The organism is Citrobacter sp. C13, assembly GCF_014596815.2.
Lineage (GTDB): Bacteria > Pseudomonadota > Gammaproteobacteria > Enterobacterales > Enterobacteriaceae > Citrobacter > Citrobacter portucalensis.
The window spans coordinates 4,836,119-4,882,283 of sequence record NZ_CP115024.1; the positions used below are offsets into that span (position 1 = coordinate 4,836,119).

At 51.9% G+C, this 46,165-nt stretch carries 43 protein-coding genes and 1 rRNA gene (1 of these 44 only partly in view); 25 read left to right on the forward strand and 19 right to left on the reverse strand.

What is annotated here, in order from left to right:
• Positions 1–80, reverse strand: a 16S ribosomal RNA gene (locus tag IB222_RS23100); it reaches 1,462 nt to the left of the window's first position.
• A 481-nt stretch (positions 81–561) separates the two neighbouring features.
• Here IB222_RS23100 and IB222_RS23105 point away from each other — a divergent pair.
• Both IB222_RS23105 and mdtD read left to right on the forward strand, forming a co-directional pair.
• Positions 562–1,266, forward strand: coding sequence for a FadR/GntR family transcriptional regulator (locus IB222_RS23105; RefSeq protein ID WP_003023753.1), 705 nt, complete (start codon positions 562–564; stop codon positions 1,264–1,266).
• Position 1,267: 1 nt separating this feature from the next.
• Positions 1,268–2,695: a multidrug transporter subunit MdtD gene (gene mdtD / locus IB222_RS23110; RefSeq protein ID WP_149384347.1), complete on the forward strand. Its 1,428-nt coding sequence runs from the start codon at positions 1,268–1,270 to the stop codon at positions 2,693–2,695.
• Here the strand turns inward: mdtD and rbsR are convergent.
• The 7 genes from rbsR to kup all read right to left on the reverse strand — a co-directional run bounded on the left by rbsR (position 2,661) and on the right by kup (position 10,607).
• A complete protein-coding gene (gene rbsR / locus IB222_RS23115) occupies positions 2,661–3,653 on the reverse strand; it encodes a ribose operon transcriptional repressor RbsR (protein ID WP_003023757.1) in 993 nt (330 codons plus the stop codon). The genes mdtD and rbsR overlap by 35 nt on opposite strands.
• A gap of 3 nt (positions 3,654–3,656) precedes the next feature.
• Positions 3,657–4,586, reverse strand: coding sequence for a ribokinase (gene rbsK, locus IB222_RS23120; RefSeq protein ID WP_149384348.1), 930 nt, complete (start codon positions 4,584–4,586; stop codon positions 3,657–3,659).
• 141 nt (positions 4,587–4,727) lie between these two features.
• Positions 4,728–5,618, reverse strand: coding sequence for a ribose ABC transporter substrate-binding protein RbsB (gene rbsB / locus IB222_RS23125; protein WP_003023760.1), 891 nt, complete (start codon positions 5,616–5,618; stop codon positions 4,728–4,730).
• A gap of 24 nt (positions 5,619–5,642) precedes the next feature.
• Positions 5,643–6,608: a ribose ABC transporter permease gene (gene rbsC, locus IB222_RS23130; protein WP_003826999.1), complete on the reverse strand. Its 966-nt coding sequence runs from the start codon at positions 6,606–6,608 to the stop codon at positions 5,643–5,645.
• A gap of 5 nt (positions 6,609–6,613) precedes the next feature.
• Positions 6,614–8,119, reverse strand: a complete 1,506-nt coding sequence (rbsA, locus tag IB222_RS23135) for a ribose ABC transporter ATP-binding protein RbsA (protein ID WP_148362642.1) — start codon at positions 8,117–8,119, stop codon at positions 6,614–6,616.
• Positions 8,120–8,126: 7 nt separating this feature from the next.
• Positions 8,127–8,546: a D-ribose pyranase gene (rbsD, locus tag IB222_RS23140; RefSeq protein ID WP_148362643.1), complete on the reverse strand. Its 420-nt coding sequence runs from the start codon at positions 8,544–8,546 to the stop codon at positions 8,127–8,129.
• Positions 8,547–8,738: 192 nt separating this feature from the next.
• Positions 8,739–10,607 (reverse strand): low affinity potassium transporter Kup, encoded by a 1,869-nt coding sequence (gene kup, locus IB222_RS23145; RefSeq protein ID WP_149384349.1) that lies wholly within the window; start codon positions 10,605–10,607, stop codon positions 8,739–8,741.
• A 329-nt stretch (positions 10,608–10,936) separates the two neighbouring features.
• Here kup and ravA point away from each other — a divergent pair, with 329 nt between their 5' ends.
• Together ravA and viaA are read left to right on the forward strand one after the other, a co-directional pair.
• Positions 10,937–12,433: an ATPase RavA gene (gene ravA, locus IB222_RS23150; protein WP_148362644.1), complete on the forward strand. Its 1,497-nt coding sequence runs from the start codon at positions 10,937–10,939 to the stop codon at positions 12,431–12,433.
• A complete protein-coding gene (gene viaA, locus IB222_RS23155; protein ID WP_148362645.1) occupies positions 12,427–13,878 on the forward strand; it encodes an ATPase RavA stimulator ViaA in 1,452 nt (483 codons plus the stop codon). Before ravA ends, viaA begins: the two co-directional genes overlap by 7 nt.
• 3 nt (positions 13,879–13,881) lie before the next feature.
• Here viaA and asnA read toward each other — a convergent pair whose 3' ends face one another.
• Positions 13,882–14,874 (reverse strand): aspartate--ammonia ligase, encoded by a 993-nt coding sequence (gene asnA / locus IB222_RS23160; RefSeq protein ID WP_003827009.1) that lies wholly within the window; start codon positions 14,872–14,874, stop codon positions 13,882–13,884.
• A 151-nt stretch (positions 14,875–15,025) separates the two neighbouring features.
• On the opposite strand from asnA, the gene asnC reads away from it, so the two are divergent.
• The 20 genes from asnC (at position 15,026) to phoU (ending at position 35,550) form a co-directional block, all read left to right on the forward strand.
• Positions 15,026–15,484 carry a transcriptional regulator AsnC gene (gene asnC, locus IB222_RS23165; protein ID WP_003023780.1) on the forward strand — a complete coding sequence of 153 codons (459 nt, stop codon included), beginning with the start codon at positions 15,026–15,028 and terminating at the stop codon, positions 15,482–15,484.
• Between the two features lie 88 nt (positions 15,485–15,572).
• Entirely contained in the window at positions 15,573–16,022 is a 450-nt protein-coding gene (gene mioC, locus IB222_RS23170) for an FMN-binding protein MioC (RefSeq protein ID WP_003827013.1), read from the forward strand.
• A gap of 372 nt (positions 16,023–16,394) precedes the next feature.
• A complete protein-coding gene (mnmG, locus tag IB222_RS23175) occupies positions 16,395–18,284 on the forward strand; it encodes a tRNA uridine-5-carboxymethylaminomethyl(34) synthesis enzyme MnmG (protein WP_003827014.1) in 1,890 nt (629 codons plus the stop codon).
• Between the two features lie 102 nt (positions 18,285–18,386).
• Entirely contained in the window at positions 18,387–19,010 is a 624-nt protein-coding gene (gene rsmG, locus IB222_RS23180) for a 16S rRNA (guanine(527)-N(7))-methyltransferase RsmG (protein WP_003827017.1), read from the forward strand.
• A 613-nt stretch (positions 19,011–19,623) separates the two neighbouring features.
• Complete coding sequence (gene atpI, locus IB222_RS23185) at positions 19,624–20,004, forward strand: F0F1 ATP synthase subunit I (RefSeq protein WP_149384350.1); 381 nt, start codon at positions 19,624–19,626, stop codon at positions 20,002–20,004.
• A gap of 7 nt (positions 20,005–20,011) precedes the next feature.
• Positions 20,012–20,827 carry a F0F1 ATP synthase subunit A gene (gene atpB / locus IB222_RS23190; protein WP_003023792.1) on the forward strand — a complete coding sequence of 272 codons (816 nt, stop codon included), beginning with the start codon at positions 20,012–20,014 and terminating at the stop codon, positions 20,825–20,827.
• Positions 20,828–20,873: 46 nt separating this feature from the next.
• Positions 20,874–21,113, forward strand: coding sequence for a F0F1 ATP synthase subunit C (gene atpE / locus IB222_RS23195; RefSeq protein ID WP_003023794.1), 240 nt, complete (start codon positions 20,874–20,876; stop codon positions 21,111–21,113).
• Between the two features lie 59 nt (positions 21,114–21,172).
• Positions 21,173–21,643: a F0F1 ATP synthase subunit B gene (atpF, locus tag IB222_RS23200; protein ID WP_003827022.1), complete on the forward strand. Its 471-nt coding sequence runs from the start codon at positions 21,173–21,175 to the stop codon at positions 21,641–21,643.
• Between the two features lie 14 nt (positions 21,644–21,657).
• On the forward strand, positions 21,658–22,191 hold the full coding sequence (atpH, locus tag IB222_RS23205; RefSeq protein WP_003827024.1) for a F0F1 ATP synthase subunit delta: 534 nt from the start codon (positions 21,658–21,660) through the stop codon (positions 22,189–22,191).
• A 12-nt stretch (positions 22,192–22,203) separates the two neighbouring features.
• Entirely contained in the window at positions 22,204–23,745 is a 1,542-nt protein-coding gene (atpA, locus tag IB222_RS23210; RefSeq protein ID WP_003827026.1) for a F0F1 ATP synthase subunit alpha, read from the forward strand.
• A gap of 50 nt (positions 23,746–23,795) precedes the next feature.
• A complete protein-coding gene (atpG, locus tag IB222_RS23215) occupies positions 23,796–24,659 on the forward strand; it encodes a F0F1 ATP synthase subunit gamma (protein WP_003023804.1) in 864 nt (287 codons plus the stop codon).
• Between the two features lie 26 nt (positions 24,660–24,685).
• Positions 24,686–26,068, forward strand: coding sequence for a F0F1 ATP synthase subunit beta (atpD, locus tag IB222_RS23220; protein ID WP_003023806.1), 1,383 nt, complete (start codon positions 24,686–24,688; stop codon positions 26,066–26,068).
• A 20-nt stretch (positions 26,069–26,088) separates the two neighbouring features.
• A complete protein-coding gene (locus IB222_RS23225) occupies positions 26,089–26,508 on the forward strand; it encodes a F0F1 ATP synthase subunit epsilon (RefSeq protein ID WP_003023809.1) in 420 nt (139 codons plus the stop codon).
• A 673-nt stretch (positions 26,509–27,181) separates the two neighbouring features.
• Entirely contained in the window at positions 27,182–28,552 is a 1,371-nt protein-coding gene (gene glmU / locus IB222_RS23230; protein ID WP_149384351.1) for a bifunctional UDP-N-acetylglucosamine diphosphorylase/glucosamine-1-phosphate N-acetyltransferase GlmU, read from the forward strand.
• A 240-nt stretch (positions 28,553–28,792) separates the two neighbouring features.
• Positions 28,793–30,622, forward strand: coding sequence for a glutamine--fructose-6-phosphate transaminase (isomerizing) (gene glmS / locus IB222_RS23235; protein WP_003827031.1), 1,830 nt, complete (start codon positions 28,793–28,795; stop codon positions 30,620–30,622).
• A 334-nt stretch (positions 30,623–30,956) separates the two neighbouring features.
• Positions 30,957–31,997 carry a phosphate ABC transporter substrate-binding protein PstS gene (pstS, locus tag IB222_RS23240; RefSeq protein ID WP_003827033.1) on the forward strand — a complete coding sequence of 347 codons (1,041 nt, stop codon included), beginning with the start codon at positions 30,957–30,959 and terminating at the stop codon, positions 31,995–31,997.
• A gap of 143 nt (positions 31,998–32,140) precedes the next feature.
• Positions 32,141–33,100 (forward strand): phosphate ABC transporter permease PstC, encoded by a 960-nt coding sequence (gene pstC / locus IB222_RS23245; protein ID WP_003827035.1) that lies wholly within the window; start codon positions 32,141–32,143, stop codon positions 33,098–33,100.
• The gene (gene pstA, locus IB222_RS23250) at positions 33,100–33,990 is read left to right on the forward strand and encodes a phosphate ABC transporter permease PstA (RefSeq protein WP_003827037.1); all 891 of its coding nucleotides are present in this window, start codon (positions 33,100–33,102) and stop codon (positions 33,988–33,990) included. The genes pstC and pstA overlap by 1 nt, the downstream gene beginning before the upstream one ends.
• A 46-nt stretch (positions 33,991–34,036) precedes the next feature.
• Positions 34,037–34,810: a phosphate ABC transporter ATP-binding protein PstB gene (pstB, locus tag IB222_RS23255; protein WP_003023821.1), complete on the forward strand. Its 774-nt coding sequence runs from the start codon at positions 34,037–34,039 to the stop codon at positions 34,808–34,810.
• A 14-nt stretch (positions 34,811–34,824) separates the two neighbouring features.
• Positions 34,825–35,550: a phosphate signaling complex protein PhoU gene (phoU, locus tag IB222_RS23260; RefSeq protein WP_003023824.1), complete on the forward strand. Its 726-nt coding sequence runs from the start codon at positions 34,825–34,827 to the stop codon at positions 35,548–35,550.
• A gap of 121 nt (positions 35,551–35,671) precedes the next feature.
• On the opposite strand, the gene yieH is transcribed toward phoU, so the two are convergent.
• The gene (yieH, locus tag IB222_RS23265) at positions 35,672–36,337 is read right to left on the reverse strand and encodes a 6-phosphogluconate phosphatase (protein WP_003827040.1); all 666 of its coding nucleotides are present in this window, start codon (positions 36,335–36,337) and stop codon (positions 35,672–35,674) included.
• A gap of 167 nt (positions 36,338–36,504) precedes the next feature.
• Here yieH and adeP point away from each other — a divergent pair, with 167 nt between their 5' ends.
• A complete protein-coding gene (adeP, locus tag IB222_RS23270; RefSeq protein ID WP_003827042.1) occupies positions 36,505–37,842 on the forward strand; it encodes an adenine permease AdeP in 1,338 nt (445 codons plus the stop codon).
• Between the two features lie 56 nt (positions 37,843–37,898).
• Here the strand turns inward: adeP and IB222_RS23275 are convergent, their stop codons facing one another.
• The 9 genes from IB222_RS23275 to rpmH all read right to left on the reverse strand — a co-directional run bounded on the left by IB222_RS23275 (position 37,899) and on the right by rpmH (position 45,559).
• The gene (locus IB222_RS23275) at positions 37,899–38,465 is read right to left on the reverse strand and encodes an NADPH-dependent FMN reductase (RefSeq protein WP_003827046.1); all 567 of its coding nucleotides are present in this window, start codon (positions 38,463–38,465) and stop codon (positions 37,899–37,901) included.
• Positions 38,466–38,495: 30 nt separating this feature from the next.
• Complete coding sequence (locus IB222_RS23280) at positions 38,496–39,242, reverse strand: 4'-phosphopantetheinyl transferase superfamily protein (protein WP_003827048.1); 747 nt, start codon at positions 39,240–39,242, stop codon at positions 38,496–38,498.
• A gap of 166 nt (positions 39,243–39,408) precedes the next feature.
• A complete protein-coding gene (yidZ, locus tag IB222_RS23285) occupies positions 39,409–40,368 on the reverse strand; it encodes an HTH-type transcriptional regulator YidZ (protein ID WP_126956572.1) in 960 nt (319 codons plus the stop codon).
• Positions 40,337–41,518, reverse strand: a complete 1,182-nt coding sequence (locus IB222_RS23290; protein ID WP_003827053.1) for an MFS transporter — start codon at positions 41,516–41,518, stop codon at positions 40,337–40,339. Before IB222_RS23290 ends, yidZ begins: the two co-directional genes overlap by 32 nt.
• A 183-nt stretch (positions 41,519–41,701) precedes the next feature.
• On the reverse strand, positions 41,702–43,066 hold the full coding sequence (gene mnmE, locus IB222_RS23295) for a tRNA uridine-5-carboxymethylaminomethyl(34) synthesis GTPase MnmE (RefSeq protein WP_003844431.1): 1,365 nt from the start codon (positions 43,064–43,066) through the stop codon (positions 41,702–41,704).
• A gap of 105 nt (positions 43,067–43,171) precedes the next feature.
• Positions 43,172–44,818, reverse strand: a complete 1,647-nt coding sequence (gene yidC / locus IB222_RS23300; RefSeq protein WP_003827058.1) for a membrane protein insertase YidC — start codon at positions 44,816–44,818, stop codon at positions 43,172–43,174.
• Between the two features lie 2 nt (positions 44,819–44,820).
• Positions 44,821–45,078 (reverse strand): membrane protein insertion efficiency factor YidD, encoded by a 258-nt coding sequence (gene yidD, locus IB222_RS23305; RefSeq protein WP_003023846.1) that lies wholly within the window; start codon positions 45,076–45,078, stop codon positions 44,821–44,823.
• Positions 45,042–45,401: a ribonuclease P protein component gene (gene rnpA, locus IB222_RS23310; RefSeq protein ID WP_003844432.1), complete on the reverse strand. Its 360-nt coding sequence runs from the start codon at positions 45,399–45,401 to the stop codon at positions 45,042–45,044. Before rnpA ends, yidD begins: the two co-directional genes overlap by 37 nt.
• 17 nt (positions 45,402–45,418) lie before the next feature.
• Positions 45,419–45,559: a 50S ribosomal protein L34 gene (gene rpmH / locus IB222_RS23315; protein WP_003023858.1), complete on the reverse strand. Its 141-nt coding sequence runs from the start codon at positions 45,557–45,559 to the stop codon at positions 45,419–45,421.
• Positions 45,560–46,165: the final 606 nt, after the last annotated feature.

Genomic DNA, 46,165 nt, shown 5'->3' on the forward strand with positions numbered 1-46,165 from the left:
CCTCTGTGCTACCGTTCGACTTGCATGTGTTAGGCCTGCCGCCAGCGTTCAATCTGAGCCATGATCAAACTCTTCAATTTAAAAGTTTGATGCTCAATGAATTAAACTTCGTAATGAATTACGTGTTCACTCGTTGAGACTTGGTATTCATTTTTCGTCTTGCGACGTTAAGAATCCGTATCTTCGAGTGCCCACACAGATTGTCTGATAAATTGTTAAAGAGCAGTGCCGCTTCGCTTTTTCTCAGCGGCGCGGGGTGTGCATATTACGCCATCCCGCTACGAAGTCAAGCATTTAATTTCGCTTTCTTCGTCGGAATTCTCAGTGGAACCCCGCTGACCCGGCGGCTTGTAATCCGTTGTTCCGTGTCAGTGGAGGCGCATTATAGGGAGTTATTTCAGACTGACAAGGGGAAATTTAAAATAACTTTCCGAGTGCGTATTTTTTCACCAAAACAACCATTAACATGCCATAAAATAAGCAAATTGCCGTTTTTGCAGCCGCAATCACACTTCCAGGTGGCATACTAATGAATAAGAAAAAGAGTAAGGAAGAACATTCATGCCGTTAAATGCCCAACAGCTAGCCGCACAGAAAAACTTGTCCTACGTTCTGGCCGAAAAGCTGGCTCAGCGAATATTAAAAGGTGAATACGCGCCGGGTGCGATATTGCCTGGCGAAATAGAGCTGGGCGATCAGTTTGGCGTGAGTCGCACCGCGGTAAGAGAAGCAGTAAAAACATTAACGGCAAAAGGTATGGTATTACCGCGCCCACGTATTGGTACACGCGTCATGCCGCAAGCAAACTGGAACTTCCTTGACCAGGAGCTGCTCACCTGGTGGATGACAGAAGATAATTTCCCACAGGTCATTAAACATTTTCTGGTGATGCGTATCAGCCTGGAGCCTCAGGCGTGCTTACTGGCAGCGACCATAGGTACGGCTGAACAGAAAGCGCACCTCAACACGCTGATGGAAGAGATGGTCGAGCTGAAAAGAAACTTCAGACGCGAACGCTGGATTGAGGTTGATATCGCCTGGCATGAGCACATCTATGAAATGAGTGCGAATCCGTTCCTTATTTCCTTTGCATCTCTGTTCCATTCGGTTTACCAGACCTACTTTACCTCTATTACCTATAACGATGTGGTGAAACTGGATTTGCACCAGGCCATTGTCGACGCAATAGATGATAACGATGGCGATCGCGCCTTTGCTGCCTGTCAGGCATTGCTGATAGCACCGAACGTGCTACCGGATAAATAATATGTCAGAAAAGAAATCACGCAGTATGGCCGGGCTACCGTGGATAGCAGCCATGGCCTTTTTTATGCAGGCATTAGACGCCACGATCCTCAATACCGCCCTACCCGCAATAGCACATAGTCTTAACCGCTCTCCACTCGCCATGCAGTCGGCTATTATCAGCTATACCCTGACTGTCGCGATGCTGATCCCGGTAAGTGGTTGGCTGGCAGACCGATTTGGTACCCGACGCGTCTTTATGATTGCCGTTAGCCTGTTTACATTGGGATCGCTGGCCTGTGCGCTGTCCAGTTCCCTAAGCGAACTGGTGATTTTCCGTGTCATTCAGGGAATCGGTGGCGCCATGATGATGCCCGTTGCCCGTCTGGCGTTATTGCGTGCTTACCCCCGCAGCGAACTGCTTCCCGTGCTTAACTTCGTCACCATGCCAGGACTTGTGGGGCCGATTTTAGGTCCGGTATTGGGCGGTGTACTGGTTACATGGGCCAGTTGGCACTGGATCTTCCTGATTAATATTCCAATTGGCATTGCCGGTATCTTCTATGCCCGCAAATATATGCCGAACTTCACCACGCCACGCCGCAGTTTTGATATGACCGGTTTCTTTCTGTTTGGTTTGAGCCTGGTGTTGTTTTCCAGCGGCGTTGAATTGTTCGGTGAGAAGCTTGTCGAGACCTGGGTCGCACTCGGTATTATTCTTGCCAGTGTGTGGTTACTACTCTCCTATATTCGCCATGCGCGTCGCCACCCAACGCCGCTGATATCGCTTCCGATATTTAAGACTCGGACCTTTTCTGTTGGGATCGCCGGAAACCTCGCCACTCGCCTGGGCACAGGCTGCGTGCCCTTCTTAATGCCGCTGATGTTGCAGGTAGGATTTGGATATCCGGCTCTGATAGCCGGCTGCATGATGGCGCCAACAGCGTTAGGTTCAATTCTGGCAAAATCCATGGTGACGCAGGTTCTGCGCAAACTCGGCTACAGGACCACATTGGTGGGTGTTACGGTATTTATCGGCCTGATGATTGCGCAGTTCGCTTTGCAATCTCCTGCCATGCCGGTCTGGATGCTAATCCTGCCGTTGTTCATTTTAGGTATGGCGATGTCCACCCAGTTTACTTCAATGAATACCATCACTCTGGCGGATCTGACCGATGAAAACGCCAGCAGCGGCAACAGTGTATTGGCTGTGACTCAGCAGTTATCAATCAGTTTAGGGGTTGCCATCAGCGCCGCCGTTCTACGTATCTATGAAGGTATGGAAGGAACCAATACGGTTGAGCAGTTCCACTACACCTTTATAACGATGGGCGCTATCACGGTAATATCCGCGCTGATGTTTATGCTGCTAAAAGCCAAAGATGGACGTAACCTGATCAAAGATCGGCACAAACCTAAACCGACCCCCGCTCCATCAAAACAGGGGTAAGCTGTAAACGCTGTTGCTGTAATGCGGGCTGCGCCATCCGGTGAATTAATACATCGATGGCCAGTTCGCCCAATTCATCTTTTGGTTGGTGGATGGTCGTCAGGGGCGGCGTCATATAGCGCGCCAGCTCGATATCATCGTAACCCACCACAGCCATATCCTGCGGAATGCGCAATCCTGACTGGTACAGAGCCTGATACGCGCCGACTGCCATTGCATCATTGCCGGTAAAAACGGCCTGCGGTCGCTGTTTATGCGACAGCAACGTTTGCATAGCTTCAAAGCCGCCGCCGAACTCAAAGTCACCGGTAATCTCGTAGCCTTCCGGAACAGGCAAGCCCGCCCGCTTCATTGCCGCCCGATATCCTTCCAGACGCAAACGCGCCGGGGTTTTATCCAGCGGCCCGGTGATGCAGGCAATGCGCGTAAAACCTTTTTCGATAAGATGTTGCGTGGCTAAATCCCCGCCCAGCAAGGAGTTATCCTGAATCAGATCGCTTTCACCATCAAAGGGCGACCAGTCCATCATCACGGTCGGTATAGAAGGATAACGCTGCATTATCTCTCTGGAAGGCTGATGTGTTTCGGTGCAGAGCAGCAACAAGCCGTCCACACGTTTTTGCATCAGAGTTTCCAGATTACGGTTCATGCGCTGTTCATCGCCTTCGGTATTGCACAGCACCAGACTGTAGCCGCGCTCAAAACAGCTACGTTCAACGCCGCGCACTAGTTCAGAATAGAAGGGATTGGTACTGGCAGTGATTAACATGCCAATCGTGCGGGTCTGGTTTAACTTGAGGCTACGCGCCAGCGCTGAGGGCGCGTAGTTCAGCGCTTTAATTGCAGCTTCTACTTTGTCAGTGACGGACTCACTGACAAAGCGATCTTTATTAATGACGTGAGAAACCGTCGACGTGGAAACACCCGCCAGGCGGGCGACGTCCTTCATTGTAGCCAAGCGTTACCTCTGTTGACTTAAAAACGCTTCTATTTCTTCGCGCCACGGAACGGAAGGCTGTGCGCCTTTACGGGTAACCGCTATCGCCGCTGCGGCATGCGCAAAACGGATCGCTTCAGGCAGCGGAGTCTCTTCCAGCAACGCTGTAATTAACGCGCCATTAAAGGTGTCTCCAGCGGCAATAGTATCAACGGCTTCCACTTTAAAACCGGGCACACGCTGACCTTCGCCATTAACGCTGGCCCACACACCGCGACTACCTAAAGTAATCAGTACAGTATGGATACCTTTAGCGTGCAATGCCTGCGCCGCTTTGGCCGCGTCTTCATCATTTTCGACCCGGATCCCCGTCAGCTTTTCAGCCTCGGTTTCATTCGGGGTAATAATATCCACCAGCGCCAGCAGTTCATCAGAAAGTTCACGTGCCGGTGCCGGGTTCAGGGCGACCATGGTCTTATTTTGATGTGCAATCTTTGCTGCAGTCAGTACGCTTTCGATCGGCGATTCTAACTGCATAAGTAAGGCGGACGCCTGAGCAATACGCTCATGCTGCGCTTCCACCAGCGCTGGCGAAAGAGCTGCGTTCGCTCCAGCATGAATGCCGATAACGTTCTCACCTTCACCATTCACAAAAATCAACGCCACACCGGTCGATTCCCCCGAAATTACGCTAATCGGCGCAATATCGATGTTGTCTTTGGCTAACTGTTTACGCACACTTTCGCCAATATCATCATCGCCCGTACAGGCAATGAATGCGATATTCGCGCCACTACGACCCGCAGCAACAGCCTGATTCGCGCCTTTACCGCCAAATGCGACCTGATAATGGCTACCGGTTACGGTTTCACCAGGTGTCGGGAAAGAGTTAAGGTTAAGGATGTGATCGGCATTGATACTGCCAAGAACAATGAGGTTGCCTGCGGTTTTCATATTTGGTGTTCCAAGTCAAAGTGCGCCACCGGGTTAGGGTGGCGCGTGCCCTGCTTTTCTTTTTACGCTTTCATCCCCAAAACCAGATACGGGGATGGCGTATTTATGTCTCCATCAGGCCGCGAGCGACCTGAATCGGTATTACTGCTTGATGACCAGCTTCAGGTCAACCGGATATTTAGCCTGAACCTTCTCGCCTTTCAGGACTTTATCCGCAGTCTCAACGCCTTTCGCGCCGATCTGATCCGGCAACTGAGCAATAGTCGCAGCCAGTTTGCCATCATTTACTGCTTTTTCGCCATCTGGAGTGCCGTCAAATCCAACCACCATCACATCAGATTTACCTGCGGTTTGCAGTGCGCGCAGCGCACCCAGCGCCATTTCATCGTTCTGGGCAAATACGGCCTGCACATCAGGATGCGCGGTCAGCAGGTTCTGCATGACGTTCAAACCTTTAGTGCGGTCGAAGTCTGCCGGCTGGCTGGCCAGTACGTTAAATTTGTGTGCCGCAACAGCCTGCTGGAAACCTTCGCCACGCTCACGCGCCGCTGAAGTTCCGGCAATCCCCTGCAGTTCGATAACTTTCGCGCCTTCACCGGCTTTCTTCGCGATGTAATCACCCGCGATTTTTCCGCCCAGTACGTTATCAGACGCAATGTGGCTTACCACTTCGCCTTTGGAGGCAACACGGTCAAGGGTAATAACCGGAATTTTTGCCTGGTTAGCCATCTTCACAGCATTACCAACGGCATCAGAGTCGGTCGGGTTGATCAGCAGAATTTTTGTTCCACGAACCGTTAAGTCCTGAACGTTAGCCAGCTCTTTCGCCGGGTTGTTCTGCGAGTCCAGAATCACCAGGTTGTAACCCAGCTTATCCGCCTCTTTTTGCGCCCCATCCTTCAGAGAAACAAAGAACGGGTTGTTGAGGGTGGAGACCACCAGCGCAATGGTATCTTTCGCCATCGCATTAGCGCTCACGGTGGCGCTCAGCGCAACAGCAGAAACCAGGGTAGCCAGTTTTTTCATGTTCATATTTAAGATGTCCTGTAATCGTTGTTACTGCTTTTTGTTGTCTACCAGTACCGCCAGCAAAATCACCACCGCTTTGACGATCATCTGGTAATAGGAGGATACACCTAACAAATTCAAACCATTATTGAGGAAACCAAGAATCAATGCGCCGATCAGCGTCCCAACAATACGTCCTTTACCACCCGCCAGGCTGGTACCGCCTAACACCACCGCAGCGATAGCATCCAGCTCATAGCCAGTACCTGCCGTCGGTTGCGCAGAGGAGAGGCGCGCTACTTCAATGATGCCCGCCAGCGATGCCAGCAGACCGCACAGTGAGTAAACGATAATTTTGATTTTACTGACGCTGATACCAGACAAACGCGTTGCCGCTTCGTTACCGCCCAGCGCATAGATATAACGACCCAGACGAGTGTGGTGCAGCATGTACCACGCCGCGAGGAAAACAATTCCCATGATCCACACCGGCGTAGGAATCCCCAACGGACGACCAATACCAAACCAGCCAAACAGATCGGCATTGTCAGTAAACCCGGTATTAACCGGACTGCCGTTGGTGTACACCATGGTCACGCCGCGCAGCAGCAGCATCATCACCAGCGTTGCAATAAACGCCTGCACCCGGCCTTTCGCAACAATCACCCCGGTGACTGCGCCAATGGCAGCGCCGAGCGCCAGGGCTGCAGCAACAGCCACCAGCGCATTGACCTCAATCCCTACAATTGAAGCCGCAACCGCGCCGGTAAGCGCCAGCAAGGAACCGACGGACAGATCGATACCTGACGTCAGGATAACCAGCGTCATGCCAACGGCCATGATAGCGTTCACCGACGTTTGCTGGAGAATGTTGAAAAGGTTATTAACGGTAAAAAAGTTAGGGCTCATGGTGGAAACAATCGCGATCAGCACTAACAGAGCGATGAGCGACTTTTGCTCCAGAAGCCATGCTTTAGTGAAATAACGGCGACCAGAAACAGCCTGGGTAGTCATCTTTTTTACTCCTGATTCACGCGATTAAGCTTGCCCACAGCGGCAGCCATTAATACTTCCTGAGTGGCCTGCTCGCGAGTGAACTCACCGCCGAGATGCCCTTCATGCATAACGATAATTCGATCGCTCATGCCCAATACTTCTGGCATCTCAGAGGAGACCAGAATGATGCTCAGCCCATCAGCCTTAAACTGGTTGATAAGCTGATAGATTTCTTTCTTGGCCCCAACGTCAACGCCGCGCGTTGGTTCATCAAGGATCAGCACTTTTGGCCGCGTCATCAGACCGCGCGCAATCGCCACTTTCTGCTGGTTACCACCGGACAGCAGGCCGATAGCTTGTTCCATCGATGGTGTTTTAACATTGAACAGACGAATAAAATCACCCACCGCCTGCTGCTCATCTTTATGTTTCAGGCTTCCACCCGCGCGGCTGAAATAACGCAGTGCGGTCAGTGACATGTTCTCTTTCACCGACATGCCCAGCACTAAACCATCGCGTTTACGGTCTTCAGAAATATAGACGATGCCGTTAGCCAACCCATCCTGCGGCGAACGGGTAACCACTTCATGGCCATCAAGCGTGACGTAACCGCTGGTGCGCGGCAATGCGCCGTACAACACTTTCATCAGCTCGGTACGTCCGGCCCCCATTAGTCCGGATACACCAAGGATCTCGCCTTTACGCAGCGTGAACGAAACATTGTCTACGCCAGGGCCACACAGGTTATCGACCTTCAGGCGAATATCACCTGGCGCTTTTTCCAGGCGCGGGTACTGATCTTCCAGCTTACGTCCCACCATCATTTCAATCAGCGAGTCTTCGGTTAGCGAGGCGACTTCACGCTCGGCAATAAACTGCCCGTCACGGAAGACGGTTACGTCGTCGCAAATCTCGAAGATCTCTTTCATACGGTGAGAAATATAGACAATGCCGCGTCCCTGGGATTTCAGTTCGCGGATGACGCGGAACAGGGATTCGGTTTCGGTATCGGTGAGGGCATCCGTCGGTTCATCCATAATGATGACTTTCGATTCAAAGCTCAGCACTTTGGCAATTTCGACCATCTGCTGATCGCCAATCGATAGCTCACCAACCAGTCTGTCGCTTTTAAAGCGCAGATTCAGTTTGGCGAGCAGCAGATCGGCTTCGGCGTACATCTTCTTCCAGTCAATTTTGCCAAAGCGATTCACAAACTCACGACCGAGAAAAATGTTCTCAGCGATGGTGAGTTGCGGGATCAGGTTCAGCTCCTGGTGGATGATGCCGATTCCAGCTTCCTGGGAGGATTTAGGGCCATTAAAGGTGGTTTCTTTCCCCAGCCACAATAAAGAACCGGCATCACGGGTATAGATCCCGGTCAGCACTTTCATCATGGTGGATTTGCCCGCGCCGTTTTCGCCCACCAGCGCCATTACGCGGCCTGGATAGACATTCAGCGCGGCGCCGGACAGCGCTTTTACGCCCGGGAACGCTTTATCGATCCCTTTAAGTTGCAGTAATGCGTTCATGATGGCCTCAGAACGTGACGCCAGCACAGAGAATGATATTCGCATACGGAGAACATTCTCCGCTGCGAATTACCGCCTGACTGTCTGCGGTTTGTTTTTTGAATTGTTCATGCGTGGTGTAACGAATTTCTATGGTGTTTCCCTGGTGTTGTTGCAGTTGCTCAATGTGGCTGAGCAACGTTTCGTGGAGTTGCGGATTATGTTGTTTAATTTCCGACGCGAGAATGGCCGCCTCGACCTGCATTTCACGTGTGACCACATCCAGTACCTGCATAAAAGAAGGTATGCCCTGGGTTAATGCCATATCAATACGCGTTGTGCTGTTCGGGATGGGTAAACCTGCATCACACACCACCAGCGTATCGGTATGCCCCAGACGGGAGATCACCGTTGAAATTTCAGAGTTGAGTACCGTGCCTTTCTTCATTTTCTTTCCCCACTAGCGAAACGTTTCGCTGGAGATAAGTGTATTGCGAAGAGTGGACAGAAAACCACCGCGACGTTACGAAAATGTGATCGCCATCGAAACGTTTCGCAAGGATTATCATTCGATGAAATGAAAACTGAGAGGGGCAAAACAAAACGCCCCCTTTCGCGATGAAAGAGGGCGTCGATGAGATTAAATCTCTACCTGAGTACCAAGCTCAATAACCCGGTTCGGTGGGATTTCAAACTGGTCCGGCGCGCGCAGCGCGTTGCGCTGTAGCAGCAGATACAGCTTGCCGCGCAGACGCAGGTACCATGGCCGCTTGCCAACAATCAACGACTCATGCGACATGAAGAAGGACGTTTCCATCATCCGACAGCTTAAGCCTTCCAGACCGCAGCGATGGAACACTTCCTCCACGTTCGGCGTTTCGCGCCAACCGTAGCTGGCCACCACGCGCCAGAAGGTGGGCGATAACTGCTCAATCTGCACTCTACGCACGTTGTGAACATAGGGCGCATCTTCCGTGCGCAGCGTCAGCAGAATAACGCGCTCATGCAGCACCTTGTTATGCTTGAGGTTATGCAGAAGTGCAAACGGGATGACGTTCAGTGCGCGGGACATATACACCGCCGTTCCCGGCACGCGTACCGGTGGCGATTTCTCCAGAGAAGCAATCATCGCCTCCAGAGAGTTACCGTGCTCATGCATGCGACGCAGCAGACGGAAGCGTTCGCTTTTCCAGGTGGTCATGATGGTGAACATCACCAGACCCAGCGTCAGAGGCAGCCAACCGCCGGAAATAAGCTTATCGAGGTTCGCGGAGAACAGCGGAACATCGACACACAAGAACGCCGCCAGGATCAGGAAGACGAAGTATTTATTCCAGTGCCAGTTTTTGCGCGCCACGGTGGTCGACAGAATTGAAGTCAGTACCATCGTCCCCGTTACCGCAATCCCATACGCCGCAGCAAGATTACTGGAGTGTTCAAAGCTCACTATCACGATAACTACCGCAAAATAGAGCATCCAGTTAACGAAAGGAATGTAAATCTGGCCCGATTCCATTTCCGAGGTATGGATGATACGCATCGGCGATAAATACCCCAGACGTACGGCCTGACGCGTCAGCGAGAAGACGCCGGAGATAACCGCCTGAGAGGCGATGACCGTTGCCAGCGCGGCGAGGATCAACAATGGAATTAATGCCCAGTCCGGCGCCAGCAGGAAAAACGGGTTTTTGATTGCTTCAGGATGCTTTAACAGCAACGCGCCCTGCCCAAAATAGTTCAGCACCAGTGAAGGCAATACCACGGAGAACCATGCCAGACGAATCGGCAATTTACCGAAGTGGCCCATATCCGCATACAGCGCTTCAACACCGGTAATCGACAGCACCACCGCACCCAGCGCGATAAAGGACAGCGTTTTGAATTCGAGGAAGAAATGCACCGCCCAATACGGATTGAGCGCCTGCAGCACTTCCGGATTGCCAATAATACTGCGCACACCTAATACCGCGAGCGTCAGGAACCATAGTAGCATAATCGGCGCAAACAGCTTACCGACCATGCCGGTACCGTGTTTTTGAATCAAAAACAGCAGGGTCAGCACAATTATTGAGAGCGGAACAATCCAGGTATCCAGTTGCGGGGCAACTATCTCCAGACCTTCAATTGCAGACATCACCGAAATGGCTGGCGTAATCACCACTTCACCATAGAAGAAGCTGCCGCCTATCAATCCCATAATGACCAGCATGGAGGTTGTTCGCGCCGAGGTATTGCGCCCGGCCAATGACATCAGCGTCAGGATCCCGCCTTCTCCGGCGTTATCTGCGCGCATGACAAACGTCAGGTATTTAATGGAGACAACAAAGATCAGCAGCCAGAAAATCAGCGAGAGAAAACCAAATACGGCATCACGTTCAACGCCAAAACCAAACTGGCCGGACAAACATTCACGAAGCGTATAAAGTGGGCTGGTACCAATATCACCGTAGACAACCCCAATGGCCGCAAGGGTAATCGCAGACAATGATTGTTTATTATCAGTGCTCATAGACTCGTCTTTCGTTTATACACATCATCTTTCAAGCCACTCCGTGTGGGCTGCATTCGTTATTCCCCCCATCCCAGAAGAAAACTCCATTGCCGCCTTGGTGCAGCTTGATTGATTTGGTGTATATATAAGAAATGTGTGCGTCGTCCCTTGGCCCACAAAAAGGCGCACAGTATGCACGATTAATCACAAAATCGTACCCCTAAATGAGACCAGATTAATCTGGCTCAAAGAAAAATAAGCGCACCTTCAGTCTATTACTGCAATGGTGTGAAGCATCTATACTCGCAGTTTATGCAGTACATTTGGCGAAAGGACGCCACTTCATTATGGCTCACCCACATTTATTAGCGGAAAGAATTTCCCGTCTGAGCAATGCGCTGGAAAAGGGACTTTATGAACGTAGCCACGCCATTCGTCTGTGTCTGCTGGCAGCACTCAGCGGCGAGAGCGTTTTCTTATTAGGCCCCCCGGGGATCGCAAAAAGCTTAATTGCCCGCCGACTGAAGTTTGCCTTCCAAAACGCACGCGCTTTTGAATACCTGATGACGCGCTTCTCTACGCCCGAAGAGGTGTTTGGTCCGCTGTCCATTCAGGCGTTAAAAGACGAAGGTCGCTATGAACGCTTAACGGCGGGCTATCTTCCTGAAGCTGAAATCGTTTTTCTCGATGAAATCTGGAAAGCAGGCCCGGCAATTCTTAACACCCTGTTGACCGCCATTAACGAACGTCATTTCCGTAACGGCGCGTATGAAGAAAAAATTCCGATGCGTCTGCTGGTGGCTGCTTCCAACGAACTGCCTGAAGCCGACAGCAGCCTGGAAGCGCTGTACGACCGTATGCTGATTCGTCTGTGGCTGGATAAAGTTCAGGACAAGGCCAATTTCCGCTCCATGCTGTTAAGTCAGCAGGATGAAAGCGACAATCCGGTCCCGGCATCATTGCAGGTGACGGATGAAGAGTATCACCAGTGGCAAAAAGACATTAGTGCGATCAAGCTTCCCGATCGCGTGTTTGAGCTCATTTTCACGCTGCGCCAGCAGTTAGACGTGTTACCGAATGCTCCTTATGTGTCCGATCGTCGCTGGAAAAAAGCGATCCGCTTACTCCAGGCCAGTGCTTTCTTTAGCGGACGCGATGCGGTAGTACCTATCGACCTGATCCTGCTGAAAGATTGCCTGTGGTACGACGCGCAAAGCCTTAATCTGATGCAACAGCAGCTTGAAATATTGATGACCGGACACGCCTGGCAACAGCAAGCCATGCTGACGCGCCTGGGCAGCATTGTGCAGCGCCGCATTCAGCTCCAGCAGCAGCAAAGCGACAAAACGGCGTTCACGGTGATCCGCCAGGGCGGAATGTTCAGCCGTCGTCCTCATTATGATTTACCGCCAGAAGCCTCGTCTTCTGTCGTGACATTACTGCTGCAAAAGCCTTTAAAACTGCATGATATGGAGGTTATCCATATAGCTTTCGAACGTGGCGCACTGGAACTGTGGCTAACAAAAGGCGGTGAGATCCGCGGAAAACTAAACGGAATAGGCTTTGCCCAAACGCTGAATATGGAAGTCGATAGCGCACAGCATCTGGTTGTGCGCGATGTCAGTTTACAAGGTTCTCGCCTGGCGCTGCCGGGTGCTTCGCAAGAGAGTATGCCCGCAGAGATAAAACAGGAGCTTGAGGCGCTCGATAACGAGTGGCATCAGCAGCACAGCGCATTCAGCGAACAGCAAAAATGCCTGTTTATTCATAGCGACTGGTTAGGCCGCATTGAGGCCAGCCTGCAGGATGTCGGGGCGCAAATCCGCCAGGCACAACAATGCTGACCCTTGATACGCTCAACATCATGCTGGCAGTCAGCGAAGAGGCGATGATCGAAGAGATGATCGTCGCCCTGCTGGCTTCCCCAAAGATGGTGGTATTTTTTAAAAAATTTCCTCGCCTTAAAAAAGCGATCACTGACGACATTCCCCGCTGGCGTGAATCATTGCGTAGCCGCCTCAAAGATACCCATGTACCGCCGGAGCTGATGGAGGAGGTTATGTGCTATCAACAAAGCCAGCTCCTCTCTCATGCGCAGTTTATCGTCCAGTTACCGCAAATAGTGTCGCTATTACACCGCCTTCATTCGCCCTGGGCCGGGCAAGCGCAGCAACTGGTCAATGACAACAGCTCCTTTACGCCCGCCCTACATACGCTTTTTCTCCAGCGCTGGCGCCTGAGCCTGGTGGTGCAAACCACAACGCTGAATCAGCAACTGCTGGAAGAAGAGCGCGAGCATTTGCTCAGTGAAGTACAAGAACGGATGACCCTCAGCGGGCAACTGGAACCTGTACTGGCAGAAAATGACAACGCAGCAGGCCGGTTGTGGGACATGAGCGCGGGCCAAATCAAGCGCGGTGATTATCAGTTGATGGTGAAATACGGCGAATTTCTGACGCAACAACCCGAACTCCAGCGCCTGGCCGAACAGTTAGGTCGTTCCAGAGAGGCGAAATCCGTGCCGCGTAAAGATGCGCCAATGGAAACCTTCCGTACGCTGGTGCGCGAACCTGCAACCGTCCCGGAGCAGGTGGATGGCATCCAGCAAAGTGACGATATCCTGCGCCTGCTACCGCCAGAGCTGGCCACGCTGGGCATTACCGAACTGGAATACGAGTTCTACCGACGGCTGGTGGAAAAGCAACTGCTCACCTACCGCCTGCACGGCGAAGCATGGCGTGAGAAAGTAACGGAACGTCCGGTGGTGCATCAGGATTTTGACGAGCAGCCGCGCGGGCCTTTTATCGTCTGCGTTGATACCTCGGGATCGATGGGCGGATTTAATGAGCAGTGTGCGAAAGCCTTTTGCCTGGCGCTAATGCGCGTTGCCCTTGCCGATAACCGGCGCTGTTTCATTATGCTGTTTTCAACAGAAGTGGTGCGCTATGAGCTTTCCGGTCCGGAGGGCATCGAGCAGGCGATCCGCTTTTTAAGTCAGCGCTTTCGTGGCGGCACTGATATTGCCAGCTGTTTTCGCGCCATTATTGAACGCATGCAGGGTCGGGAATGGTTTGATGCCGATGCGGTGGTTATCTCAGATTTTATCGCTCAGCGATTGCCCGATGAAGTAGTCAGCAAAGTGGGAGAATTACAGCGGGTGCACCAGCACCGTTTTCATGCGGTAGCGATGTCAGCACATGGCAAACCCGGCATCATGCGCATTTTCGATCATATCTGGCGCTTTGATACCGGGATGCGAAGCCGCCTGCTCAGACGCTGGCGGCGTTAATTGTTACAGCAGAGAAGCGACGCTTTCACGAACCTGGGCCGGCCATACGCCACACTGAACCTGACCAATGTGCGGTAATTGCAGCAACAGCATGGTCAGACGCGACTGCCCAATGCCGCCACCAATTGTCTGCGGCATTTCACCGCGCAGCAGCGCCTGGTGCCACTCCAGACTCAGGCGATCTTCATCACCGGTCAGAGACAGCTGGTGTTTCAGGGCGTCAGCATCCACACGGATCCCCATAGAAGACAGCTCAAACGCATCTTCCAGAACCGGGTTCCAGACCAGAATATCACCGTTCAGACCGGCATGACCCAGCTCGGACGCTGAACTCCAGTCATCATAATCCGGCGCACGTACGTCATGACGGTGACCGTCACTGAGCTTGCCGCCGATCCCCACCAGGAATACCGCACCCAGCTCTTTAGCGATCGCACGTTCACGACCTTTTGCATCAAGATCCGGATAACGAGATAACAGCTCCTGGCTATGAACAAAGTGGATCTGCTCTGGCAGGAACGGTGCCAGACCAAACTCTTTGCTAACCGCAGCTTCGGTGGCCTTAATTCCCGCCCAGATAGCCTCTACCGTGCTTTTCAGAGTGGAGAATTGACGCTCACCGTCGCCCATCACGCGCTCCCAGTCCCACTGGTCAACGTACACTGAGTGCAGCGGGGAGAGGCGATCTTCATCGGGACGCAGGGCTTTCATGTGCGTGTACAGCCCCTCGCCTGCGCTAAAGTCGTGTTGTCCTAACGTTTGACGCTTCCACTTCGCCAGTGAATGAACCACTTCGAATTGAGCGTCTGGCAATGCTTTAACCTTCACCTGCACCGCTTTTTCACAGCCTGACAAGTTATCCTGCGTGCCATCTCCAACGCGGCTGAGGATCGGCGCCTGAACTTCGATCAGGCCTAAACGCTCTTCCAGCTGGCGAGAAAAATGAGATTTTACGAAGCTAATTTGACGTTGTTTGGCAATGTAAGCGGTTTTCATTATGTGTACTCCTGTGTCCTGTTGCCTATGATTAAGCAACAGAATGGAGGTAATATTCAATAATCAACAAACAAAAAGCCGACTTCGATTTTGATTCGTTAAAAATCACGTCTAAAATAGAGGGAATCATTAATCTACATAAGAAAAACCTATGGAAAATTATCAGATCGACAATCTGGACCGCGGCATTCTTGACGCCTTAATGGAAAATGCTCGTACCGCCTACGCAGAATTAGCCAAACAGTTCGGCGTCAGCCCAGGAACAATTCACGTTCGCGTAGAAAAGATGAAGCAGGCGGGGATTATTACCGGCGCGCGGATTGATGTCAGTCCCAAACAATTGGGTTATGACGTCGGCTGCTTTATCGGCATCATCCTGAAAAGTGCGAAAGACTATCCGTCAGCGCTGGCCAGACTGGAAAGCCTCGATGAAGTGACCGAAGCGTATTACACCACCGGGCACTACAGCATCTTTATTAAGGTGATGTGCAAGTCGATCGACGCATTGCAGCAGGTACTTATCAACAAGATCCAAACAATTGACGAAATTCAGTCCACTGAAACCCTGATCGTCCTGCAAAACCCGATCATGCGTACCATCAAGCCATGATCGGTTTTTTTAATCCCCTATTTTTCCACAGGTAGATCCCAGCTCGCTCACAGCGTACAATACGCCCTCTTTATAAAGGTGGGCGATCATGGCAGACATCACTCTTATCAGCGGTAGTACGCTTGGCAGTGCGGAATATGTAGCAGAGCATCTGGCTGAAAAGCTGGACGACGCCGGTTTTTCCAGCGAAATACTGCATGGGCCAATGCTTGAAGAGGTTCCGACTGACGGGATCTGGCTGATTATCAGCTCCACGCACGGTGCGGGAGATATTCCTGACAACCTACAGCCTTTATATGATGCGTTACGCGAGCAAAAGCCGGACCTGTCACAAGTGCGCTTTGGTGCAATCGGGATAGGCAGTCGTGAATATGACACCTTTTGCGGCGCAATCGACAAGCTGGAAGCCGAATTGAAGGCCTGTGGGGCAAAACAGATCGGCGAAACACTCAGGATCAACGTACTGGAACATGAAATTCCGGAAGATCCGGCTGAAATTTGGCTGGGATCGTGGCATCCGTTGCTCAGAGATTTGTAAAGATCGTACTTTTTTATGTGGATAACTCTGGTTAAAAGCTTGGATCAACCGGTAGTTATCCCAAGAACAACCGTTGTTCAGTTTTTGAGTTGTGTATAACCCTTCATTCTGATCCCAGCTTATACGGACCAGGATCACCGATCATTCACAGCTAATGATCCTCAGCAACCTGTTGATCTTACTTAAAGGATCGTCCTTATCCACAGAAAGGTGCGATCCTAATAAGAGATCACAATAAAACAGATCTCTAAATAAAAAGATCTTCTTTTTAATACCCAGGATCCCAGGTCTTTCTCCATCGACTAAAGTTGAGTAGAATCCACGGCCCGGGCTTCAATCCATTTTCACACCGCGTTATGCGAGGCAATTACCATGTTTTATCAGGATCCTTTTGACGTCATCATCATTGGCGGGGGTCATGCAGGCACCGAGGCCGCAATGGCCGCGGCGCGAATGGGTCAACAGACTCTGCTTTTGACACACAATATCGACACTCTGGGGCAGATGAGCTGCAACCCGGCGATCGGCGGTATTGGGAAGGGACACCTGGTAAAAGAAGTGGATGCGCTTGGTGGGTTGATGGCAAAAGCGATCGACCACGCGGGTATCCAGTTTAGGATACTAAACGCAAGCAAAGGGCCAGCCGTTCGCGCTACCCGAGCTCAGGCCGATCGTGTGCTCTATCGCCAGGCGGTACGCACTGCGCTGGAGAATCAACCCAACCTGATGATCTTCCAGCAGGCGGTTGAAGATCTGATTGTCGAAAACGATCGCGTTGTGGGTGCAGTAACCCAAATGGGACTGAAGTTCCGTGCCAAAGCGGTCGTATTAACCGTGGGGACTTTCCTCGACGGCAAAATTCATATTGGTCTGGATAACTACAGCGGTGGCCGCGCTGGCGATCCGCCGTCCATCCCGCTGTCACGCCGTCTGCGTGAACTGCCGCTGCGCGTCAGCCGCCTGAAAACCGGTACACCGCCGCGTATCGATGCGCGCACGATTGATTTCAGCGTGCTCGGCCAGCAAAACAGCGATAACCCGATGCCGGTCTTCTCATTCCTGGGCGATGCTTCTCAACATCCGCGCCAGATGCCGTGTTACATCACGCATACCAATGAGAAAACCCATGACGTGATCCGCAATAACCTCGATCGTAGCCCAATGTACGCTGGCGTGATCGAAGGTATCGGCCCACGCTACTGCCCGTCGATCGAAGATAAAGTGATGCGCTTTGCCGATCGTAACCAGCATCAGATCTTCCTCGAACCGGAAGGGCTGACCTCTAACGAAATTTACCCGAATGGCATCTCCACCAGCCTGCCGTTCGATGTGCAGATGCAAATTGTCCGCTCCATGCAAGGGATGGAAAATGCCAGAATCGTCCGCCCTGGCTACGCTATTGAGTATGATTTCTTCGATCCGCGCGACCTGAAACCCACTCTGGAAAGCAAATTCATCCAGGGTCTGTTCTTTGCGGGCCAGATTAACGGTACAACCGGTTATGAAGAAGCCGCCGCGCAAGGCATGCTGGCAGGTCTGAACGCCGCACGCTTGTCAGCGGAGAAAGAGGGTTGGGCACCGCGCCGCGATCAGGCTTATCTTGGCGTGCTGGTGGACGACCTGTGTACGCTGGGTACCAAAGAACCGTACCGTATGTTCACATCTCGCGCTGAATACCGCTTGATGCTGCGTGAAGATAACGCCGACCTGCGTCTGACCGAAATTGGTCGTGAACTGGGTCTGGTGGACGATGAGCGCTGGGCTCGCTTCAACGAGAAACTGGAGCGTATCGAACAGGAACGCCAACGTCTTAAATCAACCTGGGTGAATCCGTTAGCGGAGTCCGCAGCAGAAGTGAATGCTCACCTGGCTACACCTCTGTCACGTGAAGCGAGCGGTGAAGATCTGCTGCGTCGCCCGGATATGACCTATGCTCAGTTGACCTCTTTATCTGCGTTCGCACCCGCGCTTGATGATGCTCAGGCCGCAGAACAGGTTGAGATTCAGGTGAAATACGAAGGGTATATTGCCCGTCAGCTGGAAGAAATTGAAAGACAACAGCGCAATGAAAACACCCTGTTGCCTGCAACGCTGGATTATCGCCAGGTTTCTGGCTTGTCGAATGAAGTTATCGCTAAGCTGAACGATCACAAACCCGTCTCGATCGGTCAGGCATCGCGTATTTCCGGCATAACGCCTGCCGCCATCTCCATTCTGCTGGTATGGCTGAAAAAACAAGGTATGCTGCGCCGCAGCGCTTGATAACACTATTTTGGCGGGGGCGCTTCGCTTGCCCGCCGTACGAATTTGTAGGCCCGATAAGCGAAAGCGCATCGGGCATTTGATTATTAACAGGTAACGACCGTGCTCAACAAACTCTCTCGTCTGCTGGCTGATGCCGGTATTTCTCTTACCGATCACCAGAAAAATCAGCTGATTGCGTATGTCGATATGCTGCACAAATGGAACAAGGCGTACAACCTGACGTCGGTGCGGGATCCCAACGAAATGCTGGTACGCCATATTCTGGACAGCATTGTCGTTGCACCGTATCTGAAGGGTGAGCGTTTTATCGATGTAGGTACGGGACCGGGCCTGCCGGGAATTCCGCTTTCTATCGTGCGCCCAGAAGCGCATTTCACACTGCTCGATAGCCTGGGAAAACGTGTTCGTTTCTTGCGTCAGGTGCAGCATGAGCTTGCGCTTACTAACATCACTCCAGTGCAAAGCCGTGTTGAAGAATTTCCTTCAGAACCGCCGTTTGATGGGGTGATTAGCCGTGCTTTCGCTTCACTCAATGATATGGTTAGCTGGTGTCACCATTTGCCGGGCCAGAATGGGCGTTTTTATGCGCTAAAAGGGCAGTTGCCTGCAGATGAAATTGATTCGCTGCCAGCAGAATTCAGCGTTGAGTCCGTCGAAAAATTACGCGTTCCGCAGTTGGATGGTGAACGTCATTTGGTGGTTATTAAGCCAAACAAAATTTAATTTTTATCAAAAAAAATAGAGAAAAAACGGCTTTTCAGGTGTTAAAAGTCATAGGTAATAGTGTGGTTAAATGTCGTTACATTTCACTAGTGCCTTACGGTTTTGCATCATAACTATAACGTACCGTTTTTGTTAAAAGCGAAACAAGTCAGCTGTGAAAATATCAGTCTGCTAAAAATAGAACGTAAGAATCACCGTTCGTGTTAATTTTTTATTATAAATGTCAATGAGCGGTTTTTTTGTTGTTAGGCGTTGTTTTTGAAATAGTGGCTATTTTTACGCTTAAATATCAAAAAGATGAAAAGGCATCAATTGCCACGTAAATAAATTATGCGAAGGTGAATATGTTCAATATGTGATCTGGTGCACGCTTTGACGCCAGTGTTTTCGCGGTATTTGCAGTTTTGCATGATCGTTCACAGTTTGCCTAAAAGTAATAAATGTGGGGCAGCGAAAAATATTTAAACATTTATTCACTTTTTAGCTACTTATTGTTTGAAATCACGAAGGCGCACCGTATAATTTGTCCGCTTTTTGATGCTTGACTCTAAGCCATAAAGAACGTTTTATACGACACGCGGCATATCTCGAAGGGAGCAGGAGTAAAAACGTGATGTCTATGTCGCTCTTGAGTCGAAACGTTGCTCGTAAGCTTTTGCTCACACAGCTTCTGGTTGTAATAGCAAGTGGATTGCTGTTTAGCCTCAAAGACCCTTTCTGGGGCATCTCCGCGTTGTGTGGAGGATTGGCAGTGTTACTGCCTAATGTGTTGTTTATGATATTTGCCTGGCGTCACCAGGTACATACACCAGCGAAGGGCCGAGTAGCCTGGTCGTTCGCTTTCGGCGAAGCCTTCAAGGTATTAGCGATGCTGGTGTTGTTGTTGGTGGCGTTGGCTGTTTTGAAAGCGGTATTCATGCCGCTGATCGTTACGTGGGTTTTGGTGCTGGTGGTTCAGATACTGGCGCCGGCTGTAATTAACAACAAAGGGTAAAGGCATCATGGCTTCAGAAAATATGACGCCGCAGGATTACATAGGACACCATCTGAATAACCTTCAGTTGGACCTACGTACATTCTCGCTGGTGGATCCGCACAACCCCCCAGCCACCTTCTGGACGCTCAATATTGACTCCATTTTCTTCTCGGTGGTTCTGGGTCTGTTGTTCCTGCTTATGTTCCGTAGCGTAGCCAAAAAGGCGACCAGCGGCGTACCAGGTAAATTTCAGACCGCGATTGAGCTGGTAATCGGCTTTGTGCATGGTAGCGTGAAAGACATGTACCATGGCAAAAGCAAGCTGATTGCTCCGCTGGCCCTGACGATTTTCGTCTGGGTATTCCTGATGAACTTGATGGATTTGCTGCCTATCGACCTGCTGCCGTACATCGGTGAGCATATCTTTGGCCTACCGGCTCTGCGTGTGGTTCCGTCTGCTGACGTGAACATCACTCTGTCGATGGCGCTGGGCGTATTTATCCTCATTCTGTTCTACAGCATCAAAATGAAAGGCATCGGTGGCTTCGCGAAAGAGTTGACGCTGCAGCCGTTCAATCACTGGGCGTTCATCCCTGTCAACTTAATCCTTGAAGGGGTAAGCCTGCTGTCCAAACCAATCTCTCTTGGTCTGCGACTGTTCGGCAACATGTATGCCGGTGAGCTGATTTTCATTCTGATTGCTGGTCTGTTGCCGTGGTGGTCACAGTGGATCCTGAATGTGCCTTGGGCCATTTTCCACATACTGATTATCACGCTGCAAGCCTTCATATTTATGGTTCTGACGATTGTCTATCTGTCGATGGCATCTGAAGAGCATTAATTTACCAACACTACTACGTTTTAACTGAAACAAACTGGAGACTGTCATGGAAAACCTGAATATGGATCTGCTGTACATTGCTGCCGCTGTGATGATGGGTCTGGCGGCAATCGGTGCTGCGATCGGTATCGGCATCCTCGGGGGTAAATTCCTGGAAGGCGCAGCGCGTCAACCGGATCTGATTCCTCTGCTGCGTACTCAGTTCTTTATCGTTATGGGTCTGGTGGATGCAATCCCAATGATCGCTGTAGGTCTGGGTCTGTACGTGATGTTTGCTGTCGCGTAGTAAGCGTTGCTTGAATTAAGAGCAATATCAGAACGTTAACTAGATAGAGGCATTGTGCTGTGAATCTTAACGCAACAATCCTCGGCCAGGCCATCGCGTTTGTCCTGTTCGTTCTGTTCTGCATGAAGTACGTATGGCCGCCTTTAATGGCTGCCATCGAAAAACGTCAAAAAGAAATTGCTGACGGCCTTGCTTCTGCAGAACGAGCACATAAGGATCTTGACCTTGCAAAGGCCAGCGCGACCGACCAGCTGAAAAAAGCGAAGGCGGAAGCTCAGGTAATCATCGAGCAGGCGAACAAACGCCGTGCTCAGATCCTGGACGAAGCTAAAACTGAAGCAGAGCAGGAACGTACTAAAATCGTGGCACAGGCGCAGGCGGAAATTGACGCCGAGCGTAAACGTGCTCGCGAAGAGCTGCGTAAGCAAGTTGCTATCCTGGCTGTTGCTGGCGCCGAGAAGATCATCGAACGTTCCGTGGATGAAGCTGCTAATAGCGACATCGTGGACAAACTTGTCGCTGAACTGTAAGGAGGGAGGGGCTGATGTCTGAATTTATTACGGTAGCTCGCCCCTACGCCAAAGCAGCTTTTGACTTTGCCGTTGAGCACCAAAGCATTGACCGTTGGCAGGATATGTTGACGTTCGCCGCTGAGGTGACAAAAAACGAACAAATGGCAGAGCTTCTCTCTGGCGCGCTGGCGCCGGAAACGCTCGCTGAGTCGTTTATCGCCGTGTGCGGTGAGCAGCTGGACGAAAGCGGCCAAAACCTGATTAGGGTTATGGCTGAAAATAACCGTCTGAATGCGCTCCCGGATGTTCTTGAGCAGTTTATTCACCTGCGTGCAGCCAGTGAGGCTATCTCTGAGGTAGAAGTCACTTCTGCCAATGCACTGAGTGATGAACAGCTTACGAAGATTAGTGCTGCGATGGAAAAACGTCTGTCACGCAAAGTTAAGCTGAATTGCAAAATCGATAAGTCTGTAATGGCAGGCGTAATCATCCGAGCGGGTGATATGGTCATTGATGGCAGCGTACGCGGCCGTCTTGAGCGCCTTGCAGACGTCTTGCAGTCTTAAGGGGACTGGAGCATGCAACTGAATTCCACCGAAATCAGCGAACTGATCAAGCAGCGCATTGCTCAGTTCAGTGTTGTGAGCGAAGCTCATAACGAAGGTACTATTGTTTCTGTAAGTGACGGTGTTATCCGCATTCACGGCCTGGCCGATTGTATGCAGGGTGAGATGATTTCCCTGCCGGGTAACCGTTACGCTATCGCACTGAACCTGGAGCGCGACTCCGTAGGTGCAGTAGTGATGGGTCCATACGCTGACCTCGCCGAAGGCATGAAGGTTAAGTGTACGGGTCGTATTCTGGAAGTTCCGGTTGGCCGTGGCCTGCTGGGTCGTGTGGTGAACACTCTGGGTTCCCCGATTGACGGTAAAGGTCCGGTTGATAACGATGGCTTCTCGCCGATCGAAGTTATCGCACCAGGCGTAATCGAACGTCAGTCCGTCGACCAGCCAGTACAGACCGGTTATAAATCTGTTGATGCCATGATCCCAATCGGTCGTGGCCAGCGTGAGCTGATCATCGGTGACCGTCAGACAGGTAAAACTGCGATGGCAATCGATGCCATCATCAACCAGCGTGATTCCGGCATCAAATGTGTGTACGTGGCTATCGGCCAGAAAGCGTCCACCATTTCTAACGTGGTTCGTAAACTGGAAGAACACGGCGCACTGTCCAACACCATCGTTGTTGTGGCGACCGCGTCTGAATCTGCTGCACTGCAATACCTGGCACCATATGCCGGTTGCGCAATGGGCGAATACTTCCGTGACCGCGGTGAAGATGCACTGATCGTTTACGATGACCTGTCTAAACAGGCCGTTGCGTACCGTCAGGTTTCCCTGCTGCTGCGTCGTCCGCCAGGACGTGAAGCATTCCCGGGCGACGTATTTTACCTCCACTCCCGTCTGCTGGAACGCGCATCCCGCGTAAACGCGGAATACGTTGAGAAGTTCACCAATGGTGAAGTTAAAGGTAAAACCGGCTCCCTGACCGCTCTGCCGATTATCGAAACCCAGGCGGGTGACGTTTCTGCGTTCGTTCCGACCAACGTAATTTCCATTACCGATGGTCAGATCTTCCTGGAAACCAACCTGTTTAACTCCGGTATTCGTCCGGCAGTTAACCCGGGTATCTCCGTATCTCGTGTTGGTGGTGCAGCGCAGACCAAGATCATCAAGAAACTGTCCGGTGGTATTCGTACCGCTCTGGCACAGTATCGTGAACTGGCTGCGTTTTCTCAGTTCGCTTCCGACCTGGATGAAGCTACTCGTAAGCAGCTGAGCCATGGTCAGAAAGTAACTGAACTGCTGAAGCAGAAACAGTATGCGCCAATGTCTGTTGCACAGCAGGGTGTGGTGCTGTTTGCGGCTGAACGCGGTTACCTCGAAGATGTGGAACTGGCGAAAATCGGTAGCTTCGAAGCCGCTCTGCTGGCTTACGTTGACCGTGACCACGCTCCGCTGATGCAAGAGATCAACCAGTCCGGTGGCTATAACGATGAAATCGAAGGCAAGCTGAAAGCTATCCTCGATTCCTTCAAGGCAACCCAGTCCTGGTAACGTCTGGCGGTCTGCTTTAGGGCGGACCGCAAGGCATTGAGGAGAAGCTCATGGCCGGCGCAAAAGAGATACGTAGTAAGATCGCAAGCGTCCAGAACACGCAGAAGATCACTAAAGCGATGGAGATGGTCGCCGCTTCCAAAATGCGTAAATCGCAGGATCGCATGGCGGCCAGCCGTCCTTATGCAGAGACCATGCGCAAAGTGATTGGTCACCTTGCGAATGGTAATCTGGAATATAAGCACCCTTACCTGGAAGAACGCGACGTTAAACGCGTGGGCTACCTGGTGGTGTCGACCGACCGTGGTCTGTGCGGTGGCTTGAACATTAACCTGTTCAAAAAGCTGCTGGCGGATATGAAAACATGGTCCGATAAAGGCGTTCAGTGCGATATCGCAATGATCGGCTCTAAGGGCGTGTCTTTCTTTAACTCCGTTGGCGGAAACGTGATCGCTCAGGTAACCGGCATGGGGGATAACCCTTCCCTGTCCGAACTGATCGGTCCGGTTAAAGTGATGCTGCAAGCCTACGATGAAGGTCGTCTGGACAGACTGTACGTTGTCAGCAACAAATTTATTAACACCATGTCTCAGACGCCAACCATCACCCAACTGTTGCCTCTGCCGGCATCAGATGATGATGAATTGAAGCGTAAATCCTGGGATTACCTGTATGAACCAGACCCGAAAGCGCTGCTGGATACCTTGCTGCGTCGTTATGTCGAGTCTCAGGTTTATCAGGGCGTGGTAGAAAACCTGGCCAGCGAGCAGGCCGCACGTATGGTGGCGATGAAAGCCGCGACCGACAATGGCGGCAGCCTGATTAAAGAGCTGCAGTTGGTATACAACAAAGCTCGTCAGGCCAGCATTACTCAGGAACTCACCGAAATCGTCGGTGGTGCATCCGCGGTATAACCAGGTTAATTCGTAGAGGATTCAAGATGGCTACTGGAAAAATTGTCCAGGTAATCGGCGCCGTGGTTGACGTCGAATTCCCTCAGGATGCCGTACCGCGCGTGTACGATGCTCTTGAGGTTATGAATGGTAAAGAGAGCCTGGTGCTGGAAGTTCAGCAGCAGCTCGGCGGCGGTATCGTACGTACCATCGCCATGGGTTCTTCCGACGGTCTGCGTCGTGGTCTGGAAGTTAAAGACCTCGAACACCCGATCGAAGTCCCGGTAGGTAAAGCAACCCTGGGTCGTATCATGAACGTCCTGGGTCACCCGATCGACATGAAAGGCGATATCGGTGAAGAAGAGCGTTGGGCTATCCACCGCGCAGCACCTTCCTACGAAGAGCTGTCCAGCTCTCAGGAACTGCTGGAAACCGGCATCAAAGTTATCGACCTGATGTGTCCGTTCGCTAAGGGCGGTAAAGTCGGTCTGTTCGGTGGTGCGGGTGTAGGTAAAACCGTAAACATGATGGAGCTGATCCGTAACATCGCGATCGAACACTCCGGTTACTCCGTGTTTGCGGGCGTAGGTGAACGTACTCGTGAGGGTAACGACTTCTACCACGAAATGACCGACTCCAACGTACTGGACAAAGTATCCCTGGTATATGGCCAGATGAACGAGCCGCCGGGAAACCGTCTGCGCGTTGCACTGACCGGTCTGACCATGGCTGAGAAGTTCCGTGACGAAGGTCGTGACGTTCTGCTGTTCGTTGATAACATCTACCGTTACACCCTGGCCGGTACAGAAGTATCTGCACTGCTGGGTCGTATGCCATCAGCGGTAGGCTACCAGCCGACCCTGGCGGAAGAGATGGGTGTTCTTCAGGAACGTATCACCTCTACCAAAACCGGTTCTATCACCTCCGTTCAGGCGGTATACGTACCTGCGGATGACTTGACTGACCCGTCCCCAGCAACCACCTTTGCTCACTTGGATGCAACCGTGGTACTGAGCCGTCAGATCGCTTCTCTGGGTATCTACCCGGCAGTTGACCCGCTGGACTCCACCAGCCGTCAGTTGGATCCGCTGGTTGTTGGTCAGGAACACTACGACACCGCGCGTGGCGTACAGTCCCTGCTGCAGCGTTATCAGGAACTGAAAGACATCATCGCCATCCTGGGTATGGATGAACTGTCTGAAGAAGATAAACTGGTGGTAGCACGTGCGCGTAAGATCCAGCGCTTCCTGTCCCAGCCGTTCTTCGTTGCGGAAGTATTCACCGGTTCTCCGGGTAAATACGTTTCCCTGAAAGACACCATCCGTGGCTTTAAAGGCATCATGGAAGGCGAATACGACCACCTGCCAGAGCAGGCGTTCTACATGGTTGGTTCTATCGACGAAGCCGTGGAAAAAGCCAAAAAACTTTAACGCCTTAATCGGAGGGTGATATGGCAATGACTTACCACCTGGACGTCGTCAGCGCAGAGCAACAAATGTTCTCTGGTCTGGTCGAGAAAATCCAGGTAACGGGTAGTGAAGGTGAACTGGGTATTTTCCCGGGTCACGCACCGCTGCTCACCGCCATTAAGCCTGGTATGATCCGCATCGTTAAACAGTTCGGTCATGAAGAGTTTATCTATCTGTCCGGCGGCATTCTCGAAGTGCAGCCTGGCAGTGTGACCGTACTGGCTGATACCGCGATTCGCGGACAGGATCTCGATGAAGCGAGAGCCCTGGAAGCGAAGCGTAAGGCTGAAGAGCACATTAAGAGCTCTCATGGTGACGTGGATTACGCTCAGGCATCTGCGGAACTGGCCAAAGCGATCGCGAAACTGCGCGTTATCGAGTTGACCAAAAAAGCGATGTAACACCGGCTTGAAAAGCACAAAGGCCAGTCTGGTTTCCAGGCTGGCTTTTTTTATGGATTTGTTTCAGTAAAAGTGGAACTAAAAAGCTGTTTTATTATTTTGTGATTTACATCACAAAAAATGTTGATCGGTTAAAAAATGAGGCGTAGACTCTTTTTATGTGATGTGTGTCACAAAATTAATTCAGATAAAAACAGGATACCAACATGAAATTGTTTAACAAAATCATCGCCCTTTTCAGCAGCATGGACGTTTAGTCGTTCCCTACCTGCTCTGTGGCGCGATGCTTAATACGGTTATCAGCTAGCGCCATCGTTATTAAATCCCCCCTCCTTCGCTGTATCATTCGTTCTCTATCATTCCTCCCCTCAATTTTCCCAATCCATTTTTCTGCTTCTCACTGAATCACATAAATAAAATCGTTCTATGCTGATGTAATGCTTTATTCATGCGGTAAAAAAATAGCAAAAACATTAACCTAAGGCTTTAATAAGAGCAGACTCCTGGTTTTTGGGAGACAAAAGACGCAGATATAGACGAAAATAGTGAGTTATCAGATGGGGAATCCCCCCTGTTGAACGTTTTATCCTCGGTCCATTTCACGCTGAAAAAAATGTAGTATTTTCAATGTGAAACGGTATAAATTCGTTCTCAAATTACAGTCAGGACGTGTATGTTGAATAATGCTATGAGCGTTGTGATCCTTGCCGCAGGCAAAGGCACGCGTATGTATTCCGATCTTCCTAAAGTGCTGCACACCCTCGCAGGAAAGCCGATGGTTCAGCATGTCATTGATGCAGCTAATGAATTAGGTGCGACTCATGTACACCTTGTCTACGGACACGGTGGCGATCTGCTTAAGCAAACGCTGAAAGATGGCAATCTGAATTGGGTTCTGCAGGCTGAGCAGTTGGGTACCGGCCATGCAATGCAGCAGGCGGCGCCATTCTTTAGTGATGACGAAGACATTTTAATGCTCTATGGCGATGTGCCGCTGATCTCTACCGATACCTTACGTCGCCTGCGTGAAGCCAAACCGCAGGGTGGTATCGGTTTGTTAACGGTAAAACTGGGCGACCCTTCCGGCTATGGGCGTATTACGCGCGAAAACGGTAACGTCACAGGGATCGTCGAGCACAAAGATGCAACTGACGAGCAGCGTCAAATCCAGGAAATCAACACAGGCATTCTGATTGCCAACGGCGCTGACATGAAGCGTTGGCTGTCTAAACTGACCAACAACAACGTGCAGGGTGAATACTACATCACCGATATCATCGCGATGGCGTATCAGGAAGGACGTGAAATTGCTGCGGTACATCCGGCACGAATCAGTGAAACGGAAGGGGTAAATAACCGCCTTCAGTTATCCCGTCTGGAACGTGTGTATCAGTCCGAGCAGGCAGAAAAACTGCTGCTGGCGGGCGTGATGCTGCGCGATCCTGCACGTTTTGATCTTCGCGGTACGCTGATTCACGGGCGCGATGTTGAAATTGATACTAACGTTATCATTGAAGGTAACGTAACCGTTGGGGATCGCGTCAAGATTGGCACTGGCTGCATCATCAAAAACAGCGTGATTGGTGAGGGTTGTGAGCTTAGCCCGTACAGTGTGGTGGAAGATGCCCATCTGGAAGCCGCTTGCACCATCGGTCCATTCGCGCGTCTGCGCCCGGGTGCTGAGCTGCAGGAAGGCGCACACGTGGGTAACTTCGTCGAAATGAAAAAAGCGCGTCTGGGTAAAGGCTCTAAAGCTGGTCATTTGACCTATCTGGGCGATGCGGAAATTGGCGATAACGTGAATATCGGCGCGGGTACGATCACCTGCAACTACGATGGTGCCAATAAGTTTAAAACCATTATTGGTGATGATGTGTTTGTGGGTTCTGATACTCAGCTGGTGGCGCCTGTCACCGTGGGTAAAGGTGCGACGATTGCCGCCGGAACCACCGTAACGCGTAATGTCGCCGATAATGAACTGGTATTAAGCCGTGTACCTCAGGTTCATAAACAGGGCTGGCAGCGTCCGGTGAAGAAGAAGTAATTTATTTTTGCCGGATGGCGGCTTTGCCTTATCCGGCCTACGTGCGGTGACGTTCTGTAGGCCTGATAACCGTGAGCGCCATCAGGCAGACAAGAGATGAGGGGATAATATAATCCTCCGCTCAACAAGCAGTACCTATAAAAATAACCCCACTCTCTACAAGGCTCGGGGCGCCCGGAATACGGGTATCAGGTTGACCGACAACGACAGGCACAATGCCTAAATTCGGAATCAAAAAATATGTGTGGAATTGTTGGCGCTATCGCGCAGCGTGATGTAGCTGAAATCCTTCTCGAAGGTTTACGTCGTCTGGAATATCGTGGTTATGACTCTGCTGGTCTGGCCGTTGTCGATGCTGAAGGCAACATGACTCGCCTGCGTCGTCTGGGTAAAGTGCAGATGCTGACTGCTGCTGCGGAAGAACATCCGCTGCATGGTGGTACTGGTATTGCTCACACCCGCTGGGCGACACACGGTGAACCTTCAGAAGCGAACGCGCATCCCCATGTTTCTGAACACATTGTTGTGGTGCATAACGGCATCATTGAAAACCATGAACCACTGCGTGAGCTGTTGAAAACGCGTGGCTACACCTTTGTTTCTGAAACCGACACCGAAGTGATTGCTCACCTGGTGCACTGGGAGCTGGAACAGGGTGGTACGCTGCGTGAAGCCGTGCTGCGTACTATTCCGCAGCTGCGCGGTGCCTACGGCACGGTGATCATGGATACCCGTAACCCGGAAACCCTGCTGGCGGCCCGTTCTGGCAGCCCGCTGGTGATTGGTCTGGGTATGGGTGAGAACTTTATCGCTTCCGATCAGCTGGCACTGCTGCCGGTAACCCGTCGCTTCATCTTCCTGGAAGAGGGCGATATCGCGGAAGTGACCCGTCGTTCGGTCTCTATTTTCGACAAGTCTGGCGCGGAAGTGAAACGTCAGGATATCGAATCTAATCTGCAATACGATGCGGGCGAAAAAGGTATTTATCGCCACTACATGCAGAAAGAGATCTACGAACAGCCGAACGCAATTAAAAACACGCTGACCGGCCGTATCAGCCACGGTGAAGTGGATTTAAGCGAGCTGGGTTCGCATGCCAACGAGCTGCTGTCTCAGGTTGAGCATATCCAGATTATCGCCTGTGGTACGTCGTACAACTCCGGTATGGTGTCCCGCTACTGGTTTGAATCGCTGGCTGGCATTCCTTGTGATGTCGAAATTGCTTCCGAATTCCGCTATCGCAAATCCGCCGTGCGTCGTAACAGCCTGATGATCACCCTTTCCCAGTCAGGTGAAACGGCAGATACCTTGGCGGGTCTGCGCTTATCCAAAGAGTTGGGCTATCTGGGTTCGTTGGCTATTTGTAACGTACCGGGCTCTTCTCTGGTGCGCGAATCCGACCTGGCGATGATGACCAATGCTGGTACCGAAATCGGCGTGGCCTCCACGAAAGCATTTACCACTCAGCTGACCGTTCTGCTGATGCTGGTGGCGAAACTGTCTCGTCTGAAAGGCCTGGATGTGGCTATTGAGCAGGAAATCGTTCACGGTCTGCAGGCGCTGCCGAGCCGTATTGAGCAGATGCTGTCTCAGGACAAACGCATTGCCGCTCTGGCTGAAGGTTTCTCTGATAAACACCATGCGCTGTTCCTGGGCCGTGGCGATCAGTACCCGATTGCGCTGGAAGGCGCGCTGAAGCTGAAAGAGATCTCTTATATTCACGCTGAAGCTTATGCCGCAGGCGAACTGAAACACGGTCCGCTGGCGCTGATTGATGCCGATATGCCGGTTATCGTAGTCGCGCCGAACAACGAACTGCTGGAAAAACTGAAGTCCAACATTGAAGAAGTTCGCGCCCGTGGCGGTCAGCTGTACGTCTTTGCTGACCAGGATGCTGGCTTTACCAGCAGCGAAAACATGCACATCATTGAGATGCCGCATGTGGAAGAGGTTATTGCACCGATCTTCTACACCGTTCCGCTGCAGCTGCTGGCGTATCATGTGGCGCTGATTAAAGGCACCGATGTGGATCAGCCGCGTAACCTGGCTAAGTCGGTTACCGTAGAGTAATCCGTACCTTACTGAACTGAAAATGCCCTGCTATAAGCGGGGCATTTTTTTAAACTTGTTCTGTTTTTAATCAATTATCCCGCCTGTTTTATGTGACAAACCGTCATCTTCAGCTACTGTTTGCAGTGTCATAAAAAGAAAATTTTAGCGAAATATTATTGTCATGGTAATAGTTAACGTTTTGTTTTAAATGTATTTTTAGATAAATAGCTTTCCGTATTTTTCATTGTCATAAAACTGTCATATTTCGTACATTTAACTGTCACCTGTTTGTCCTATTTTGCTCACAGTAGCAACTCAAACAACAATTTACGAAAACCGTGCAGGAGACATTATGAAAGTTATGCGTACCACTGTCGCAACTGTTGTCGCCGCGACCTTATCCATGAGCGCGTTCTCTGCGTTTGCAGCAGCGAGCCTGACAGGTGCAGGTGCAACCTTCCCTGCGCCAGTGTATGCCAAATGGGCAGATACCTATCAGAAAGAGACCGGTAGCAAAGTAAACTACCAGGGTATCGGCTCCTCCGGTGGTGTAAAACAAATTACGGCCAATACCGTTGATTTCGGCGCTTCTGATGCACCGCTGTCTGACGAGAAACTGGCACAAGAAGGCCTGTTCCAGTTCCCGACCGTTATCGGCGGTGTGGTACTGGCGGTGAATATCCCTGGACTGAAATCCGGCGAGCTGGTGCTTGATGGTAAAACGCTGGGCGACATCTACCTCGGTAAAATTAAGAAGTGGGATGACGAAGCCATCACCAAACTGAACCCAGGTCTGAAGCTGCCTTCGCAAAATATCGCCGTTGTGCGTCGCGCTGATGGTTCTGGTACTTCCTTTGTCTTCACTAGCTACCTGGCGAAAGTGAACGAAGAGTGGAAATCTAAAATTGGTTCCGGCTCTACCGTTAACTGGCCGACCGGTCTGGGCGGTAAAGGTAACGACGGTATCGCCGCGTTCGTACAGCGTCTGCCGGGTTCTATCGGTTACGTTGAGTACGCTTACGCTAAGCAGAACAACCTGGCGTACACCAAGCTGGTCTCTGCTGATGGCAAACCGGTAAGCCCGACCGAAGAAAACTTTGCCAACGCCGCTAAAGGCGCTGACTGGAGCAAAACCTTCGCTCAGGATCTGACTAACCAGAAAGGTGACGATGCGTGGCCAATCACTTCCACCACCTTCATCCTGGTCCATAAAGAGCAGAAGAAGCCTGAGCAGGGCGTTGAAGTGCTGAAATTCTTCGACTGGGCATACAAAAATGGTGGCAAACAGGCTAATGACCTGGATTACGCCAGCCTGCCGGACAGCGTGGTTGAGCAGATTCGTGCTGCATGGAAGACCAACGTGAAAGACAGCAGCGGTAAAGCGCTGTACTAATAGAATATCTTTAACGAGTTGGCGGATGGCGCTACGCTTATCCGCCCTACAGTTCCGACTGTAGGCCCAATTTGTAGGCCGGATAAGCGTAGCGCCATCCGGCAGGGCAATTTCGTAAACGCGTTTAACTTAAAGAGTGATTTATGGCTGCAACCAAGCCTGCTTTTAACCCACCGGGTAAAAAGGGTGACATGATATTCAGCGTGCTGGTAAAACTGGCTGCGCTGATTGTGCTATTGATGTTGGGTGGCATTATTGTCTCTCTGGTTATCTCCTCCTGGCCAAGCATTCAGAAATTTGGTTTCTCCTTTTTGTGGACCAAAGACTGGGATGCGCCGAACGATATCTACGGCGCGCTGGTACCTATTTACGGTACGCTGGTCACCTCGTTTATTGCATTGCTGATTGCCGTTCCGGTGAGTTTCGGCATTGCGCTGTTCCTGACTGAACTTGCACCTGGCTGGCTGCGTCGCCCGTTGGGTATCGCTATTGAACTGCTGGCAGCAATTCCGAGTATCGTATACGGCATGTGGGGCCTGTTTATCTTTGCCCCGCTGTTTGCGACTTACTTCCAGGAGCCGGTCGGGAACATCCTTTCCAACATTCCGTTTGTTGGCGCATTGTTTGCCGGCCCGGCGTTTGGTATCGGTATTCTGGCGGCTGGTGTGATCCTCGCTATCATGATCATTCCGTACATTGCTGCGGTTATGCGTGATGTGTTCGAACAAACGCCGGTGCTTATGAAAGAGTCAGCCTACGGCATCGGCTGTACCACCTGGGAAGTTATCTGGCGTATCGTCCTGCCGTTCACCAAAAATGGTGTGATCGGCGGTGTGATGCTGGGTCTGGGCCGCGCGCTGGGGGAAACCATGGCGGTGACCTTTATCATTGGTAACACCTACCAGCTCGATAGCGCCTCGCTGTACATGCCGGGCAACAGTATTACCTCTGCGCTGGCGAATGAATTTGCCGAAGCGGAATCTGGCCTGCACGTTGCTGCGTTGATGGAACTGGGTCTGATTCTGTTTGTGATCACCTTCATCGTACTGGCGGCGTCTAAGTTCATGATCATGCGCCTTGCGAAGAACGAGGGGGCACGCTAATGGCTACGCTTGAAATGCAAAACACCACTGCGCTGGCGGAGTCCCGCCGTAAAATGCAGGCACGTCGCCGTCTGAAGAACCGCATCGCGCTGACGCTCTCTATGGCGACCATGGCGTTCGGTCTGTTCTGGCTCATTTGGATCCTGATGTCCACGATCACCCGTGGTATTGACGGTATGTCGCTGGCGTTGTTCACCGAAATGACGCCTCCGCCGAATACGGCGGGTGGTGGTCTGGCGAACGCCCTGGCCGGTAGCGGACTGTTAATTCTGTGGGCGACCGTGTTTGGTACACCGCTTGGCATTATGGCGGGTATCTACCTGGCAGAGTACGGACGTAAGTCCTGGCTGGCTGAAGTTATCCGCTTTATCAACGACATTCTGCTGTCTGCACCATCAATCGTGGTCGGTCTGTTCGTTTACACCATCGTGGTAGCAAAAATGGAACACTTCTCTGGCTGGGCAGGCGTTATCGCGCTGGCGCTGCTGCAGGTGCCCATTGTTATCCGTACCACGGAGAACATGCTCAAGCTGGTGCCGGATAGCCTGCGTGAAGCCGCCTATGCACTGGGTACGCCGAAGTGGAAAATGATTTCTGCGATCACCCTGAAGGCGTCTGTCTCGGGGATCATTACAGGCGTTCTGTTAGCGATTGCTCGTATCGCAGGTGAAACGGCTCCGTTGCTGTTTACGTCGCTCTCCAACCAGTTCTGGAGCACCGACATGATGCAGCCTATCGCCAACCTGCCGGTCACTATCTTTAAGTTTGCGATGAGCCCGTTTGCTGAGTGGCAGCAACTGGCCTGGGCCGGGGTACTGATTATTACCCTGTGCGTACTGCTGCTGAACATTCTGGCGCGCGTCATTTTCGCGAAGAAGAAACACGGTTAATTTTTACGGCGTGGCTGATGCGGCGCCGAATGAGGAAGAGATTGAAATGAGTATGGTTGATACTGCCCCGGGTAAGATTCAGGTTCGTGATTTGAACTTCTACTATGGCAAATTCCATGCCCTGAAGAACATCAACCTGGATATTGCTAAAAACCAGGTAACGGCGTTTATCGGGCCGTCAGGCTGTGGTAAATCGACGCTGCTGCGTACGTTCAACAAAATGTTTGAACTGTACCCGGAGCAGCGTGCGGAAGGTGAAATCCTGCTGGATGGCGACAATATTCTCACCAATACCCAGGATATCGCTCTGCTGCGTGCCAAAGTGGGCATGGTTTTCCAGAAGCCAACGCCGTTCCCGATGTCCATCTACGACAACATCGCTTTTGGCGTACGTCTGTTTGAGAAACTCTCGCGTGCGGATATGGACGAGCGTGTGCAGTGGGCATTGACCAAGGCCGCATTGTGGAACGAAACCAAAGATAAATTACACCAGAGCGGGTACTCTCTCTCGGGTGGTCAGCAGCAGCGTCTGTGTATTGCGCGTGGCATCGCCATTCGCCCGGAAGTGCTTCTGCTCGATGAGCCATGTTCAGCGCTCGACCCTATTTCTACCGGGCGTATCGAAGAGCTGATCACTGAGCTGAAAGAGGATTACACCGTTGTTATCGTTACCCACAACATGCAGCAGGCTGCGCGTTGTTCCGATCACACGGCATTTATGTACCTGGGCGAGTTGATTGAGTTCAGCAACACGGACGATCTGTTCACCAAGCCCGCGAAGAAACAAACTGAAGATTACATCACCGGTCGTTACGGCTGATTCAGGAGCTTGTTGTGGATAACCTTAACCTTAATAAACATATTTCCGGCCAGTTCAATGCAGAGCTGGAAAGCATCCGTACCCAGGTGATGACCATGGGCGGCATGGTCGAGCAGCAGCTTTCTGATGCAATCACGGCGATGCACAACCAGGACAGCGAGCTGGCGAAGCGCGTCATTGAAGGCGATAAGAACGTCAACATGATGGAAGTGGCGATCGACGAAGCCTGCGTGCGTATCATCGCCAAGCGTCAACCGACAGCGAGCGACCTGCGTCTGGTGATGGCGATTATCAAAACCATCGCTGAGCTGGAACGTATTGGCGACGTGGCGGACAAAATTTGCCGTACCGCGCTGGAGAAGTTCTCGCAACAGCACCAGCCGCTGCTGGTAAGCCTGGAATCACTGGGCCGCCATACCGTACAAATGCTGCATGACGTTCTGGATGCGTTTGCACGTATGGATCTGGACGAAGCAGTGCGTATTTATCGCGAAGATAAGAAAGTTGACCAGGAATATGAAGGCATCGTGCGTCAGCTGATGACTTATATGATGGAAGACCCACGTACCATTCCAAGCGTGCTGACCGCGCTGTTCTGCGCACGTTCCATCGAACGTATCGGTGACCGCTGCCAGAATATCTGCGAATACATCTTCTACTTCGTGAAGGGACAAGACTTCCGTCACGTGGGCGGCGATGAGCTGGATAAGCTGCTGGCGGGCAAAGATCCGAAAGAATAAGCAGTTTGTTGCGTTCGCCGGGTTCCCCCGGCGTCGCTATTGTAGGCCGGATAAGGTGTTACGCCGCATCCGGCATTCTGCGCCATTCGCCTGATGGCGCTTTACTTATCGGGCCTACTGTTTATTCGACGATATTCCAACCCCGCGCCTTCCACAATTCCGGCAACTGTGCCAGATCGGTAAACGTCGTCACTTTTGGATGATCGATCGGTTTGTTATGCGGATCGGCGCAGAAGTAGAACACTTCCATCCCGGCGGCAATCCCCGCCTGCGCACCTGCGCTGGAATCATCAACCAGAATGCAGTTCTCAACGTTAACGTCCATCGCTTTCGCCGCATGGAACATCAGGGCCGGATCGGGCTTCCAACGCTGAATATCGTAGCCGCTGAACAGTAAATCAGGGAAATGGTGCAACATGCCCAGCTTACCCAGCGAATGCTGCATTTTGCTGACTGGACCGTTAGAGACCACACACATTGGTACGGCCATGCTGTCCAGTAGCGCATTGGCACCGGCAATCACCTCCAGTTCCGTATCGAACAGACGTGCGACTTCAGCGCGGTAAACCGGTTCTAAATCGGCTTTTGCCAGTTCGACACCGTGCTCTTCGTTGATAATGTCGATGATCTCGTACAGCTTTACCCCCTTGAAGCGTTTGAAAATTTCTTCAAGATCGAGCGTAATGCCAAACGCCTGGAACATGCTGACATACGCGCGAGAACAAATCACTTCACTGTCGACAAGGGTACCGTCACAGTCAAAAAATACGGCTTCTATCTGGGACATGTCATTTCCGTTTTAACAAGTTTAACGTTTTCGTAATGCATTATTGGGCGACGCAATCGTTGCCGTATAAGCAAAATCAATGAAAAAAGTTGCTCATAACCCAACCCTATTGTCGCATTTTGGTATAGGATAGCGACGAATTTTCCCTCCTTGTTCGGAAATTGATAATGAGTCAACAACACACAACCCAGGCTTCTGGCCAGGGGATGCTGGAACGCGTGTTCAAACTGCGCGAACATGGCACGACGGCACGGACCGAAGTGATCGCCGGTTTAACGACCTTCCTGACGATGGTGTATATCGTTTTTGTTAACCCGCAAATTCTTGGCGTGGCTGGCATGGATACCAGCGCTGTCTTTGTTACCACCTGCCTTATTGCTGCATTTGGTAGCATCCTGATGGGCCTGTTTGCCAACCTGCCGGTCGCACTTGCGCCTGCTATGGGCCTGAACGCATTCTTCGCTTTCGTGGTCGTTGGCGCGATGGGGCTGTCATGGCAGATTGGTATGGGCGCTATCTTCTGGGGCGCTGTTGGTCTGCTGCTGCTGACGATTTTCCGCGTTCGTTACTGGATGATTGCCAATATCCCGGTTAGCCTGCGTGTGGGGATCACCAGCGGTATTGGTCTGTTCATCGGCATGATGGGGCTGAAAAACGCCGGTGTTATCGTCGCCAACAAAGACACGCTGGTGTCTATCGGTAACCTGACGTCCCACAGTGTACTGCTCGGTATCCTGGGCTTCTTTATCATCGCGATTCTGGCGTCACGTAACATTCACGCGGCGGTGCTGATTTCTATCATTGTAACCACGCTACTGGGCTGGATGCTGGGCGATGTCCATTACAACGGTATCGTTTCTGCGCCACCGAGCGTGATGTCTGTTATCGGACATGTCGACCTGGCCGGTTCGTTTAACATTGGCCTGGCGGGTGTGATTTTCTCGTTCATGCTGGTTAACCTGTTCGACTCCTCCGGTACGCTGATTGGCGTTACGGATAAAGCCGGTCTGGCGGATGCGAAGGGCAAGTTCCCGCGCATGAAGCAAGCGCTGTATGTGGATAGCGTGTCGTCGGTTACCGGGGCGTTTATCGGGACTTCTTCCGTTACTGCGTATATCGAATCTTCTTCCGGGGTTTCGGTCGGTGGACGTACCGGTCTGACCGCTGTGGTCGTTGGTCTGCTGTTCCTGCTGGTTATCTTCCTGTCGCCGCTGGCGGGGATGGTACCGGGTTATGCAGCCGCTGGTGCGCTGATTTACGTTGGCGTCCTGATGACATCAAGCCTGTCGCGCGTGAAGTGGGATGACCTGACAGAAGCGGTTCCGGCGTTTATTACTGCCGTGATGATGCCCTTTAGCTTCTCAATTACCGAAGGTATTGCACTGGGCTTTATTTCTTATTGCGTGATGAAGATTGGTACCGGACGTTTCCGCGATCTCAGCCCGTGCGTCATCATTGTCGCGCTGCTGTTTGTGCTGAAGATTGTGTTTATCGACGCGCACTAATCGCTGTTTATTTGCCCATATGTAAACAAGCCCGGCATATCGCCGGGCTTTTTCTTTTATGCTTTCACGCGCTGAATGTAGTCGCCAAATGCGGTCAATTGACCGGTCAGATGGTCCAGCGTGCTTTGGTCGATCACTTCACCTGTCTGCGGGTCTACTTTGTTCTGAATGACGCCGCCCATAAATTCCGGCTTGTTCATTACCATGGCGTCGAGGAATACCAGGATCTGACGCAGATGATACTGGCAGCGCGCGCCGCCAATAGCGCCCATAGAACTGGTCTGGATTAGCACCGGCTTACCCGATAATGGCTGATCGGGCAGTCGGGACAGCCAGTCGATGGCGTTCTTCAGTCCGCCCGGAACAGAATAGTTATATTCAGGTGTGACGATGACGACACCGTCAGCCTTTCTGATTTGCTCAGCCAGCGCTTCTACGCTGGCCGGAAAACCTTCTTCCTGCTGGAGGTCGGCATCGTACAGAGGGATATCACCAATCGACGGCAGCGCGTTCACTTCCATTCCCGCTGGAGCAATCTTGGGCAGCGTACGGGCAACCATTCCATTAAACGAACCTTTGCGCAGACTTCCCAGTAACGTAACAACATTCAATGTTTCAGACATGGTGGCTCCTGTTTCATCATGAAGGTTAAATCAAAGCGTATGGCTCTTCGCTGCACATAATTGAGAGAACCGGATCAGACGACCCGTTGGCTCATTGGCGCGAGTCTGGATATCAGGCAAACTTTTCCAGTCCTGTTTACCATCAAACTCCCAAACCTTGAGTTTTTCAATGGTTGGCGTAACCGCAACTGACCACACCAGTACATCTTCCGCATCGCAAATGGCTTCAACCTGCGCCACATGGGCACATTTCAGACGCCCTGCGCCGGGTAAAAGCTGGAGCTCACGCGGATCGTCATTGCACACATCGCCAGTGAGTTTGAGTACGCTCTGGCGCAATGTAATGAGCTGCGCGCGTGCTTCGTTGGGGTCGTTTTGGTTATTGATCCACAGGTTTTCGTTACTGGAGAAGCGCCACGTTTCCGCTGAATTTGGATTGTGAAACCCGCGGGTGGCCCGCTGAAGTTCCATATCCAGGCCGCACGTTCCTTCAGTTGTTAGCACAACGCCGACGATATTCCCGGCATAGGAAATCGAAAAACCCGGCAGGTTCTTATCGCGAAAAACGGGCTTACCTTTGGCCTGAGTAACAATTTCGGGCAGCGTGCTGGTGCCGTAAAGCATAAACATCAGTTCAGCGAGAAGACTTCGGGAAGCCAGGAAACGTGTCCGGCGATGAGCGGGTAGATCTCTTGCTTCGATATGACATGGAGAAGGGAGGCGAGCTGAAACCAGGTGTCCCTCCGTAAGAATCCCTCTGGCAAAATGTGTCGCCATTTGTCGCTCCGTGATTAATGGTCCGTGATTATTACCAGAGTAACATTTACACGGCCTCCGGGCAGGCTTTGCTGCCCAAAAACTAAGCGAAAATGGGAGACATTACGCGATATTTACATTTCTGTTGCCAGAATGGTCGATTTAGCAACACCAAAATGAAGGATCGTCAGGAGATATCGCGATAAAGCGCCTTGATCGTGTCTTTTAGCCAGACGATCTTAGGATTGTGGCTGTTGCGTTTATGCCAAAGAAGAGTGAACGGTACGCGCATTTTTTCCAGTTGCGCCGTATCAAATGGCATCGGCCGTGCAACGAGTGGAAGCTGGTGGAGTTGGTTATAACGCTGGCAATAGACCGGTGCGGTGGCTATCAGCGCGTGATCCGGCTGCGCGGCCATAAACAACGATTGCTCAAAACCGGGCAGACATAACGCGATATTGCGTGCGCGTCCCATTTCTTGCAGGACTTCATCCAGCGCCCATGTATCGCTTTGCTCCCAGCTAATGCTGATGTGCGGATAGCGCAGAAAGGTGTCCAGATTCCACTCTTCCTGCAGTGCGGGATGATCTTCACGTAGCCAGACGCAAGGCAGATCGGAAAACAGCACTTCATGGTCGATCGACAATGGCAACAAACTCAGCAGTTCGCGCGAACGCGGATGGCTTTCGCGCCCGGTAAAGCCAATATCCACTTCACCGCGAATAATGGCATCCAGCGAGTCATAGTCCCAGTTGCGTATTTTGATTGTCGCCTGGGGATAGCGCAGATAAATCTGCTGGGAGAGCGCATTGAACATGATCATCACTAACGGCGTCTCGGCCGCCAGATCAAACTTCAGCCCGCGTGGAGACTCATGGTGCGGCTTATCGAGCAACTGATTGCCCATCTGCATCCATTCAGCAAGGCTCTGCTCCATGCTGACCATCAGCGGCGTCGGCGATAGCCCCAGCGGGGTGTTCACAAACAAGGGATCATCAAACCAGGTCCGCAGCTTCGACAGCGACTTACTGACCGCCGACGGCGTGACGTTCATCCGTTTGGCGGTTTTAGTGACGCTGCGTTCCTGCATCAACAGCTGCAGGCAGAGCAATAAATTAAGATCGAGACTGCTGAGGGATTTCTTCATGAGTTGGCGCGGACCGGTTAGGTGCAACAGTGATAATCAGCATGATACTCACTATGCTACAGCCAATCAGAATCCCGATCAGCATATTCAGCGCATCAAGGCCAAGAACCGCCGCCAGCCAAATCCACAGCGAGGAACCGCAAACCTGCGCAATACCTAATGCCGAGCTGGCGACGCCCGCGCGCAGCGAGAACGGCCCAAGCGCCTGGCTCATCGCAACACCGAAGCCGACCGAGAATCCAGCGCAGATTAACGTCAGCCCGAAAAGCGTTACTGCGTGTGAAGTGGCAAGGGTTAACACCACGCCGGCACACAGAAACAGCACCTGTGAGGTCAGCATCAGAACGCGAGGCTTAAATACGCTCAGAGCAAATGGCGTAGAGAAAGAGACCGCCATACTGATGCCTGCGGTCATGGCCATCGTGGTAGCGTACTCACCACGGTCGAAGCCCATCACTTCCATCAGCAGCACCGGAGATGTGTTCACGAAGGTCAGGATCACCGACACGCTGAGGGTGGTAATGGCCAGACGGCTTAAGAAAAAACGGTTTACCAGTGATTCGGTTGTGTGGTTCTTTTCCGTCGTCGCCATAAGCGTTGCTGGGCGCGATTCTCGCAGGACAAATACCGACAGCAGGCAAACGGCAACGCCCATACCCATCATCGTGTAGAACAGGCTCTGCCACGGGAATTTGAGCATAATCAGATGCCCCATCACCGGAGCCAGCACCGGCACGATACAGGTAATACCGTTCAACAACGACAGTACCTTCGCCCGACGGCGATCGTCGAGTGTGTCGCGCAGGATAGCGAAAGCCACCACGTAGCAACAGCCCGCACCTACGCCCTGAATAAAACGACCTATGAGGAATGGCGTACCGCTTTCGGCGAAAGAACATAGTGCAGAGGCGAAAATAAAGATGAGTGCGCCGACTATGGCGACCGGTTTGCGACCTGACTGGTCGGCAATTTTACCGGCGAACAGCATCGCCGTCGCCATTCCCGCCAGATAAACCGAAAACGCGATATGCAGTTGTGCCTCGCTGGCCTGTAAATCGGCAGCAATACGGGGCAGCCCCACCAGATACATATCAATACCGGCAGGATAAAGAAGAACCAGGGCGAAACTGCAGATTAGAAAGCGTGTCATAGCGACCTCATAAGAAATGTGGCGCTAAGCATACGGTCAGAGAGTCAACTGCACGAGTTGCCATTTGGACAACAGTGATTTCCACATGGGAAATTGTTGTTGCCGGGTGGCGGCGTAAATGCCTTCTCCCGGCCTACGGGGCCTGTAGGCCCGGTTAGCATCGCGTCACCGGGCAACACAACGTTACTTACCAATACAGAAGCTGGAGAAAATCCGTCCCAGCAGATCGTCGGAGGTAAACTCTCCGGTGATCTCACTGAGGTTCTGCTGCGCAAGGCGTAGCTCCTCAGCCAGCAATTCTCCGGCCCATGCTCCGAGCAGTTGGGCTTTACCCTGCTCGAGATGCTCTGCAGCTTCTGCCAGCGCCTGCAGGTGACGACGACGGGCCAGGAAGCCGCCTTCCATATTGGTTTCAAAGCCCATGCTCTGTTTGAGATGATTACGCAGTACGTCAACGCCTTCACCGGTTCGTGCTGAGAGACGAACCAGTGAGTGGCCATTTACTTCGCTAAGGCCCAGCGTCTCACCGGTAATATCCGCTTTGTTACGCACCACTGTGATCGGCAGTTTGGCTGGCAGACGGGCAATAAAGTCTGGCCAGATGTCAGCCGGGTCCACGGCGTCGGTGGTGGTGCCATCAACCATAAACAGTACACGGTCGGCCTGTTCAATTTCCTGCCAGGCACGTTCGATACCGATGCGTTCAACTTCATCGCTGGCATCACGCAGACCGGCGGTATCTATGATGTGCAGCGGCATGCCGTCGATATGAATATGCTCACGCAGTACGTCGCGGGTCGTCCCGGCAATGTCGGTGACAATGGCCGCCTCACGGCCAGCCAGCGCGTTCAGCAGGCTTGATTTCCCGGCGTTTGGACGCCCGGCGATCACTACCTTCATCCCTTCACGCAGCAGGCTGCCCTGACGCGCTTCCGCACGCACGGCATCAAGATCGCTGATAACGCTGTTGAGTTGCGCCTCAATCTTGCCGTCAGACAGGAAGTCGATTTCTTCATCCGGGAAGTCGATCGCCGCTTCCACATAGATGCGCAGGTGAGTGAGCGCTTCCACAAGATGATTTACCCGTGCGGAAAATGCGCCCTGCAACGAGTTCAGCGCCGAGCGAGCGGCTTGCTCTGAGCTGGCATCGATCAGGTCGGCAATCGCCTCTGCCTGGGCTAAATCGAGCTTATCATTGAGAAACGCTCGCTCGGAGAATTCACCCGGTCTGGCAATGCGCAGCCCGGGAATGGTCAGAATACGTTTGAGCAGCAGGTCAAGAATCACCGGACCGCCGTGGCCCTGAAGCTCTAAAACGTCTTCACCGGTAAAGGAGTTTGGGCCGGGGAACCACAAGGCAATCCCCTGATCCAGCGTGCTGCCATCCGCGTCTTTAAACGGCAGATAATCGGCATAACGCGGTTTGGGCAGTTTCCCCAGTACGGTTTCTGCGACCTCACGCGCTTTCAGGCCGGAGATACGCAGGATACCCACGCCACCACGTCCCGGTGGGGTGGCCTGAGCGACGATGGTGTCGTTATGGCTCATGGTTTGTCTCTTCTTAATGCAATAAAAAAGGCGGTCTAATGACCGCCCTTTACTTTATATTCCGTTTGCCGGATGGCGGCTTCGCCTAATCCGGCCTACACCGAATCAGGAGTTTTTCTTCTCGCGGCTATGCAGGCCACGTTTCTCCAGACCACGGTAAATCAGCTGCTGCTGAATAATGGTTACCAGGTTGCTGACGATATAGTACAGCACCAGACCTGACGGGAACCACAGGAAGAACACGGTGAAGATGACCGGCATAAAGGTCATGATCTTCTGCTGCATCGGGTCGGTTACGGTGGTCGGAGACATCTTCTGAATGAAGAACATCGTCACGCCCATCAGAATCGGCAGGATGTAGTACGGGTCCTGTGCAGACAGGTCATGGATCCACAGAGCGAACGGCGCATGACGCAGTTCAATGGAGCCCATCAGCATGTAGTACAACGCCAGGAAGATTGGCATCTGGATGATCAGCGGGAAGCAGCCGCCCAGCGGGTTAACCTTCTCAGCTTTGTACAGGGCCATCATTTCCTGGCTCTGACGCTGTTTGTCATCGCCCAAACGCTCACGCATAGCCTGAATCTTCGGCTGCAGCATACGCATCTTCGCCATGGAGGTGTACTGCGCTTTAGTCAGCGGGTACATGATGCCACGAACGATAAAGGTGATAACGATGATGGAGAAGCCCCAGTTACCCAGGAAGCTATGGATCCACTTCAGCAGTTTAAACAGCGGCTGAGAAATGAACCACAACCAGCCGTAATCCACGGTCAGATCCAGGTGCGGTGCAACGGCCGCCATTTTGTCCTGAATTTCCGGGCCGACCCACAGGGTGCTGGTCATTGCGCCAGTCTGGCCAGGCTGAACCAGTACCGGCTGTGATTTATAGCCGATAGCGGCAATGCCGTTACCCAGGTTAGCGGTATAGAAGTTGTTGGTGCCGTCGTTACGCGGAACCCATGCCGTTGCGAAATACTGTTGCAGCATTGCGACCCAGCCGTCTTTAGCATTGACGTTCAGGTTTTCGTTTTCAGCAATGGTGTCGAATTTGTATTTCTCATACTTCTCATCCGGCGTGGAGTACGCCGCGCCACGGAAGGTGTGCAGCGCAAAGTTGCTGCTACCGGTGTCACGATGAGATGGCAGATTGATGGATTGCTTCAGCTGACCAAAGGTGGAGATTTCCAGCGGTTTTTCGCCGGCGTTCTGCACGCTGTAGTTAACGTTGACAGCATATTCACCACGCTTAAGAACAAACGTTTTAGTGAATGTGTTACCCGCTGCGTCAGTATAGGTCATCGGGATCTGCAGTTCGTTCTGACCGTCAGCCAGTACAAACGCGTCTTTATCGACGTTGTACAGCGGACGAGGGCCGTTAGCCGGGTTATCCGGGCCGTCACGACCTGTCAGGCCACTTTGTGCCTGGTAGATGAACTGTGGCGTAGTTTCCAGTAACTGGAACGGTTCGGTAGAACCGAGTTCTTTCGGGTAAGCTGGCAGTGAAGCCTGTTCCACATCACCACCACGGGTGTTGATGGTCAGATCAAGCACGTCAGTTTTAACCGTAATCAGTTTCCCCTGGCCACTGGCCGGTACGCCCTGGTCTGCGGCGCTACCCGCTGCGGTGGTCGTTGTCTGCGTGGTCTGTTGGGCCTGAGGTTGCGGGTTTTTATCCTGCTCCCAGGCTTGCCAGATCATGAAAGACACGAACAGCAAAGCGATGACTAAAAGATTGCGTTGCGAATCCATCGTTAGTGTTCTCTGGTATCAAATGGTCCGGGCGGGACGGGATCGTCACCACCAGGGTGTAAAGGGTGGCATTTTAATACGCGTTTCACCGTCAACCAACTGCCTTTTATCACTCCAAACCTGCGCAATGCCTCAATTCCGTAGCTCGAACAGGTTGGAGTGAAACGGCAATGCGGCCCAAGCAGCGGACTGATCAGGCGTTGATAGACCCGAATGAGGGCTATCAGGACCCGCGAGCCAGGCGACAATGGCGACGCCATAATTTTTCCAACGCTTCCGAGAGAGCACGGTTATCGAGGTCAGCAACCCCTTTTTTCGCCACCACCACGAAATCCATTGCTGGAAGCTCGTGCTGACGTAAACGGAAGCTTTCACGCGTCAGACGTTTAATCCGATTGCGTTCATGCGCACGCTTAACATTTTTCTTGGCGACTGTAAGACCGATACGGGGATGCCCCAGCGAATTCAGGCGGCCGAGGATGGTGATTTGCGGCGTGCCAGCCCGTTGTGGCTGCTGGAAGACGAATGTGAAATGAGTGGGAGTTAACAAACGTAACTCCCTGGGAAATGCGAGCTTAACCACTCAGGGGCTAGCTTTTATTACTTAGAAACGGTCAGACGAGAACGGCCTTTAGCACGACGACGTGCCAGAACCTGACGACCATTTTTATTAGCCATACGAGCACGGAAGCCGTGAGAACGGTTGCGCTTCAGTACAGACGGTTGAAAAGTGCGTTTCATGGCGATTTCTACCTAAACTTGAATAAATTCACTGACTTTTGCGTATACCCGAACGAATTTCGAACGACTTACGCCACAGTGTGGGTGATTAAAGAGGCCGGATTGTAATAATTGTACACTCCGGAGTCAATTCTCTTTCCTTATTTCCCGCTTTTTTCCGCATGGTTTCGCGTAAAAAACAGGCAGCGTTGACGCCGTAAGGCGACCGTTACTCGCTGGGGGTAAGAATTATACGGGCTGGTGGATAAAGCGCAAGGATCGCTCGGGATCTTTATTAGATCGTTTAAGCAGTAAAGCATCTTTACTCATTAATTTTTTCAATATGCGCGCTAAAACCTGCAGCACTTCTCCAGGATCGTTTACACTTAGCCGATTCTGGATCATCCTGTGGATAAATCGGGAAGAATCTGTGAGAAACAGAAGATCTCTTTCTCAGTTTACGCTATGATCCGCGGTCCTGATCGTTTCAATGGATCCTGATCGGGTAAAAATTGCAGATAGCAATTCGCACGTCACCCTTTGCATAGGGTCTTGTCGATGTGCGTCAACAATCATGAATGTTTCAGCCTTTGTCATTTATCGACTTTTGTTCGAGTGGAGTCCGCC

Coding starts and splice junctions, on each gene's coding strand:
- ravA (WP_148362644.1), top strand. CDS start 10,937: ATGGCTCACCCACATTTATTAGCGGAAAGAATTTCCCGTCTGAGCAAT.
- rbsD (WP_148362643.1), bottom strand. CDS start 8,546: ATGAAGAAAGGCACGGTACTCAACTCTGAAATTTCAACGGTGATCTCC.
- atpE (WP_003023794.1), top strand. CDS start 20,874: ATGGAAAACCTGAATATGGATCTGCTGTACATTGCTGCCGCTGTGATG.
- rbsC (WP_003826999.1), bottom strand. CDS start 6,608: ATGACTACCCAGGCTGTTTCTGGTCGCCGTTATTTCACTAAAGCATGG.
- atpB (WP_003023792.1), top strand. CDS start 20,012: ATGGCTTCAGAAAATATGACGCCGCAGGATTACATAGGACACCATCTG.
- kup (WP_149384349.1), bottom strand. CDS start 10,607: ATGAGCACTGATAATAAACAATCATTGTCTGCGATTACCCTTGCGGCC.
- IB222_RS23225 (WP_003023809.1), top strand. CDS start 26,089: ATGGCAATGACTTACCACCTGGACGTCGTCAGCGCAGAGCAACAAATG.
- yidD (WP_003023846.1), bottom strand. CDS start 45,078: ATGGCGTCGCCATTGTCGCCTGGCTCGCGGGTCCTGATAGCCCTCATT.
- rpmH (WP_003023858.1), bottom strand. CDS start 45,559: ATGAAACGCACTTTTCAACCGTCTGTACTGAAGCGCAACCGTTCTCAC.
- mnmE (WP_003844431.1), bottom strand. CDS start 43,066: ATGAGCCATAACGACACCATCGTCGCTCAGGCCACCCCACCGGGACGT.
- adeP (WP_003827042.1), top strand. CDS start 36,505: ATGAGTCAACAACACACAACCCAGGCTTCTGGCCAGGGGATGCTGGAA.
- yidC (WP_003827058.1), bottom strand. CDS start 44,818: ATGGATTCGCAACGCAATCTTTTAGTCATCGCTTTGCTGTTCGTGTCT.
- pstS (WP_003827033.1), top strand. CDS start 30,957: ATGAAAGTTATGCGTACCACTGTCGCAACTGTTGTCGCCGCGACCTTA.
- glmU (WP_149384351.1), top strand. CDS start 27,182: ATGTTGAATAATGCTATGAGCGTTGTGATCCTTGCCGCAGGCAAAGGC.
- atpI (WP_149384350.1), top strand. CDS start 19,624: ATGTCTATGTCGCTCTTGAGTCGAAACGTTGCTCGTAAGCTTTTGCTC.
- atpH (WP_003827024.1), top strand. CDS start 21,658: ATGTCTGAATTTATTACGGTAGCTCGCCCCTACGCCAAAGCAGCTTTT.
- glmS (WP_003827031.1), top strand. CDS start 28,793: ATGTGTGGAATTGTTGGCGCTATCGCGCAGCGTGATGTAGCTGAAATC.
- IB222_RS23280 (WP_003827048.1), bottom strand. CDS start 39,242: ATGGCGACACATTTTGCCAGAGGGATTCTTACGGAGGGACACCTGGTT.
- atpA (WP_003827026.1), top strand. CDS start 22,204: ATGCAACTGAATTCCACCGAAATCAGCGAACTGATCAAGCAGCGCATT.
- mioC (WP_003827013.1), top strand. CDS start 15,573: ATGGCAGACATCACTCTTATCAGCGGTAGTACGCTTGGCAGTGCGGAA.
- mdtD (WP_149384347.1), top strand. CDS start 1,268: ATGTCAGAAAAGAAATCACGCAGTATGGCCGGGCTACCGTGGATAGCA.
- yieH (WP_003827040.1), bottom strand. CDS start 36,337: ATGTCCCAGATAGAAGCCGTATTTTTTGACTGTGACGGTACCCTTGTC.
- rbsB (WP_003023760.1), bottom strand. CDS start 5,618: ATGAACATGAAAAAACTGGCTACCCTGGTTTCTGCTGTTGCGCTGAGC.
- atpD (WP_003023806.1), top strand. CDS start 24,686: ATGGCTACTGGAAAAATTGTCCAGGTAATCGGCGCCGTGGTTGACGTC.
- yidZ (WP_126956572.1), bottom strand. CDS start 40,368: ATGAAGAAATCCCTCAGCAGTCTCGATCTTAATTTATTGCTCTGCCTG.
- rbsA (WP_148362642.1), bottom strand. CDS start 8,119: ATGAACGCATTACTGCAACTTAAAGGGATCGATAAAGCGTTCCCGGGC.
- pstA (WP_003827037.1), top strand. CDS start 33,100: ATGGCTACGCTTGAAATGCAAAACACCACTGCGCTGGCGGAGTCCCGC.
- viaA (WP_148362645.1), top strand. CDS start 12,427: ATGCTGACCCTTGATACGCTCAACATCATGCTGGCAGTCAGCGAAGAG.
- pstC (WP_003827035.1), top strand. CDS start 32,141: ATGGCTGCAACCAAGCCTGCTTTTAACCCACCGGGTAAAAAGGGTGAC.
- atpG (WP_003023804.1), top strand. CDS start 23,796: ATGGCCGGCGCAAAAGAGATACGTAGTAAGATCGCAAGCGTCCAGAAC.
- rbsK (WP_149384348.1), bottom strand. CDS start 4,586: ATGAAAACCGCAGGCAACCTCATTGTTCTTGGCAGTATCAATGCCGAT.
- mnmG (WP_003827014.1), top strand. CDS start 16,395: ATGTTTTATCAGGATCCTTTTGACGTCATCATCATTGGCGGGGGTCAT.
- pstB (WP_003023821.1), top strand. CDS start 34,037: ATGAGTATGGTTGATACTGCCCCGGGTAAGATTCAGGTTCGTGATTTG.
- asnA (WP_003827009.1), bottom strand. CDS start 14,874: ATGAAAACCGCTTACATTGCCAAACAACGTCAAATTAGCTTCGTAAAA.
- asnC (WP_003023780.1), top strand. CDS start 15,026: ATGGAAAATTATCAGATCGACAATCTGGACCGCGGCATTCTTGACGCC.
- IB222_RS23275 (WP_003827046.1), bottom strand. CDS start 38,465: ATGTCTGAAACATTGAATGTTGTTACGTTACTGGGAAGTCTGCGCAAA.
- IB222_RS23105 (WP_003023753.1), top strand. CDS start 562: ATGCCGTTAAATGCCCAACAGCTAGCCGCACAGAAAAACTTGTCCTAC.
- IB222_RS23290 (WP_003827053.1), bottom strand. CDS start 41,518: ATGACACGCTTTCTAATCTGCAGTTTCGCCCTGGTTCTTCTTTATCCT.